Origin of the sequence: Chloracidobacterium sp. N (genome assembly GCF_018304765.1) — a bacterium.
Classification (GTDB): domain Bacteria; phylum Acidobacteriota; class Blastocatellia; order Chloracidobacteriales; family Chloracidobacteriaceae; genus Chloracidobacterium; species Chloracidobacterium aggregatum.
Map to the genome: position 1 here is coordinate 2294878 of NZ_CP072642.1, position 57671 is coordinate 2352548.

At 63.1% G+C, this 57671-nt stretch carries 51 protein-coding genes and 1 other RNA gene (2 of these 52 only partly in view); 21 read left to right on the top strand and 31 right to left on the bottom strand.

Annotated elements, in window-relative coordinates; genetic code table 11:
- A protein-coding gene (locus tag J8C05_RS09625) for a peptidylprolyl isomerase (protein WP_211421984.1) crosses the window boundary here: on the top strand, nt 1-97 show its final stretch. Its footprint begins 602 nt before the window's first position; 97 of the gene's 699 nt are visible here — the last part of the coding sequence; the start codon falls outside the window, past its left edge; the stop codon is at nt 95-97.
- Nucleotides 98-119: 22 nt separating this feature from the next.
- Here the strand turns inward: J8C05_RS09625 and J8C05_RS09630 are convergent, their stop codons facing one another.
- Nucleotides 120-479, bottom strand: a complete 360-nt coding sequence (locus J8C05_RS09630; protein WP_211421985.1) for an MGMT family protein — start codon at nt 477-479, stop codon at nt 120-122.
- Between J8C05_RS09630 and J8C05_RS09635 the strand changes: the two genes are divergently transcribed.
- Entirely contained in the window at nt 478-1533 is a 1056-nt protein-coding gene (locus tag J8C05_RS09635) for a threonine aldolase family protein (protein ID WP_211421986.1), read from the top strand. The two genes, J8C05_RS09630 and J8C05_RS09635, sit on opposite strands and share 2 nt — an antisense overlap.
- 96 nt (nt 1534-1629) lie before the next feature.
- Here the strand turns inward: J8C05_RS09635 and J8C05_RS09640 are convergent, their stop codons facing one another.
- On the bottom strand, nt 1630-3732 hold the full coding sequence (locus J8C05_RS09640) for an elongation factor G (RefSeq protein ID WP_211421987.1): 2103 nt from the start codon (nt 3730-3732) through the stop codon (nt 1630-1632).
- A 294-nt stretch (nt 3733-4026) separates the two neighbouring features.
- Here J8C05_RS09640 and J8C05_RS09645 point away from each other — a divergent pair, with 294 nt between their 5' ends.
- Together J8C05_RS09645 and nrdD are read left to right on the top strand one after the other, a co-directional pair.
- Nucleotides 4027-5376, top strand: coding sequence for a hypothetical protein (locus J8C05_RS09645; protein ID WP_211421988.1), 1350 nt, complete (start codon nt 4027-4029; stop codon nt 5374-5376).
- A 206-nt stretch (nt 5377-5582) separates the two neighbouring features.
- On the top strand, nt 5583-7670 hold the full coding sequence (nrdD, locus tag J8C05_RS09650; protein ID WP_211421989.1) for an anaerobic ribonucleoside-triphosphate reductase: 2088 nt from the start codon (nt 5583-5585) through the stop codon (nt 7668-7670).
- A 68-nt stretch (nt 7671-7738) separates the two neighbouring features.
- On the opposite strand, the gene J8C05_RS09655 is transcribed toward nrdD, so the two are convergent.
- Together J8C05_RS09655 and J8C05_RS09660 are read right to left on the bottom strand one after the other, a co-directional pair.
- Complete coding sequence (locus J8C05_RS09655; protein WP_211421990.1) at nt 7739-8506, bottom strand: anti-sigma factor family protein; 768 nt, start codon at nt 8504-8506, stop codon at nt 7739-7741.
- A gap of 7 nt (nt 8507-8513) precedes the next feature.
- Nucleotides 8514-9089: an RNA polymerase sigma factor gene (locus tag J8C05_RS09660; protein ID WP_014100465.1), complete on the bottom strand. Its 576-nt coding sequence runs from the start codon at nt 9087-9089 to the stop codon at nt 8514-8516.
- A gap of 410 nt (nt 9090-9499) precedes the next feature.
- Between J8C05_RS09660 and J8C05_RS09665 the strand changes: the two genes are divergently transcribed.
- From J8C05_RS09665 to J8C05_RS09690, 6 genes are all read left to right on the top strand, one after another.
- Nucleotides 9500-9703, top strand: coding sequence for a hypothetical protein (locus tag J8C05_RS09665; RefSeq protein WP_211421991.1), 204 nt, complete (start codon nt 9500-9502; stop codon nt 9701-9703).
- A 228-nt stretch (nt 9704-9931) separates the two neighbouring features.
- Nucleotides 9932-11446 carry a leucyl aminopeptidase gene (locus tag J8C05_RS09670; protein WP_211421992.1) on the top strand — a complete coding sequence of 505 codons (1515 nt, stop codon included), beginning with the start codon at nt 9932-9934 and terminating at the stop codon, nt 11444-11446.
- A gap of 52 nt (nt 11447-11498) precedes the next feature.
- A complete protein-coding gene (locus tag J8C05_RS09675) occupies nt 11499-12692 on the top strand; it encodes a class I SAM-dependent RNA methyltransferase (RefSeq protein ID WP_211421993.1) in 1194 nt (397 codons plus the stop codon).
- 155 nt (nt 12693-12847) lie between these two features.
- A complete protein-coding gene (rsmH, locus tag J8C05_RS09680; protein ID WP_459543824.1) occupies nt 12848-13792 on the top strand; it encodes a 16S rRNA (cytosine(1402)-N(4))-methyltransferase RsmH in 945 nt (314 codons plus the stop codon).
- 72 nt (nt 13793-13864) lie between these two features.
- Complete coding sequence (locus J8C05_RS09685; RefSeq protein ID WP_211421994.1) at nt 13865-14203, top strand: hypothetical protein; 339 nt, start codon at nt 13865-13867, stop codon at nt 14201-14203.
- Nucleotides 14203-16335, top strand: a complete 2133-nt coding sequence (locus J8C05_RS09690) for a penicillin-binding protein (RefSeq protein ID WP_211421995.1) — start codon at nt 14203-14205, stop codon at nt 16333-16335. Before J8C05_RS09685 ends, J8C05_RS09690 begins: the two co-directional genes overlap by 1 nt.
- 56 nt (nt 16336-16391) lie before the next feature.
- Here J8C05_RS09690 and J8C05_RS09695 read toward each other — a convergent pair whose 3' ends face one another.
- Genes J8C05_RS09695 through J8C05_RS09705 form a run of 3 tightly spaced genes read right to left on the bottom strand, consistent with a single transcriptional unit; the run spans nt 16392 to nt 19112 of the window.
- Entirely contained in the window at nt 16392-16817 is a 426-nt protein-coding gene (locus tag J8C05_RS09695) for a DoxX family protein (protein WP_211421996.1), read from the bottom strand.
- 24 nt (nt 16818-16841) lie between these two features.
- Nucleotides 16842-17927: an SMP-30/gluconolactonase/LRE family protein gene (locus J8C05_RS09700; protein ID WP_246840693.1), complete on the bottom strand. Its 1086-nt coding sequence runs from the start codon at nt 17925-17927 to the stop codon at nt 16842-16844.
- A 21-nt stretch (nt 17928-17948) separates the two neighbouring features.
- Nucleotides 17949-19112, bottom strand: a complete 1164-nt coding sequence (locus tag J8C05_RS09705; RefSeq protein ID WP_211421997.1) for a 1-deoxy-D-xylulose-5-phosphate reductoisomerase — start codon at nt 19110-19112, stop codon at nt 17949-17951.
- A gap of 157 nt (nt 19113-19269) precedes the next feature.
- Here J8C05_RS09705 and fabD point away from each other — a divergent pair, with 157 nt between their 5' ends.
- From fabD to J8C05_RS09725, 4 genes are all read left to right on the top strand, one after another.
- Nucleotides 19270-20202 (top strand): ACP S-malonyltransferase, encoded by a 933-nt coding sequence (gene fabD / locus J8C05_RS09710; RefSeq protein ID WP_014100475.1) that lies wholly within the window; start codon nt 19270-19272, stop codon nt 20200-20202.
- Between the two features lie 130 nt (nt 20203-20332).
- Nucleotides 20333-21541, top strand: a complete 1209-nt coding sequence (locus J8C05_RS09715; RefSeq protein WP_211421998.1) for a type IV pilus twitching motility protein PilT — start codon at nt 20333-20335, stop codon at nt 21539-21541.
- Nucleotides 21541-22848 carry a chromate efflux transporter gene (chrA, locus tag J8C05_RS09720; RefSeq protein WP_211421999.1) on the top strand — a complete coding sequence of 436 codons (1308 nt, stop codon included), beginning with the start codon at nt 21541-21543 and terminating at the stop codon, nt 22846-22848. The genes J8C05_RS09715 and chrA overlap by 1 nt, the downstream gene beginning before the upstream one ends.
- A gap of 157 nt (nt 22849-23005) precedes the next feature.
- Entirely contained in the window at nt 23006-26437 is a 3432-nt protein-coding gene (locus J8C05_RS09725) for a two-component regulator propeller domain-containing protein (RefSeq protein WP_211422000.1), read from the top strand.
- A 46-nt stretch (nt 26438-26483) separates the two neighbouring features.
- Here J8C05_RS09725 and mgtE read toward each other — a convergent pair whose 3' ends face one another.
- The 3 genes from mgtE to pdxR all read right to left on the bottom strand — a co-directional run bounded on the left by mgtE (nt 26484) and on the right by pdxR (nt 30713).
- Nucleotides 26484-27866, bottom strand: a complete 1383-nt coding sequence (gene mgtE, locus J8C05_RS09730; protein WP_211422001.1) for a magnesium transporter — start codon at nt 27864-27866, stop codon at nt 26484-26486.
- 227 nt (nt 27867-28093) lie between these two features.
- Entirely contained in the window at nt 28094-29062 is a 969-nt protein-coding gene (locus tag J8C05_RS09735; RefSeq protein ID WP_014100480.1) for a branched-chain amino acid transaminase, read from the bottom strand.
- Nucleotides 29063-29174: 112 nt separating this feature from the next.
- Nucleotides 29175-30713, bottom strand: coding sequence for a MocR-like pyridoxine biosynthesis transcription factor PdxR (gene pdxR, locus J8C05_RS09740; RefSeq protein WP_211422002.1), 1539 nt, complete (start codon nt 30711-30713; stop codon nt 29175-29177).
- Between the two features lie 163 nt (nt 30714-30876).
- Here pdxR and J8C05_RS09745 point away from each other — a divergent pair, with 163 nt between their 5' ends.
- The 3 genes from J8C05_RS09745 (at nt 30877) to J8C05_RS09755 (ending at nt 34288) form a co-directional block, all read left to right on the top strand.
- Nucleotides 30877-31866 (top strand): histone deacetylase family protein, encoded by a 990-nt coding sequence (locus J8C05_RS09745; protein WP_211422003.1) that lies wholly within the window; start codon nt 30877-30879, stop codon nt 31864-31866.
- Complete coding sequence (locus tag J8C05_RS09750) at nt 31863-32558, top strand: hypothetical protein (protein WP_211422004.1); 696 nt, start codon at nt 31863-31865, stop codon at nt 32556-32558. Before J8C05_RS09745 ends, J8C05_RS09750 begins: the two co-directional genes overlap by 4 nt.
- Nucleotides 32559-32626: 68 nt before the next feature.
- Nucleotides 32627-34288: a hypothetical protein gene (locus J8C05_RS09755; protein WP_211422005.1), complete on the top strand. Its 1662-nt coding sequence runs from the start codon at nt 32627-32629 to the stop codon at nt 34286-34288.
- 119 nt (nt 34289-34407) lie between these two features.
- Here J8C05_RS09755 and glnA read toward each other — a convergent pair whose 3' ends face one another.
- A complete protein-coding gene (gene glnA, locus J8C05_RS09760) occupies nt 34408-35817 on the bottom strand; it encodes a type I glutamate--ammonia ligase (protein ID WP_211422006.1) in 1410 nt (469 codons plus the stop codon).
- A 108-nt stretch (nt 35818-35925) separates the two neighbouring features.
- Nucleotides 35926-37026, bottom strand: a complete 1101-nt coding sequence (glsA, locus tag J8C05_RS09765; protein WP_211422007.1) for a glutaminase A — start codon at nt 37024-37026, stop codon at nt 35926-35928.
- Between the two features lie 910 nt (nt 37027-37936).
- On the opposite strand from glsA, the gene ssrS reads away from it, so the two are divergent.
- The 3 genes from ssrS to J8C05_RS09775 all read left to right on the top strand — a co-directional run bounded on the left by ssrS (nt 37937) and on the right by J8C05_RS09775 (nt 39500).
- A non-coding RNA gene (gene ssrS / locus J8C05_RS15770) (6S RNA) lies at nt 37937-38114 on the top strand.
- A 69-nt stretch (nt 38115-38183) separates the two neighbouring features.
- Nucleotides 38184-38957, top strand: a complete 774-nt coding sequence (locus J8C05_RS09770; protein WP_211422008.1) for a type III pantothenate kinase — start codon at nt 38184-38186, stop codon at nt 38955-38957.
- Between the two features lie 33 nt (nt 38958-38990).
- A complete protein-coding gene (locus tag J8C05_RS09775; RefSeq protein ID WP_211422009.1) occupies nt 38991-39500 on the top strand; it encodes an asparaginase in 510 nt (169 codons plus the stop codon).
- A gap of 45 nt (nt 39501-39545) precedes the next feature.
- On the opposite strand, the gene J8C05_RS09780 is transcribed toward J8C05_RS09775, so the two are convergent.
- Nucleotides 39546-39959, bottom strand: a complete 414-nt coding sequence (locus J8C05_RS09780) for a hypothetical protein (protein WP_211422010.1) — start codon at nt 39957-39959, stop codon at nt 39546-39548.
- A gap of 11 nt (nt 39960-39970) precedes the next feature.
- Here J8C05_RS09780 and J8C05_RS09785 point away from each other — a divergent pair, with 11 nt between their 5' ends.
- Nucleotides 39971-42214, top strand: a complete 2244-nt coding sequence (locus J8C05_RS09785) for a transglutaminase TgpA family protein (RefSeq protein WP_211422011.1) — start codon at nt 39971-39973, stop codon at nt 42212-42214.
- Between the two features lie 11 nt (nt 42215-42225).
- Here the strand turns inward: J8C05_RS09785 and mnmG are convergent, their stop codons facing one another.
- From mnmG to J8C05_RS09875, 18 genes are all read right to left on the bottom strand, one after another.
- Nucleotides 42226-44115 carry a tRNA uridine-5-carboxymethylaminomethyl(34) synthesis enzyme MnmG gene (gene mnmG, locus J8C05_RS09790; protein ID WP_211422012.1) on the bottom strand — a complete coding sequence of 630 codons (1890 nt, stop codon included), beginning with the start codon at nt 44113-44115 and terminating at the stop codon, nt 42226-42228.
- Between the two features lie 134 nt (nt 44116-44249).
- On the bottom strand, nt 44250-45368 hold the full coding sequence (locus J8C05_RS09795) for a nucleotidyltransferase family protein (protein WP_211422013.1): 1119 nt from the start codon (nt 45366-45368) through the stop codon (nt 44250-44252).
- A 47-nt stretch (nt 45369-45415) separates the two neighbouring features.
- Nucleotides 45416-45679 (bottom strand): PqqD family protein, encoded by a 264-nt coding sequence (locus tag J8C05_RS09800; protein WP_211422014.1) that lies wholly within the window; start codon nt 45677-45679, stop codon nt 45416-45418.
- Nucleotides 45676-46722, bottom strand: coding sequence for a radical SAM protein (locus tag J8C05_RS09805; RefSeq protein ID WP_211422015.1), 1047 nt, complete (start codon nt 46720-46722; stop codon nt 45676-45678). Before J8C05_RS09805 ends, J8C05_RS09800 begins: the two co-directional genes overlap by 4 nt.
- A complete protein-coding gene (locus J8C05_RS09810; RefSeq protein ID WP_211422016.1) occupies nt 46715-47284 on the bottom strand; it encodes a phosphoenolpyruvate carboxykinase (ATP) in 570 nt (189 codons plus the stop codon). The genes J8C05_RS09805 and J8C05_RS09810 overlap by 8 nt, the downstream gene beginning before the upstream one ends.
- Before the next feature lie 15 nt (nt 47285-47299).
- On the bottom strand, nt 47300-47704 hold the full coding sequence (locus J8C05_RS09815) for a hypothetical protein (RefSeq protein WP_211422017.1): 405 nt from the start codon (nt 47702-47704) through the stop codon (nt 47300-47302).
- Between the two features lie 88 nt (nt 47705-47792).
- A complete protein-coding gene (locus tag J8C05_RS09820) occupies nt 47793-47948 on the bottom strand; it encodes a hypothetical protein (protein WP_211422018.1) in 156 nt (51 codons plus the stop codon).
- A 42-nt stretch (nt 47949-47990) separates the two neighbouring features.
- The gene (locus tag J8C05_RS15735; RefSeq protein WP_407062870.1) at nt 47991-48419 is read right to left on the bottom strand and encodes a lasso peptide biosynthesis B2 protein; all 429 of its coding nucleotides are present in this window, start codon (nt 48417-48419) and stop codon (nt 47991-47993) included.
- A gap of 179 nt (nt 48420-48598) precedes the next feature.
- On the bottom strand, nt 48599-49786 hold the full coding sequence (locus J8C05_RS09830) for an ATP-grasp domain-containing protein (protein WP_246840694.1): 1188 nt from the start codon (nt 49784-49786) through the stop codon (nt 48599-48601).
- A gap of 166 nt (nt 49787-49952) precedes the next feature.
- Entirely contained in the window at nt 49953-50900 is a 948-nt protein-coding gene (locus J8C05_RS09835; protein ID WP_211422021.1) for a DUF4097 family beta strand repeat-containing protein, read from the bottom strand.
- A complete protein-coding gene (gene carA, locus J8C05_RS09840; protein WP_211422022.1) occupies nt 50897-52018 on the bottom strand; it encodes a glutamine-hydrolyzing carbamoyl-phosphate synthase small subunit in 1122 nt (373 codons plus the stop codon). Before carA ends, J8C05_RS09835 begins: the two co-directional genes overlap by 4 nt.
- A 1-nt stretch (nt 52019) precedes the next feature.
- Complete coding sequence (locus J8C05_RS09845) at nt 52020-52775, bottom strand: lysophospholipid acyltransferase family protein (protein ID WP_211422023.1); 756 nt, start codon at nt 52773-52775, stop codon at nt 52020-52022.
- The gene (hisD, locus tag J8C05_RS09850) at nt 52772-54166 is read right to left on the bottom strand and encodes a histidinol dehydrogenase (protein ID WP_211422024.1); all 1395 of its coding nucleotides are present in this window, start codon (nt 54164-54166) and stop codon (nt 52772-52774) included. The genes J8C05_RS09845 and hisD overlap by 4 nt, the downstream gene beginning before the upstream one ends.
- A 10-nt stretch (nt 54167-54176) precedes the next feature.
- Complete coding sequence (gene tatC, locus J8C05_RS09855; protein ID WP_211422025.1) at nt 54177-55283, bottom strand: twin-arginine translocase subunit TatC; 1107 nt, start codon at nt 55281-55283, stop codon at nt 54177-54179.
- Between the two features lie 50 nt (nt 55284-55333).
- A complete protein-coding gene (locus J8C05_RS09860) occupies nt 55334-55867 on the bottom strand; it encodes a twin-arginine translocase TatA/TatE family subunit (RefSeq protein ID WP_211422026.1) in 534 nt (177 codons plus the stop codon).
- 103 nt (nt 55868-55970) lie between these two features.
- On the bottom strand, nt 55971-56954 hold the full coding sequence (locus J8C05_RS09865; protein ID WP_211422027.1) for a hypothetical protein: 984 nt from the start codon (nt 56952-56954) through the stop codon (nt 55971-55973).
- 26 nt (nt 56955-56980) lie between these two features.
- Entirely contained in the window at nt 56981-57586 is a 606-nt protein-coding gene (locus J8C05_RS09870) for a 2,3-bisphosphoglycerate-dependent phosphoglycerate mutase (protein WP_211422028.1), read from the bottom strand.
- Nucleotides 57587-57634: 48 nt separating this feature from the next.
- Nucleotides 57635-57671: the 3' end of an enoyl-CoA hydratase/isomerase family protein gene (locus J8C05_RS09875; protein WP_211422029.1), read on the bottom strand. It continues 740 nt past the right edge of the window; only the last 37 of its 777 coding nucleotides appear in the window; the start codon falls outside the window, past its right edge — the gene reads right to left on this strand; it ends in the stop codon at nt 57635-57637.

The following is a 57671-nucleotide window of genomic DNA, read 5'->3' on the forward strand; positions in this document are numbered from 1 at the left end:
CGAGCCGGGCACGGCCGACAAACCTGCCGAGCGGGTTGAAGTGCGCACAATTCGGGTCATCTATCCGTCAACCGTGACCAACGCCGCCAAACCGTAACCAAAGCTTTGTCGGGCTTCCGTCAGACCTCCGGCTGCCAGCCATACTCGGCCAGATCAAGCGTCCCGTCAGCGCGGAACACGACGCCTTCGCCTTCCAGCCGCGCCCGTTGCTCTGCGGCGAGATGAAGCGATAGCCTGCCCGTGCTGATGCCGCCACGGGCATTGACCACCCGGTGCCAGGGCAGCCCGTCTGCCTGCCGGATGCTCGCCCGCAGCGCCCAGCCGACGCCCTGCGCCGAAAGACGTTCCCCGATGAGACGTGAAATCTGCCCGTAGGTCATGACGCGCCCCGGCGGAATCCGGCGCACCCAGGCATAGACGGCCGCAAAAGGCGGCAGTTCATCGTTTTCATCTTCATTCTTACAGGAATCCGGTTTCATGACGCTTGATGACGCACCTGTTGACTTACGCAGCGACACCGTGACGCAGCCTTCGCCAGCCATGCGCGAAGCCATGTACCGGGCAGCAGTTGGCGATGATGTTTATCTTGAAGACCCCACCGTGAACGAATTGCAGGAGCGCGCTGCCGCGCTGCTTGGCTTTGAGGCGGCGCTCTTTGTCCCGAGCGGCACGATGGGCAACCAGATTTGCCTCCGCCTGCACGCACCGCCGGGCAGCGAAATCATCGTCGAGGCGCGCGCCCACATTTACGAGTGGGAACTGGGTGCGCCGGCGGCGCTCTCCGGGCTGACGCCCCGGCTCGTACCGAGCGAACGGGGGCTGCCAACCTGGGAAGCGATTGCCGCCGCCCTCCAGCCCAAGGTGTACTACCGTACCCGGACGGCGCTCCTCTGCCTTGAAAACACCCACAATATGCACGGTGGCACCGTCGCCCCTCCGGCTGCCGTCGCCCGCATTCTACAGGAAGCGGCCGCGTGCGGACTGCCGGTCCACCTTGACGGAGCGCGACTGTTCAATGCGGCCGTGGCCGGTGGGCTTCGGGTCGCCGACCTGGCAGCCGGGTTTTCGAGCGTCATGATTTGCCTTTCCAAGGGTTTGGGCGCACCGGTCGGCTCGCTTGTTTTCGGCACGCGCGATTTCATTGAACGGGCGCGCACGGTTCGCAAGATGTTCGGCGGCGGCATGCGGCAGGCCGGCGTTCTGGCGGCGGCCGGACTTGTTGCCCTCGAAGAAGGCCCGGCCCATCTGGCTGACGACCACGCCAACGCCCGCTGGTTGGCTGCTGAGCTGGCACAACTGCCAGGGCTGGACGTGGAACTGAGCCGCGTCGAAACCAACATCGTCATGTGCGATGTGACGCCAACCGGAATGACCGCCTCCGAATTCTGCGCCGGACTGAAAAGCTGCGGCGTTCTGGCCGGTGCTGCCGGGCCGTACACCGTTCGCTTTGTGACGCACCGTGACGCGCCCCGCAGTGCGTGTCAACGGGCCGTTGAGGCCATTGCCGGATTTCTAAAGAACCGGCTTTCCTGAAAGCTCGCAAACGTCACTGGCCGCGTTCAAAAACAAAGCGTGGCCGGAAGGACAATCCTTCCGGCCACGGACAAGGCTCCGCCAGAGCCATCAGGTTCAGACTTCTTCCAGCGCCCGGATACGCCCGGCCGCCTGGGCCTCGGCCACGACTCGCTGCGTCACCTGCGGCGGCGCTTCGTCGTAGTGGGCAAAACGCATCGTGTAGCTGCCACGCCCGCTCGTCAGCGAGTTGAGCGCCGTGGCGTAGGTCAGCATTTCACCCAGTGGCACGTGGGCTTCGACAATCTGCCGGGTTCCCTTGGCGTTGATGCCAAGGATGCGGCCGCGACGGGTGGAGAGATCGCTCATGGCGTCGCCGGCAAACTCGTTGGGCACGCTCACGACCACGTGCATGATCGGTTCAAGCAGTGCCAGCTTGACCTTTTCCATTGCGGCGCGGAAGGCTTTGCGTCCGGCCAGCTTGAAGGAAAGTTCATCCGAATCCACCGTGTGGTAGGAGCCATCCACCAGTTCGACCTGGAAATCCACTACGGGATAACCCGCCAGCGCTCCGTGTTCAGCCGCTTCCAGAATTCCCTTTTCGACCGCCGGACGGAACTGCTGCGGAATGACGCCGCCGACGATTTTATCCACGAAGCGGAAACCGGCGCCGTGGGGCAGCGCCTCGAAAATGCACTTGCAGTCGCCAAACTGCCCCCGTCCGCCGGTTTGTTTCTTGTGCCGGGCGTGGACCTCGACCCGCCCCTTGAAGGTTTCCAGATAAGGCACTTTGGGGGCATGGATGACGACTTCCACCCCGTAACGCACCCTGAGTCGTTCGACCGTGAGTTCGATGTGCTGCTGGTTCGTTCCCGAAAGGATGAATTCCTTGGTCTGGGGGTCACGCGCATAACGCAGCGTGCCGTCCTGTTCGATGATGCGCAGCATGGCGCCGGAAAGCTTGTCTTCATCAGCGCGCGATTTTGGCTCGATGGCAAAGGAAATCGCCGGCTCCGGCATGGTCACGGGAGCAAACCGCACCGGGGCCGCCTTGTCGCACAGGGTATCCCCCGTGTGCGTGTCCTTGAGTTTGGTCAGGGCGATGATGTCGCCGGCATGGGCTTCCGTCAGTTTGTCGAGTTGCCGCCCCTGGAGTGTGTAAAGGGCCGCAACCTTTTCCAGTGCGCCCCGGCTGCCGTTCACCACGAGGGAATCCGGGCGCAGGACGCCGGAAATGATTTTACAGAGCGAGATTCGGTTGAACTGCTCATCGAGCGTTTTGAAGACATAGCCGGCAAATGGCTCATCGTCCGTCACATGACGCGGCGACACAAGGTGGTCATCGAGCGGCGACATCCCCAGCCAGCCGCCGACGTGTGCCGGGTCAGGGGCAATTGACACCAGGGCATCGAGCAGTTGCGGGATGCCGATGTTGAGCGTCGCCGAGCCGAGAAAGACCGGCGTCAGGGATTGGGACTGAATGGCGGCCGGCAACCCGGCCAGCACCTGCTCGTCCGTCAGCGTGCCCTGCTCGAAGAAGGTTTCCAGCAGGCGGTCATCACTTTCGGCCACCCGCTCGATGAGGGCTTCCCGCGCCTTGGCCACGGCGGTCTGCAGGTTGGCTGGCACGTCGGTTTCGACAAAGGCCCCGCTGCCGTCCGTCTGGTAGAGAAACGCCCGCTGGCGGACGACATCCACAAGACCGCGAAACTGCTTCTCGATGCCGATGGGAATCTGGAGCAGCACCGGCCGCAAATCACACTGCTCGGTCAGCGCCTGCAGGCAGGACTCCACATCCGTCTGCTCTTTGTCGAGTTTGTTGATGAAGACGAAACAGGGAAGATTGAATTCAGCCGCGTACTGCCGGACGGTTTCCGTTCCGATTTCGACGCCATTGTGCGCGTCGAGGACGATGAGCGCCGTTTCAGCCGCGCGCAGGGCCAGACGGCTGTCGAGAATGAAGGCCGTTGCCCCCGGAGTGTCGAGAAGATTGAGCTTGTGGTCGCGCCAGACGCCGTGCGCGACACCGGTCTGCGTCGAAAGCTGGTGGGCAATGGCAATTTCATCAAAGTCTGTCAGGGCCGTTCCGTCTGCGACTTTGCCAAGGCGGGGCGTCGCCCCCATGGCGTAGAGCATCGCCGCAACAAGTGAAGTCTTGCCGGCGTGACCATGACCAACGAGGGCGACGTTGCGTAGGTGAGGGGTGGCGAAAACTTTCATGCCGCAAAAACTCCTTTCCAGTCTGAGGGTTGTTCGGGGAGTGCGCTCATCGTTGGCGTGGTGGCGCAGCGATGACGCACTGCTGGAATCGAGCGATGACCACGGCATGCCACCAGGTGAAGACAGGTGGCGGAAAGCGTAGGTATTAAAACTTACTTTGCGGAGGCGCCCGCAGGCAAAACTTTTCAGGCCAACTTTTATCTGCTGCCCAATTTGACTTAGCATCGCGTGACGCCCCCGGCGAAACGGGCGGCGGTCTCACTTCACGCACCGCGCATCAGGGGGAACATCGGCATGTCAGCAGGTTTCAGGCCACGTTGGGTTGGCCAGGGCGTCAGTCTCTGGCTTCTGTTGCTTCTCATTCCGCTGGTGCCGGCCCAGCAACGCGCCGTACCGCCCAAGGTGGCCAGGGCCCTGGCGGAGACGAAAACCATCCTGCGGGATGTGTCGCGGCTGCGGGAGTTGCCCATCAAGCGTCCGGTGCAGTCGGGCTACCGCTCCCGCAAGGAAGTCGAGCGAGTGGTCATCCAGGACCTCGATGGCTCGCAAACGCCTGAAGAGTTTGCCAACCAGGCCAAAATGCTCGTCGCACTGGGGCTGATTCCCAAAGACTATGCGCTGCGCGATGAACTAATCCGCGTCCTGACCGAGCAGATTGCCGGATTTTACCGGCCGAAAACGGGCGAGTTTGTGCTGACCGAGAGCATGGGCGACGACGACCCCGACAGCCAGCGGGTCGCCATTGCCCACGAACTGACGCACGCGCTGCAGGACCAACACTTTGACCTGCGCCAGTTTGAAAAGCCGACCCAGGGAAACAGCGACCGTGACCTCGCCATCCAGTCGCTCATCGAAGGGGATGCCACTGTAACCATGATTGCCTACGCCCTGGACGGCCGGATGGACATCCAGAAACTCCCGGTTTCGATTGGCACCCTGCTGGAAAACTTCGGCGTCACGGATAACGACCCCCGGAAATCCCCGGCCCTGGCGGCAGCGCCCAACGTCATCAAGCGGTCCCTGCTGTTTCCGTACGCGGGCGGGGCGGATTTCGTCCAGGCGTTGCTGCGCAAAGGCGGCTGGACGCAGGTTTCGCAGGCGTTTACCGATCTGCCGGAAAGTACGGAGCAGGTCCTGCACCCGGAAAAATACTTTGCCCGCGAACGCCCGGTCGCCATTGCCCGGCCCGACCTGGCGGCACGGCTGGGACCCGGTTGGCAACGGCTGACCGACGATGTGCAGGGTGAGTTTGGCTACCGGCTGATTCTGGGCGAATTTCTCGATGAAAAGCAGGCCCGCCGGGCCGCCCAGGGGTGGGGCGGCGACCGCTCAACGCTCTACGAACACCGTCCGACCGGCCAACTCTGCCTCGTACAAGTCACCCGCTGGGACAACCCCGCCAGCAGCCAGGCCTTTTTTGAAGCGTACGTGGCGCGGACGGCCCGCCGTTTTCCCGAACGGCGCTTCGACCACGCACCGGCCGAACGCCCGCCATCAGAAGTGGTGACGGGCGAGGGTGTCCACATTGAGCGGCGGGGCGTGGATGTCTTTATCCTGGAAGGCCTGCCGCCGACGGCCGACCTTCCGGCCGTGCTCAAACATCTGGCCGGCACGTTGCCGGGTGCTCCCGGCAAGCCGCTGTGAGTTCAGGCCGGGGCATCGGTTTTTTTGAGCTGACCGGGACAATGTGTTACTTTTCCAGCGTTTAGCCGGGCTGTCGGCGGGCCGTTCGGGCGTTGGCAACCGGGACGGCCGCCAACGCACACCACCAGTTCAGTCACACGGCCAGGGTTGACGCCCCGTGTGGCATCGCGCACGAAGACCGTTCTGCCAGCGCAGGAGAGAGCCGCATGAACGAGCCATCGCCTGTCGAGTCGTTGTCCGAACCGCCGGACGCCACGACGGCGCAGGTTGTCGTGCGTCGTTCGGATGACAGCGTCACCGGCTTTGACGCGCGGCGCATTGTGGAGTCGCTGCGCCGCGAGACCGGACTCCGCCCCGAACTGGCCCAGCGTATTGCCCAGGACATCGAAGCCATCATCCAGCAATCGGCGCTCCGCCGGGTGACTTCCTCGCTGCTCCGCACGCTCGTGGATGCCAAGCTCATCGAATATGGTCTCGATGCCGAATACCGCGCCTATTCCCGCCTGGGGCTGCCGCTGTCCGACATTGACCGCCTCATCAAACAGGCTGGCCCGGCGGCGTCCCTGCTGCCACTCACCCCGGAAGGCACGGGACTTGAAATTGCCGCCGCCATCAAACGCGAATACGCCCTGCTCGCCGTCTTTTCGGCACCCATTGCCGAGGCGCACCTGGTGGGGGACATCTTCATTCAGGACTTGGGGGCGATTGACCGTCCGTATGCCATCATGCAGTCGCCGGATGTCGTCAAGCGCCACGGCTTTGCCCTGCCCAACCGCTTTGCGGCTTCCCGTCCGGCCCGGCATCCCGAAGTGCTGGTGGCGCACCTGGTAAAGTCGGCGGCGGCGCTTCAGGGCTATGTCAATGGCGCGGTCGAATGGGATGCCGTCAACTTCAGTCTGGCGCCTTACCTCGAAGACCTTGGCGAGCGTGAACTGCTCCAGGTGGCGGAAGCCCTGATGTTCGAGCTGTCGGCCCCGGCCGTTGGGCGGGGCGGCATCACCCCGACGTGCGTCATCCACCTTGACTGGTGCGCGCCGGCCTATCTGGCCCGGCGGCCGGCGATTGGTCCGGGCGGCAACCTGACCGGAAAAACCTATCAGGACTACACCCCAACGGCGCGGCGCTTTCTCCGGGCGCTCTTTGCGGCCTACCGGGACGGCGATGGGCAGAAGCTTCCCCTTTCCGGGCTGCGTCTGGTTCAGCACGTCACCCCGGAAGACGATGACGCGGACTGGCAGGCCATAGTGACGGAAGCCTGCCGGGCCGCGCTCGAACGGGGCAACGTCTGGTTTGTCTTCGACCACACCCCGGAGCAGGCCTTTCTGCATCGGTTCGGACTGCCGTACGAAACGGTTTTTGCCGATACCACGACGGATGAATGGTGCACGGCCGCTTTTCAGGCTGTGGCCATCAACCTGCCCCGTGCCGCCTACCGTGCCTGCCCCGGCAAAACCGTCGAGATATTTGAGGAACTGACGCGGCTGATGGACATTGCCGCGCAGGCCCATCTGGAAAAGCGGGTGTTTCTGGAAAAACTTCTGGCCCGGGGCGAGGATGGACCGCTGGCCCTGCTGACGGCGCGCCGGGGCGGGCGTCCGTTTCTGCGATTGCACCGCACGACACACCGCCTCTGCCCGGTCGGGCTGGACGATCTGGCGCAGGCCGTCACCGGCTACCGGCTGCATGAGTCTTCCGTCGCGCGCGACTTCGGCGCCCAAGTCATCGCCCACCTGACGGCCGAGGCGATTCGCCTCACCTCCCGGCACAAGACCCACTTCACGCTGGCCGAATCCCACACGGAAGGCATGACGGAACGCTTTGCCCACACGGACGCGCGGTTTTTTCCCAAAACGATTGCCGAGGGCTATTCGCCGGCGGATTTGGACAACGAGGGGAACTACGTCAACGGCGCGAAGCTGTCACCGTCCGTCGCTCTTCCGCCCCGCCAGCGCGCCCAGTGGGAGGGGCAGATTCAGCGCGGCAGCCTGCTCAACGCCACCACGGATGTCTGGCTCGGCGATGAACTGCCAACGCCGGAGCAGCTTGCCCAACTCGTGGCCGACCTGCGTACGGACGGGCTGGCGACAGGGCTGATGGTGTCACCCGAATTCACCCTGTGCCGGAGTTGCGGTCATGTCGCCGTTGGAAGCCATGGGAACTGTCCGTCGTGCGGCTCAAACCACGTGGAGACGCTGGCCAAGTCCACCAACCGCTACAGTCGTGTTTCGGGCTGGTCGCCCGCCGCGCAAGCCGAACGACGGCAGCGCGCGCGGCTCACACCTGCCGACCTGTGAGCCGTTCGCCGCAGTCCGGCTGAGCCATCCAGTATGGACGGCACGGTGTGGATGGCGGCCGTCTCCAGTTATTCATCCCCACCCTCGGCCACGGGAAAGGTGCTGACCAGATCGAGCAGGTCGGGACTCGACCGCGGCTCGCTTTCCCGAATCCAGGCGGCCAGTTGCAGACGCTGCTCACGATTGAGCTGATTGACAAGTCGCACAAGTTCCGCGCGTTGCTGCTTCAGGCGGGCATCGAGCAGGGCGTTTATCCGGGCTTCCAGCTCGGCGTCGCGCGCCTGTGGCTGGGTCGCCAAGGCTTCTGCCACCAGGCGGGTCACGGCCTGTTGAAACGCGGGGTCATCTGCGGCCGGTGAAGTTCCTGTCTGGCGTGGCAGGCTGTCGGGCACGGTTGGCGCGGGGGCTGAAGGACGTGGGGCTTGGGCAAGTTCAGCGCCGTTCAGCCAGCCGGTGGACAGCGATACCCCCTGGGGGCCAACGGTCAGCCGCAGGTTGGCCAGTGACAGTACGAGAACGATGGCTGCCGCCCCGGTAGCCAGTCTGCCCCACATCGGGAGCAGGGCGAAAAACTCCCGCCACGCCTGCCACACCGTCGGACGGATGACGAGCTGTAACCGGGGCGCTACGGCATCCATTTCCCAGCTCTGGAGCGCCGTGCGTACGGTCTGCAAACCTTCGAGTTCAGCCCGGCAGACAGGACAGGTCTGCAAGTGACGCTCGAAGCTGGCTATTTCGGCGGGCGTGGCCTCGCCGTAGAGATACGCCACCAGGTCCGAACTGCGGTCACAGGCCATTGCGGATTTGTCCGTCGCGGGTTTGCGTGGTGTGGTCATGACAGTGCTACTCCTTGCCGGGGGAGAACCCCAATCCTTCCAGTCGCCGGCGCAGCAGGGTCAGCCCCGTGTAAAGCCGGGTCTTGACGGTGCTGACCGGAATGCCGAGCACCTCGGCGATTTCGTGAAACTTCAGCCCTTCATATTCCTTCATCACGATGACCTGCCGCATCTCGGCTGGCAAAGCCGCCAGGGCACGGCGGACGAGTTGCGCCCGTTCATCCCGCAGCAGCCGCTCGTCGAGGGCATTGTCCGTATCCGGCGGATCAAACCCACGGGTTTCAGCCTGCTCCTCCAGCGACAGGCTTTCTGCCGGCTGGCGGCGCTGGCGCGAATGCCACGCATTGAGCGCAATCCGGTAGAGCCAGGACGAAAACTTCGCCTCTCCGCGAAAGGATTTGAGATGGCGGAAGGCCGCGAGAAAGGTCTCCTGACAGACATCGCGGGCGTCTTCGTCCGAACCGCTCAGGCGGTAGGCCAGGCTGAAAATCGGGCGTTCCCAGCGCCGTACCAGCACTTCAAAGGCATGATGTTCACCTTCCAGCGTACGCTCGACCAGTTCCAGGTCCGACGCTTCCACCATAGAGCCGTGTTCTCCCTGCCGGCCACGCTGGTTGGTCATCTCTTGCGCGCCATTCGCCGGCGCACGACATAAGACGCCACCGAGGGTCACAAAGTCGGATTTTCAAGGCTGGATGTTCAAGGGCTGGCTTCCCTGCCGGGCGCGCGTCACGGCCGGGCTGCCCTGGACAGTGTGGCATTTTGGCCGCCATGGCTGCCACACGTCCGGCCAATTTGCCCCACAGCCCGGACAAACCAGCTCCGCAACCATCCGTAGCGGACAGACAAAGTATTGTTTCTGAATAACTTGGTCAGACAAACCGCCCCTTTCCCGGTATGGCACGCAAGTTGTTCCGGGAACAGTGTGGACAGCCGCCCGACGGGGCGGCATCCACAGTCAAACGCCATTTCACAGGAAGGAAGCGCAACACGATGAAGAAAGCAGCTCTTGCACTGTTCGTTGCCCTCGTCATGGGGGTCACGACCTTCGGCGTCATCGAGACGGCCTATGCCCAGGAACAGCCGACGGCCGGCAGCGGCTCCGGCACCACGAAGACGATGAAGAAGAAACGCCGCCGCCGCCGCAAAAAGAGAGCCGAAACGCCCAGTGGCTTTGTGATGGCCAACCAGTTCTAAACGCATCCGTCCGCAGGTACTGCGGAGGGTTTGCATCTCAACTTCGGGTATGGGAAGGGTGCTTCCCATACCCGTTTTTTTGCGTCATGGCTGCTGTTTCCGGGCATTGCCGTCCGGGGCAGGGGTCCGTGCCGGCCGAGGCAGGGCTTGTTTCTGAGGTCCCGCCAAGTAGTATAGAAGCTCACCACAACCCAGGCATTCCCACACCCCAAGGAGTTCCTTTCCGGCATGAACGTTGACATCTGGACGCGCGACGCGCGTACGTTGGCCACAGAGGCGGTGGCCGTTTTTGTGTTCGAGGAAGAAACGCCGGCCAGCCCGGAGCTGATGCCCTTTGACGCGGCTCTCCCAGGACTGCTGCCCACGGTCTTTGGCACCGAGATGCGCGGCAAGGTCGGGGACATCGTTACCCTGCATGCGACCAGTGGCCTTGAAGCCAAACGCCTGATCCTCGTTGGCGCCGGAGCCAGGGAGAAGTTTGACTACCGGGCGCTTCGCCAGCGCAGCGCCCAGGTTGCCCGGGTTGCCGCCAAAAAAGGCGTCACTTCCCTTGGCATCGTGTTGCGCGACCACCTCGACCCCATGCTGGCAGCCGCGGCCGTCACGGATGGCGTCATCACCGGTCTCTATGACCCGGCCCTGTACCGGAAGCCAAAAGAAGACACCACGACGATCGCTTCCCTGACCCTGTGCCTGACGCCGGCCATGAGCGCGGCGGAAGCCACGGTTCGCCAGGGCGTGGACCGGGGCATCACGCTGGCCGAGGCCGTCAACTTTGCCCGTACGCTGGCGCAGGAACCCGGCAACAAGCTCACTCCGGCTGAAATGGCCCGGCGGGCGCAAGCCATGGCGGAACGTGAAGGGCTGGAATGCACGATTTTCGGGCGTGACCGGATGGCGGAGATGGGCATGGGGGCGCTGCTGGCCGTCGGACAGGGCAGCGCCCAGGAACCACAACTCATCCGGTTGAGTTACCGTCCGGCCGGAACCAACGGAGACCAGGGGCCGCGCCTCGCCGTCGTCGGCAAGGGTATTACCTTTGACACCGGCGGCATCTGCCTCAAGCCACGGGATGCGATGTGGGAAATGAAGTACGACATGTCGGGCGGGGCGGCCGTCATCGGCGCCATGCAGGCCATTGCCCGCCTCAAGCCGCCGATGGCTGTGGATGGCTACGTTGCTGCTGCCGAAAACATGCCTTCATCCACATCTTACAAGCCCGGCGACGTGCTGCATTCCTACGATGGCAAAACCATCGAGGTCATTGACACGGATGCCGAGGGGCGGCTCGTTCTCTGTGACGCTCTGGCTTACGCCCGCAAGGACGGCGGCGCGACGCACATCCTCGACCTGGCCACCCTGACCGGTGCCGTCATGGTGGCACTCGGTCAGGAACGCGCCGGGCTGATGGGCACGGACTCCGCGTTCATCGAAAGTGTCAAGCAGGCGGCGGCGGCGGCCGGTGAAAAGGTCTGGCCGTTGCCCCTGGACGAGGAATACGGCGAGTTGATGAAAAGCGACATTGCCGACATCAAGAACCTGGGCAACCGGTATGCCGGCTCGATTACGGCTGCCTGGTTTCTGCGGGAGTTCGTCGAAGACGTGCCGTGGGTCCATCTGGACATTGCCGGTGTAGCCTGGCTCGATAGCGACAAGCCGGACATGGCAAAAGGACCGACAGGCTTTGGCGTCCGTACCGTTGTGCAACTTGCCGAACAGATGGCCGCCGCGCAGGTGAACTAGAAACAGGGCGCTCTCACGCGACACCCCGTGGTGGTCAGGAAGGGGGCGCCCGATGGACGATTCCCTCGAACTCTGGATTGAACGCCTCGTCGCCGGCGGCGAAGGGCTGGCCCACCTGCCCGATGGGCGTGCCGTCTTCATTCCGCAGACAGCGCCGGGTGAACTCGTGCGCGTTCGCCTGGTTGAAGAAAAGCCTACTTTTGCGCGCGGCCGCCTGCTGGAGGTACTCCAGCCTTCGCCGGTGCGGCGTGCCGCGCCCTGTCCGCACTATGGCACATGCGGGGGCTGTCAGTTGCAACACGTCCAGTATGCCGCCCAGGTCGAGGCCAAGCAGGCGTTCATCCGCGAGGCGCTACTGCGCCTGGGGCAGATTGCCTGGGATGGGCCCATCCCGATGCGAACCGGCCCCGAATGGGGCTATCGCAGCCGTGTCCAGTTCAAGCTGGACGTGGACGGCCATCGGTTGCGGGTCGGGTTCTACACCAGTGGAACCAATGACCTGTGTGACATCGAGACCTGTCCGCTGCTGGCGCCGCCGCTGGCCCGGCTTCCGGCTGTCCTGCGACAACAGGCACCGTCCTCTCTGGCTGGCAAAACCCTGGACATTGCCCTTGGGGATGACGATGGGCTGTCTGCCTTCCCGGCTTTTGCTGACCTTCCCGGTCGCCCTGTTACCCGCCGCATCGGGCATTTCGTCTATACCTACGACGCGCGCTGTTTTTTTCAGGTCAACCGGGAACTCGTGGCGGCGCTTGTCGCTGAAGTCGTGCCGGACGACCTGCCTTTCGGCGGGTTGGCTCTCGATCTCTACGCCGGCGTGGGCTTGTTCACCCTGCCGCTGGCGCGGAAGTTCCGGCAGGTGCTGGCCATTGAAGCCTCTCCGAATGCCGTGGCCTTTGCCCGCGAAAACATCCGGCACAACCAACTGACCAACGCCCAGGTCGTCGCCGAAGACTGCGCCCGGTGGATGCAGATGCGGGCGGCTGCCTTTACCGACCGGGTGGACTGGCTTGTGGCGGACCCGCCGCGTGCCGGTCTCGATAACGCCGTCCGCACAGGGTTGGTGACGATTCGCCCCCGGCAGATCGTCTATGTCTCGTGTCATCCGGCAACCCTGGCGCGCGACCTGAAACTGCTGCTGGCGCACGGCTATCGCCTGACGAAGCTCGTCGGACTGGACCTGTTTCCCCAGACCGCCCATGTCGAAGTCGTGGCGCAGCTTGTGCGGGGTGATGGCACCGACTGACACTCTTCAGCGAAACATCAAGCGAATCCTTTTCTCCCGGCAACTAAACCTTTCCAGAAAGCCCGTTTATTCCCGAAAAAAAGCCTCTCCCGGCTTGACCCCCGGCCGGAGGCTGCCTACTATCCCGCTCTGGCAAGGTATTCCTGAAGTTTCCCATGATGCCTGACCTGCCCCCGCGACACACGCCGGTTCTGGCGGCTGAAGTCCTGACGGCCCTTGCGCCGGCGCCGGGCAAGCGGTTTGTGGATGGGACGGTCGGGCTTGGCGGTCACAGCGCGGCCCTTCTGGCGGCCGGCGCACAGGTGCTTGCCATTGACCGGGATGCCGGCGCGCTGCGCCAGGCCGCAGAACGTCTTGCCCGGTATGGCGACCAGGTGCGTTTCGTTCACGCTGACTTTCGTTCCTTGAAAACGATACTCAACCAGCCGGGATGGTCGGAGGTGGACGGCATCCTCGTGGACTTGGGGGTTTCTTCCTGGCAACTCGATGAACCGGCGCGTGGTTTCAGCTTTCGCCACGACGGACCGCTCGACATGCGCATGGACACCTCGCAGCCGGTCACGGCCGCGGACATCGTCAACACCTGGGAAGAAGAGCCGCTGGCGGAGGTGATCCGGCAGTGGGGCGAAGAACGCTATGCGCGCCGTGTGGCGTACCGCATCGTTCAGGCCCGCCGCCAGACCCCCATCAGGACAACCGGCCAGTTAGCGGCCATCGTCCGGCAGGCCGTTCCACAGCGTGGCCCGCAGCGGATTGATCCGGCAACCCGCACGTTTCAGGCCCTGCGGATTGCCGTCAACCGGGAGCTGGACGGACTGGAAACCTTCGTCTCGGAGGCCACGGATGTGCTCGCACCGGGTGGGCGACTGGTGGTTATCACCTTTCACTCGCTTGAAGACCGCCCCATCAAACGGGCGCTGCGCCGGGAAGCCGGCATCCCCGATGATGACGCGCCGACGGACTTCTGGGGACGCCGGGTGACGCCGACGCCACGCTTACGGCTTCTGCACCGGCGGCCCATCGTGCCGACGGCCGCCGAAGTCGCTTCCAATCCACGGGCACGCAGCGCCAAACTCCGTGCGGCAGAGCGACTTCCATAACGTGGCAGCCGTGCGCCCGTGCCAAGAACGAACTCAGGGGGGACATCTCAACGACATGGTGGAGAGGCTCGTATGTCTCACTATCGCTACGTTTCCCCGGTCGCCAACCGGCCGCGCCGCCCCTCTCTCGACTGGCGGCTGTTTTTCCGGTGGTCAACGGTAGGGATCATCGGGCTGGTGCTGGCCGCAGGTTTTGGCTTCGCGGCCTGGCAGCAGTTGGAAGCCCTACGCCTGAGTTACGAAACCGACCAGTTACGCAAACAACTCGACGAACTGACCCGTGAACGGCAACGGCTCGAAATTGAGCGGCAGCGTAAGCTTTCGCCGTTGCTGCTCAGCGGCACCACCCGCGCCCACAACTTTTCCCCGCCACGGCCAAGCCAGACCGTCCGCGTGGAGGTGCGTCGCTGATGCCGACGGGTCGGGCCCTGACGACACGCATTGCCGCGCCAATCCGCAACGCCCCAACGCCCATGACGCGCCGGCGGCGGGTTTCGGCCGCCGACCGCCCGGCAGCGACGGTGGACTGGAGCATGCTCACCATCGGCGGGCTGCTCGTCCTCTGGATGCTCATTGTCATCGGGCGACTCGTGCAACTCCAGGTCTATCAGGCCGAAACGCTGCGTGAAAAAGCCGAGCAGCAGCAGCAGAAAACCTTCAGGACAACGCCCGCCCGCGGCACCATTCTCGACCGCCAGGGCCGTGAACTCGCGACGAGCCTCAAGGTCGCTTCGGTGTATGTGGCCCCGCAGAATATCCGTCCCGAAGAAGACCGGCGGAAACTGGCGGCCACGCTGGCAGCCGTTCTGGGGCTGGATGCGGACAAGGTGCTGGAAAAGCTCACCAGCAAGCGGCCCTTCGTGGCCCTGAAGCGTAAAGTCAGCCCGGAAGAGGAAAAGGCCATCCAGAACCTGGGGCTGCCGGGCGTTGAACTCGTGACCGAAATGCAGCGCCATTACCCCCAGGGACTGGTCGGCGCATCGGTCATCGGTTTTGTCGGCCTCAGCGAGGATGAAGTGGAAGAACGCGGCAAAGCCGGCGTCGAACGGGCGTTCGAGCAGCATCTTCTGGGCCGTCCCGGACGGGTCATCGTCGAACAGGACGCGCGCCGCAAGGTGTTCAACGTTCTCGAAACCGCCCCCGAAGTCGGGCAAAGCCTGATCCTGACGCTCGATGCCCAGATACAGTTTGAAGTCGAACGTATCCTGACCGAAGCCCTCCGGGAACAGGGGGGCAAGGGAGGGGCGATTGCCGTTCTCGAACCGGCGACGGGCGAAGTCCTGGCGCTGGCCTCTTCCTTTGGCGACCCGCTCCACGAACCACCCCGAGACGCCGAGGCGCTGCTGCGCCGGTATCGCAACCGGGCCGTGATGGACCACTACGAACCCGGCTCGGTCTTCAAAATCGTCACCTACGCCGGGGCCTTCGAGGAAAAGCTCCTGACGCGCCAGCAGAAGATTGACTGCCAGGGCGGGTCCATCCAGATGAATGGCCACACCATTCTCGACGGCGGGCGCTACGGGGCGCTGACGGCCGAAGAAGCCTTTGCGAAATCCTCGAACGTGGCTGCCATCAAAACCGGCCTCCGGCTGGGACGCGACCGGCTGCTGCGCTACGTCGAACGGTTTGGCTTCGGGCAGCCAACCGAAGTCGGTCTGGCCGGCGAAACACCGGGCGGGGTCGGCCAGTTGAGCGATGCCCTGCTGGGCGCGGTGCCCATGGGCTACAGCGTCAATGTGACGCCGCTTCAGTTGTGCGCCGCCGCAGCCACGATTGCCAATGGCGGCGTCTGGGTTCAGCCCCACGTGGCCCGGCGCATCGTCTCGACGACCGGGGATGTGCTGCTCGACATCAAGCCGCGCACCCGCCGCGTGGTCAGCCGCGAAACCGCCCGCGAGATGACCGACCTGATGCGGGCCGTGGTCGAACGTGGCACGGGCAAACGGGCGTCCGTGCGCGGTTACACGACCGCCGGCAAAACGGGGACGGCCAAAAAAGTCGAACGTGGACGTTACTCCGAAACGCGCTATGTTGCCTCGTTCGTCGGCTTTGCGCCGGCAACCCGCCCGGCGCTGGCGATTGCCGTCATGATCGATGAGCCACCCTACGGACGCCACCACGGAGGGGATGCCGCCGCTCCGGTCTTTGCCCGCGTCGTGGAAACCCTGCTGCCGCTGCTCAAGATACCGCCCGACACCTCACCGGAGGTGGACCCGGCCTGGGCCGCCGGAGCGCCGCTTCCCCGCGAAGCCACTCCCGACGGCGAGGCGGCAGACCGCCCGGCGCCGCTACCACGCCCCACGACACAGGCAACGGTTCTGGCTGCGCCCCCGAACCCGGAAACGACTTCCGTCGTCACGGTCGGCGACGCCCGGCGGATGCCCGACCTGCGCGGACTCAGCCTGCGGGCGGCCCTGATGGCGTGTGCCAAGGCAGGTGTCCGGCTGGAAGCCACCGGATTCGGCATCGTACGGACGCAGTCCATCCCCCCCGGCACACTGATTACGGAGGGCATGGTCTGTCAGGCCATGCTTGACCACTAGGCGTTTTCGCCGACAACGCGCCGCACCGCGCCCGGACGCGGGCGTAAAGGCGCGGGTCAGTTCACCTTGGATGACCTGGAAAGCCGGGCATCGAGCGACCACGCGCCCGCGCCCGAAAGCAGCAACGACAGCGCGCCCAGCATCAGCACGAGCGGATATTCCTGCTTGTTGAAGCCATCGTTGGCATGGGCGATGAAAGCGGCGACACCCATCGTAAAAGCCACGAACACAGCGGCCCAGCGCGTCGCCAGACCGAGCACGAGCGCCAGCCCGCCCAAAAACTCGGCGGCAATGGCCGCCCACCCGAAGACCGTCGGCAGCGGAAATCCCAGCTTTTCGACAAAACCGATGAACCGGCCCGGATCGCCAAAGAGTTTTTGCGAACCGTGAATGACCATCGCGCCGCCAACAGCCAGGCGCAGCAGAAAGGGACCGCCGGCTGAGAGCCGGTCAAGCCACGGCAGCCAGAGCAGGTTTTTCACGTCATCTCCCCATCCGGTTGGAATTCACTTTGGTTGTTCGAGGGGAAAGACACCGATGCCCTTGTCTTCCAGACTGCCCAGGTAGAGCTGCCCCGCGTGCTCGACCACGTTGGTGACGGGCGCAAAGGCCGTGGGCGCCGGGTCCTGCAAGTTTCGGATGACTTCCCCCCGGTCGTTGATGCCAAGGACGAAACCGTAGTGGTCGGGCTTCGGCTGAAAGGTGCGCGGCAACCGCACCACCATTTTCCGCCAGAAGGGCTGTGGCAGCAGACGGTCAAGCACGGGGTTGCGCCGGGCAAAGAGTGCCACCCAGAACACGCCGTTCTGGCCCGTTGAAACGCCGTCGGGAAAGCCCGGCAGATTCTCGATGAGCGGCTCAACCTGGCCGCGCCGCTCGCCGGCCAGCCAGTAGCGCAGCAGCCGGTACTTGGCCGTCTCGGCCACCACCAGAAACTGCTGGTCAGGACTGATGGCGACGCCATTGGCAAAGTACAGGTTGTCGAGCACGACGCGCGTCGTCTTCGTTGCCGGCTCATAGGCCAGCAGGCGTCCGTTGGGGCGGTGCTCCAGGAAGTCCAGACGGTATTCAGGCTGGCCGAACTTCCACGAAGCATCGGTGAAATAGATGGTTCCGTCAGCGGCAATGTCGAGATCGTCGGTAAACCGGAAGGGCTTGCCGCCAGCTTCCGTGCTGAGTACCGACACCGTGCCGTCGGGGGCGATGTCCAGCAGGCCGCGAAAGCAGTCCGCCACGATCAGGTGGCCGCGCTGGTCAAACTTCAGGCCCAGCGGCCGCCCACCCGTGGAAGCGAACCGTTCCGGCGTCCCTCCCTCGACCGGCAGGCGGTAGATGGTGCCATCCTTCGCGCCGGCATAGAGACGCCCATCGGGGCCGACCGCCACATCTTCCGACCCAACAATGACCTCGGCCCCAAGTCGGGCCACTCCAGCCAACGCCTGGTTGACGGCATAGACCCCTTCCAGCTTTGGAGCCGGCGGCGGCGTCCATGCGGCGGCATCAATCCCGACCGGGTAAAAGAGCAGGTAGAGAACGCCCAGCAGCACGATGCTGGCGCAGGCGAGGATGAGATTCCCAACTTTCACAGGCACTCCTTTTCACTTCATTCCCGGCTACCGGCCAAGGGCGGTAATCATCTGCTGCGCTTCACGCCGGGCCCAGGCATCCGCTGCCAACACAGCTTCAAGGGACGTGGTGGATTGTCCATCGTGCCGGGCCAGCGTGGTCTCGATGACGTAGGGAATATCCACGAACCGGATGCGTTCTTCGAGAAAGGCTGCCACGGCTTCTTCGTTGGCGGCATTGAGTGCGGCCGGGAACGTACCGCCGGCGCGCAAGGCTTCGTAGGCCAGCCGCAGGCACGGAAACTTCACCGGGTCCGGCGGATAAAACTCCAGCCTGGCCACGGCCGTCAGGTCGAGCCGTTCAACCGGCGCCGGCCGGCGTTCCGGGTAAGTCAGGGCGTACTGGATCGGATGCCGCATATCGGCCACGCCCAACTGCGCCATCGTTGAGCCATCCACAAAAGCCACGAGCGAATGCACGACCGACTGCGGATGAATGACGACTTCGATCTGCTCCGGCGGCAGGTCATACAGCCACCGGGCCTCGATGACTTCCAGCCCCTTGTTCATCAGGGTGGCGGAATCAATGGTGATTTTGCGCCCCATTGTCCAGGTTGGATGCCGCAGCGCCTCCGCCAGGGTAATCCGGGGAAAGTCCTCCACCGGCAGCGTCCGAAAGGGGCCGCCGCTGGCCGTCAGCACAAGGCGGTACACTTCCGTGCGGGCGTTGCCCCGCAGGCACTGGTGCAGGGCGTTGTGTTCGCTGTCCACCGGCAGGACTTCCGCCTGACATTCCCGCGCCCGGCGCATCATGAGTTCGCCGGCCATGACGAGCGGTTCCTTGTTGGCAATGCACACGCGGCGGCCCAGCTCAATGGCGCGCAACGTCGGGAGCAGGCCGCGTCCGCCGACCACGGCCGACATCACCACGGCGGCCGCCGGGTGGGTGGCCACAGCCACCATCCCTTCCACACCAACGGCAATGTCACCCGTCCAGTCCGGCGCAACGAGTTGCCGAAGCTGCTGCGCGGCAGCCTCATCCGCCACGGCAACAAGCTGTGGACGGTAGCGCCGGATTTGTTCAGCCAGGCGTTCGACATTCCGCCCGGCGGCGAGCGCCACGACCGTAAAGCGGGGCGCCAGGTGCTCGACGACATCAAGCGTGTTGCAACCAATCGAACCCGTCGAGCCGAGAATGGCCAGTCCTGTCATGAGCTGTTTCCAGAAACAAAAAAGTGCGCTGCCGGCGCATCCGTGCTTGACGCGAGTCTATCGGTTCCGAAAACGTATGCAACCACAAAGCCTGAGTCTGCTTTAGCGTTGATGACCGCTTCCGGTGAACCGGTCCGGCGCGGATGGATGTTTCACTATGCTGGCTTTTCTTTTTCCCGGACAGGCATCGCAGTACGTCGGCATGGGGCGCGACCTCGCCGCCGCGTTTCCCGAAGCCCGTGAAACCTTCCAGGAAGCCGATGATGCCCTGGGATTTGCCCTCAGTACCCTGTGCTTTGAAGGACCCGAAGCCGAACTCAACCTCACGGCCAACACCCAACCGGCCGTGCTGACCCACGCCGTAGCCACCTGGCGCGTCCTGCGCCGGCAGGGCTTTGCCCCCGGCATCGTCGCCGGGCATTCCCTGGGGGAATACAGCGCCCTTGTCGCGGCTGGTGTGCTCGACTTTGCCGATGCCGTCCGGGTGGTGCGGCGACGCGGACAGTACATGCAGGAAGCCGTTGCGCCGGGGGTGGGGGCCATGGCGGCCGTTCTCAAGCTGGACGCCCAGACCGTCACGGCGCTGTGCGCCGAAGCTGAGCAGGACGGCGAGCTGTGCCGCCCGGCCAACTTCAATGCCCCGCAGCAGACGGTCATTGCCGGCCATCGTCCGGCGGTGGAACGCGCTACCGGGCTGGTCCGGGCACGCAAGGGCCGGGCCATTGAGCTTCCCGTCAGTGCGCCGTTTCACTGCCCGCTGATGAAACCGGCGGAAGAAAAACTGGCGCGGGATTTGGCCGAGCTGACCTTTCACCCGCCACAGTGTGCCGTGGTGGCCAACGTCAATGCCCAGCCGACGACGGAAGCCGAGACGGTGCGGGCAAACCTCATTGCGCAGGTCTGCGCGCCGGTGCAGTGGGTCGCGTCGGTTCAGACCCTCGTTGCCCAGGGGACGACGACTTTTGTCGAAGTCGGACCCAAAACAGTACTCACCGGGCTGGTACGGCAAATCGTGCCCGAAGCCGTCACTTTCCAGGTGGAGTCCCCACAGACCCTCGAAACCTTCGTAGCCGGGATGCGCCTGCCTTGACAAAACGCCGGCTTGTGCAACAGTCAGCAGCAGCCCTGCCAGGTACTTGCCCCAAACGACCCGATGGCTTCCGTTCCGCTGTCACGATGTGCGTGTTCGTTATCACCTTGCGTTGACGGGATGACTGCTTATGGACAAAAAAATCCTTGACCGCATTCTCACCATGGCCGTCAAAAGCGGCGTCTCCGACATTCACTTTCAGGCCGGGAGCGTTCCCCTGTTCCGCTACAACGGGACGTTGATGGATGTCAAATATGATGTTCTGACGCCACAGGACACGGAACTCATCGCCCAGATTCTGCTCAAAAACGACCGCCTGCACGCCTACGATGAGTTCGTCGAAAAGGATGTGTCCTACGGCGTTGAAAACGCCGGCCGCTTCCGGGCCAATATCTTCAAGCAACGCAACAGCTTTGCCATCGTGTTGCGCGCCATTTCCATCGAAGCCCGTACGCTTGAGCAACTGAACCTGCCGCCGACGCTGGCGCACATTGCCGACCTGGGCCGCGGCCTCGTCCTTGTGACCGGGGCCACGGGCAATGGCAAGTCCACCACCATGTCGGCCATGATCGAGCACATCAACCGGACGCGCAAACTCCACATCATCACGATTGAGGACCCGATTGAGTTTCTCTACAAAAACGACCGCAGCATCATCACGCAGCGCGAAATCGGGCAGGATACCCGCTCGTTCCCGGAAGCCCTGCACGCGGCCCTGCGCCAGGACCCGGATGTGATTCTGGTTGGGGAAATTCGGGATGCCGTCACCTTCGACACAGCCCTGCGCGCAGCCGAAACCGGGCATCTCGTCTTCAGCGCCATTCACACGACCGATACCCAGAAAACGATTTCCCGCGTCCTGGGCTTCTATCCGCCGGAAGAACAGGCCGTGGCGCGGGCCCGGCTGGCCGACAACCTGGCGGCCGTTATTTCGCTGCGCCTGTTGCCGATGGCGAACCAGCAGGGGCGCATTCCGGCCGTCGAAATTCTGCGCATGTCGAGCGCCGTCCAGGAATGCCTGCGCAATCCCGAAAAGCTCAACGATCTTGGGTTCGTCATTGCCCGCAGCCGTGAGTACGGCATGATGACCTTTGACCAGCACCTTGTGGAGCTGTGCAAAGCGGGCAAAATCACGCCGGAAGTGGCCCGCGCCGCTGCGACCAACCGCCTTGAGTTTGACAAGGCGATGGCCGCTGAACGGGCAGCCGCCCCGCCGGCTGCGGAAGCTGCGCCGGCCGCGACCAGCCCGCCTCCCGCAACCGAACATTCGGAAGCCAAAGCTGAAGAAGCCAAATCCGGGACGGATGACGGCGCGGGCAAAACCTATTCGTTTGCCTGATGGCCGCCGCACCTGAAGCCGAAGCGACCGGGCCGGACACTGGGCCGGCCGTTGGGCCGGACATCGGGCCGGATACCAGTCTGCAGGCCGAACCGCGCCCCACCCTGCGCCAGTTGGGTGGGGATTGTCTTTTGCTCGGCGCGACGGCCTTCGGTGGCGGGGCCATGATCAGTCTGCTTCAGGATCGGTTCACGCAGCGCCGCCGGTGGCTCCGTGACCGGGAGTTTCTCGAAGCGGCAACGCTGGCGCAGAGTCTGCCGGGCGCCATTGCCACGAACACGGTGGCGTTTGTGGGCTACCGGCTGCACGGTCCCGTTGGCGCGCTGGTGAGCATGGCGCTCTATGCCCTGCCGTCCTTCGTGCTCATGCTCGTCTTGGCCGCGCTCTACGGGTATCTCCGGGACATTCCTTCTGCGACGGCCGTCCTGACAGGACTCAACGCCGCAGCCTCCGGGCTGGTGGCGGTGACGGCCGTGCGCCTGGGACGGCAAGCCGTCACCACACAATGGCAGTGGTTTCAGGCGGCTGCCGTCTTTGGACTGGCCGTATCCTTTCCGGCGCTGACGCTGTATCTCATCCTGCTGTCGCTCCTTGGTGGATTGTTCGGGGCGGCCCGGCAGCGCCGGACGGATGCCCCACCGGACACCACCGCGCCCCTTCAGGCGCCGTTGCCCCTTCGCCGCCACCTGTTCCTGGCTCTGGGGCTGGGTCTTCTTGTGACCGGCATGGGGCTTGGCAGCGGCTTCATCACCGAGCCATTCCTCCGGCGGCTCGTACAGCTTGCCATGGTCACGCTCAAGGTCGGGGGGCTGACCTTTGGCGGCGGCTTCGTCATCATTCCATTGCTGGGGCATGAAGTTGTGGACGTACACCACTGGCTGACATCAAAGGAAGTGTCCGACGCGGCGGCGCTGGGACTGTTGACGCCGGGGCCATTCGTCATTGCCGCCACCTTTATCGGCTACCGGGTGGCGGGGCTGGCCGGAGCAGCCGTAGCGACCCTGGGCATCTTCGGCTTACCCCTGTGGTTGGTCGTCATCGTTGCCGGGGCCGTCGAACGCTTCCGGCAGAATGCTCTGGTACAGGGGGCGTTGCGCGGTGTGATGCCTACCGGCGTGGCATTGCTCGCGGCAGCAGCCGTCACCATCGGAAAGGGCGCCTACACGCCTGCCCTTTACACGTGGGTGCTTGCTCCCGGTCTGGGCCTGACCAGCGCCTGGCTGGCCGGACGTCACCACACCAACCCGATGTTCATTCTCTTTGGTGGCGCTCTGGCCGGACTGGCCGGCCAGTGGCTGTTTGCTTAGCCAGTTCCCATCCGGCATCGCCTGGAAACACGGTTGAAGCGTCGAACGCGGTGCAGTAACCTTATTTCTGTCATTGAAAGCGTTTCTGCGGTGGCTTCAACCGGGTCAGCTTGATTCAACCAAAGGTGCTTTCGATTCCGCTGCCCCGCCGCCGCCTATGCCCGCGCTTGCTTGGACCTTCATCCTGATCATCCTCTGGTGGAATGTCGCTTCCTGGCCGGCGCCGGGCACGCCGGCCCGCAACCCAACCTCGGCCGGTGTTGTCTTTGAGCAGTTCACGCAAGATCAGGGGCTTTCCAACAATGGCATCACCTGCCTGCTTCAGGACCGGCGCGGCTTCCTGTGGATTGGGACGGAAGACGGACTCAATCGCTACGACGGCTACGGCTTCAAGGTCTATCGCCACCGCCCTGACGACCCCAACAGCCTGCCCGCAAACTTCATCCGGGCGCTGGCGCAGGGCCCGGATGGGACGCTGTGGATGGCCACTGATGGGTGCGGGCTGTGCCGTTACGATGCCTGGACGGATCACTTCGTAAGCTATGCCCTCACACTTTCCCCAAAGGAACGCTATTTCAGCAGCATCGAAGTCAGCCAGGATGGGTTGGTGTGGTTGGGTGGCAATGACGGCCTCGTTTGCTTTGATCCCCAAACCAACGTCAGCGCCGTATATCCTCTCTGGCGTGACCTTCACCTGCGGTCGCCCGCCACGTATGTTTCAAGCACCCTCGAAATTGCCCCGGACCGCTTTCTGGTAGGCAGCAATCACGGCATCCTGCTGTTTGACCGGCAGACCAGACGGTTTTCCGTCGTCCTGGCCGCGCCTCCGCCCCTGCAAAAAGGAGATATTGTACTGCTTCAGTTTTCCGGCCATGTTGTCGGGCGACTCCTGGACGGTCGCATCTGCGTTGGCTTCATCAACTGGGCACTGTTTCTGCTCGATCCACAAACGTTGCGGATCACCCAGGGATACGACCTGGAAGGACGCCCGCTCACCGGCGAAGACCGGGCGCTGCCACTGCCACATGACGTCTCACGGCATGGCAAGGCCGTGTTTCTGGATCAGTCCGGGAGTGTCTGGATTTTCAAACGCTTCTCGGCTCCCAGGCGGCTGGACCTCGCCACGGGTGAGTTGACCTTCATCCAGAACACAGTCCCTTCGGGCACATTCAAAGCCCAGGAACCCATGGTGATGATGCAGGCTCGCTCCGGGGTCTTCTGGTTTGGCGACCGCATCAACGGTCTGCTGAAGTTCTCTCCGATACGCAACCGGTTTGAAACCTATCGCCACCACCCGTTTGACGACCAATCACTCGTCAGCAGCTACACCCGTGGCATCCTGGAAGACAGCCGCGGCCGGCTCTGGGTCTGCTCGCAGTTTGGCGGTATCAGCCGGCTGGACCGGCGCACCGGGCAGGTGGAACGCTACAACGTCCGCTTTACCCAACCTGACAAGCGTCCATCCGAAGCGGTCTTTACCATCTGCGAAGACCGACACCAGGTGCTGTGGGTTGGAACGGAATACGGACTCTACATCCTGAACCCGGAACAACGCCGTCTTCAGCCAGCCCCACTGCCGCAACTGCCAATCCTCGCCACCCAGGCCCTTTGTGAAGACCACCGGGGCCACCTCTGGATTGGCATGGCGGGTCGGTTGTTTGAGGTCTCACCCGATCACAGGACCGTCACTGACCAGACGAAAGCCTTCGGCCTCACACCTTTGCCACTCCCGCCGGACGCCGTGGGGGATGACGTACAGTGCTTCTACGAAGACCGGCGTGACCATCATCTCTGGATTGGCGTCATTTACGGGGCGGTGCGTTATGACCCGGTGCACAAAACCCACCAAACATACCGCATCGAGCGCAAGCCGGCCTACGGCGTCCCTTATGTCACAGGGTTTGCGGAAGGGATGGACGGCACGCTGTGGATGGTGACCAAGGGTGCCGGGCTGTGCCGCTTCGACCCACAGCGCGAGACATTCACCCACATCACCGAAGAACAGGGACTGCCACACAACAACTGCTACGCCATGTTGCCCGACACCGATGGGACGTTCTGGCTCAGCAGCGACGCGGGACTGTCACACGTTGATCCGCAGCGCCTGACCTTTCGCACTTACACCGTGGATGACGGCCTGCAAGGGCGCGAATTCAACCGCTTTTCGGCCTTTCAGAATGCCCGTGGCGAAATGTTTTTTGGCGGCACGCAGGGCCTCACCATCTTTCATCCGTCCCACGTGAAAGATGACCGGTCGCTGCCGCCGGTCGTGCTCACCAAAGTCAGCATCAACGGCCAGCCACAACCTGCCATTGAAGTGAGCCGCCTTACACTCAATCACGACCAGAATGCCTTGGAAGTGAGCTTTGCCGCCCTGGATTTCCACGCTCCCCAAAACAACCGGTATCAGTATCGGCTGGAAGGGTTTGACCGGAACTGGCGCGACGCCGGTACACGGCACGAAGCGACCTACACGAACCTTCCCGCCGGACACTACACCTTTCACGTCAAGGCGGTGAATCACGATGGTGTGTGGAATGCCGGGACCGTGCTGTTGCAGATGGTGATCCGCCCGCCGTGGTGGCAGACCTGGCCGGCGTACCTGTGCTTTGCTCTGGCTGGAACGCTGGTTTTGTATGGTGGCCTCCGCTGGCGGCTGCGCCAGTTGACGGCCCGGACGCAGGCGCTGGAAGCCACCGTGGCGGAGCGCACGCAGGAAGTTCTCCGCAAAAACGAGGAACTCATTGCGCGCAATGTGGACATCGCCGCCAGCAAACGCGAGATTGAAATCCAGCAGCGCAACTTTCTGGAGAGTCTGACCTACGCGCAGATCATCCAGCGGTCCACCCTCCCCACCAGTGCTGAAATCCAGCGGTTGCTTGGCGAGCACTTCATCCTCTGGAAGCCCAAGGACATCGTTTCTGGGGACTTTTACTGGGTTCACCGGCACCACGACCTTGTCATCTTTGTGGTGGCTGACTGCACAGGTCATGGCGTGCCGGGGGCGTTTATGTCCATGATCGGCAACGACCTGCTGGGGAACATCGTCACCGAGCGGCAGGTACTCGACCCGGCTGAGCTGCTCCAGCAGCTTCATCATGGCGTCAGCCGCGCTCTCAAACAGCAGGACGACACCGGACTTCCCGACGGCATGGAAGCATCGGCGTGCCGACTGGACCTGACGACGGCCACAGTGACTTTTGCCGGGGCGCGGCAATCGCTGTATGTCGTGGCCGACGGAGCGCTGGCCGAAATCAAAGGCGACCGGCACGCGATTGGCGGCCGGCAGTCCCGGCGGCAGGCGCGGGTTTTCACCAACCACAATGTGGACCTGACGCCCAACACCATGCTGTATCTGGCTACCGATGGCTTTGCCGACCAACCCGACCCCCAAGGGCAGAAATTCAGAACCCGTCGCCTACGGGAGTTGCTGGTCAAGGTGGCTGACCTGCCGCTGCCGGAGCAGCAAAAGCGTTTGGAAATCGAGCTGGCCGCTCACATGGGTTCGGAACCACAGCGCGATGACATCACCCTCGTGGGTGTGCGGTGGGTTCCACACCACCACGCTGCGCAAAACGGTGAGGCATAGCACTGGAAGCTGAGCGGCTGGAAGCCGGTTTCCGGGAGTTCCCGCTTCACACGCCGAGCAGCCAGCGCGCGGTGAAGAAGTAAATCAGCAGTCCCGTGATGTCCACGACGGTCGTGAGCGCCGGACTGGCGACCACGGCCGGGTCAAGCTTCAGGCGTGCGGCCGTCAGTGGCAGCAGCGCCCCGATGAGCGTTGCCGTCACCACCTGCATCGAGAGCGCCAGACTGATGACGAGCGCAATGCTGCCCAAGGAAAACCCAGGTGGAATCTCAGCGCCCTGCGAAAGCCACATGACCTTGGCCCAGGCCAGAATCCCCAGCACTGCCGCCAGAAACACACTGACTTGCAGTTCCTTGAGCAACACCCGCCAAACGTCCCGGGGCGAGATTTCACGCAGCGCCAGCGCGCGCACGACCACCGTTGCCGACTGGCTGCCCGTATTGCCGCCGGTATCCGCCACCATCGGCATGTAGAGCGCCAGAATGATGACCTGCGTCAATGTGGCTTCAAACTCGTGGATGATGATGCCCGACACCAGTCCCAGCGCCGCCAGCCCGACGAGCCATCCCACCCGATGCTGCACATGTTTCCAGAAGGGCGTTCGCAGGTAGCCATCCGTGCCGGTGCTGCCGGTAATGGCCATGAAGCGGCGCATGTCTTCCGTGTGCTCCTGGGTAATGATGTCAATGGCGTCGTCGTGCGTGATGATGCCGACCAGCGCCCCGTCGTCATTGACAATGGGGAGCGCAATGAGGTCGTACTTCTGAATGATGCGGGCAGCGTCTTCCTGGTCATCGCTGGTCTTCGCCGAGATGACATCCTCGTGCATGATGTCGCGCACGGTGGCGTCCCGGCGGGCCAGGATCAGGTCTTTGAGCGAGACGAAGCCGAGCAGCCTGCGATCGTTGTCCACCACATAGGAGTAATAAATTGTTTCCTTGTCGGGCGCGACCTCGCGCAAACGTTCGATGGCGGCGGCTACCGTCAAATCCGGCGACAGCGTGGCGTAATCCGAAGTCATCACGGCGCCGGCCGTGCCGTCTTCATAGTTGGTCAGGCGGCGAATGTCTTCCCGTTCGGCCTCGGCCAGTGCTGGCAGGACGGCGTCGCGGGATTCCTCCGGCAGACGACGAAACAGATCGGCCCGGTCATCAGGCGGCATATCGGAAAGCAGCCGCGCCATGTCGGCGCGGGGCAGCGTCCCGACCATGTCCACCTGCAGATTGGGTTCCAGATGGCTGAAAATCTCCGTCCGCAGGACAGGATCAATATCGCGCAGCACCTCCCACACCGCCTTGGGTTCGAGCGCCGAAAGCGCCTCGGCCGCAGCAGCCGGATGGCTTTTCTCACACAGATGACGCAGTGCGCCGTTGGAACCAGGCGCAACTTCCTGGCTGGTGGAAGGACGGGCGGCTGGTTGGCGTTTCACCGGAGCACACCTCGACAGGCAGGATGGTGCGAAGCCGGTGGTCTATCCAGGGAAGACCACACAAAAGGCGGAAGTATGCGCCTTTGTGGTGCGGAGCGTCAAGCCGTCCTGGCCTGACCGGTGATTTTACCCTGATGGGCATCACCACCGGCCAGGCAGCGGCAAAACGGTAACGATTTCAGCCGCCATAGCAGCCAGGTCCGTGGCAGGGCCTTGTGAATGGGCGTTCAATCACCAAACCCGGCCAGACAGGCGGTATCTTCGACATACGAGGAAGCCATCTGGCACGGCAGCAACCAGTGGCGGTAGTGCGGCACCCGTCCGCGTACCACATCGGCATACAGCGCCTGCAGGCGGCGCGTCACCGGCCCGGACTGTCCGTTGCCAATGGGACGGCGATCCACCGCGCCGATGGCGGCAATCTGCGCCCCTGTCCCGCAGAAAAAGATTTCATCGGCAATGTAGAGTTCCGAGCGGTCAATGGGACGGAACTCGGTTTCGATCCCCAGCTCCCACCGCGCCAGTTCCACGACCGTATGGCGCGTGATGCCTTCCAGAATGTCAGCATAGACCGGGGTTGTCACCAGCCTGCCACCGCGCAGGATGAACAGGTTCATCGCCGCCCCTTCCGCCACCTTGCCGGCGGCATTCAGGACGATGGCTTCGTCGTAGCCGTTGTCGCGGGCTTCGGTGGCGGCCAGAGCCGAGTTGACATACGCCCCGCAGATTTTCCCCCGCGCCGGAATGGCGTTGTCTTCAAGGCGTCGCCAGGAAGAAACGCCCACGGACAGGGGACGGGAAGTATCCACGTAGTCGCGCATCGGCACGACAAACATGGTGAAGTCTTCGCCAGGGGAGAGTTTCGTGCCGATTTGACGCGCGGTTTTATAGACCAGCGGGCGGATATAGACATCCTCACGGTAGCCGTTGCGACGCACCAGCTCCGCCGTCAGCTCGCATAGTCCATCCGCGTCATAGGGCAGGCTCATTTTGAGCAGGGAAGCATTCTGGATGAGACGTATGAAGTGTTCCCGGGGGCGAAACAGGTACATTTCCTCGTCGTCCCCGTTCCAGTAGCCACGAATACCTTCAAAAACGGCGGTGCCGTAGTTGAACGCATGCGTCATGACGTTGATGTTGGCTTCGGCCAGCGGCACGAAGCGTCCTTCAAAAAAGGCAATTTCACGATGGCGCATGAGGTGTCATCTCCCTTGAATAAGGACTCTCTCAACCAACTTACACGCCCGACCGTCACATCGGAGCCAAAAAGTCATGACGCACGTAATTGCGCATAAACACTGCGCCGCACTACACAAGCGGCACGGTCTGGCTGTGAAAACGCTCGGCCGTACGCCCGGTCGCACGCCCCAGCATGGCTTTGGCCGTCGTACCAATAACGCGCATGCCGCGCTCGATCTGTTCGAGCGTGACATGACCGTAACTGAGCCGGAGCGTGTTCCGCTTCGGGTTGTCGCTGTAAAACAACCGCCCGCGACTGAACACCACCCCCTGCTGGCGTACCTGATAGAGCAGTTCCGTCGCATCCAGGGACGGCGGCAGTGTCACCCACAGGAACAGCCCCCCGGCCGGCTGTGTCCACACGGTTTCAGCCGGAAAGTCCTCCGCCAGCCGCCGCAGCATCAGATCGCGGCGCGCCCGGTAAATCGGACGGATTTTCTCCAGGTGCGCTTCATATCGCTTGCGGCGGCAAAAATCCCACAGGGCGGCCTGCAGCAGTGGCGAGGTTGTGATGTCGTTGTTCTGCTTGAAGGCGGTCAGACGGGCAATCACCGGACGCGCCGCCGCACACCACCCGATGCGCAGCCCCGGAAGCAGACTCTTGGAGAAGTTGCTGACGTAGATGACGTGCTCGGTGTCGTCCAGCGCCTTGAGATGCGGTAAGGCATCGCCGTCAAACCGCAGGTGTGAACCGTAGTCATCTTCGACAATCGGCAGGTTGTGCTCCCGCGCCAGTGCCAGCAGGCGGCGGCGGCGCTCCCAGCTCAGACAGGCCCCCGTCGGATTCTGAAAACTCGGCACGACATAGACCAGCTTGGGACGCTGCACCTTGAGCACGTTTTCCAGCACGTCCACACACAGCCCGTCTTCATCCACCGGAATGGGCAGCAGACGGGCGCCGGCCAGGGCAAAGGCCGTCATCGCGCCCGGATAGGTCGGATTCTCAATGGCCACGGCGTCGCCCGGCGAAATCAGGGCGCGGGCAATCAAATCCAGCGCCTGCTGCGACCCGCTGGTGACGATGATGTTTTCAGCCGTGACCTCGGAGCCGCTTTCGCGCATGCGCTGGGCAAGGTATTCACGCAGCCGCTCGTACCCGGCCACCGGCCCGTAGCGATAGATTTCATCCCCCAGCGTCCGCTCGGCAAAATGGAGTGAGTTGCGGAACTCGCGCGTCGGAAACGACGCCGCATCGGGAAATGACCCGGAAAAGGAGATAACGTCGCGCAGCGTGCTGACCTGATAGAGATCGAGCAGCGATTCAACCACCGGACTTTGCGCCCGTTCGGAAAACATCCCTTCCCAGACCATCTTGCGCGCCGGAGTCCGCCGCGCCGCGCGCTCATCAAGCCGGGCCACTTCCGCCAGCTTCTGCCGGGCGACGAATGTTCCCCGTCCGACAAACGATTCCACCACGCCATCGGCCAGCAACTCGTCGTATGCCATGGCGACCGTACTGCGATTGACCCCAAGCTGCCGCGCCCATTCGCGTGTGGCCGGCAGACGCGCGCCCGGCGCAAGCCGGCCCTCCCGGATGGCATCCAGAACCGCCTGCTTGATTTGCAGGTACACCGGCGTTCGGGAATGATGGTCAAGCGGAACGTGCATGCCGTGGCAACCAGTGGGGGACGCGAAAGGCTGGATTGATTTTTGGCGCTTGGTACACCATCTTATGCCGGAGCAGCGTGAAGGAAACAGCCATTTCACATTTTTATCCCAGCCATTTTCGCCGACCGGAAACCGTCAGACCGGGAGTGGAGGTGCAACAACGATGTCGCAGACGTGGCTTTTTGCTCCCCCAACCCATGCCAACCACGTCACAGGAACCCATCACCCCGAAACCGCGGCCCGCACGACCCGCATCATCCGCGCCCTTGAGCAGGACGTACACGTGCAGACCGCCTGCCGGTGGGGGACACCACGCCCGGCGACAACCGACGAACTGGCGCGGGTTCATACGCCAGACCACCTGGCACGGGTCGCCGAAGCCGGCCGGGCAGCGCAGGCGCGGCAGCAACTCGTGGCGCTCGACCCGGATACGGTTATGTCGGCCGGGTCATACGAAGCCGCTGGTGACGCAGCCGGGGCCGTCCTGGCCGCCGTTGAGGCCATCCACCAGGGAAAGGCCCGGCGGGCCTTTGTAGTCGCGCGCCCACCGGGACATCACGCCACCCCGAACCGGGCAATGGGCTTTTGCCTGTTCAACAATGTGGCGGTTGGCGCACGGCATGCCCAACATCTGGGCTTTCAGCGGGTTCTCATCGTGGACTGGGACGTGCACCACGGCAACGGCACGCAGGACATCTTCTATGCCGACCCGTCGGTATTCTTTTTTTCCATCCACCAGTTTCCGCACTATCCCGGTACGGGAAGCCAGTGGGAACGTGGCGTCGGTCCGGGCGAAGGTTTTACGCTCAACGTTCCACTACGCGCCGGAACGCCGGCTGCCGCGTATCTGGAAGCCTTTGAAGCCGGGTTGGAAACCATTACCAGTCACTTTCACCCCGACTTTGTGTTCATTTCGGCCGGTTTTGATGCCCACGCCGCCGATCCGCTCGGCAACCTGAACCTGACCGACCGGGATTTCGTGCGGATGACGCATCTGGTCAACAAAGTGGCTGACCGCTTCAGCGCCGGGCGGCTCGTGTCGGTGCTGGAAGGGGGCTACAATCTGGACACCCTGCCCCAAACGGTTTGTCACCATGTGGCGGCGCTGGCCGGCGTGGCGGAAGAGGCGCCGGCAGCCGGGGAAGAACCATGACACGCTCTGTCATCGCCAAGCGCCTGTCCAGACGACGCCGTTACGTCAAGGGAAACGGCCAACGCCCGACTGGTGGCAGACGGCCCCCGCTGGCACGGGCGCTGGCCCAGTTGCGGCGCATCAAGCAGCGTTTTGCGCGCTACATCGGGAAAACTTACGGGCATCTGGCGGCCGACTGTGCGACCTGCCCGACACCCTGCTGCGCCGACGCCCAGTTTGTCAACGTCCACATTGTACGGCTCGAAGCCAAAGCCATGCTGGCCACCCTTCAGCACAGCCCCAAGTATGGCCCGGCCAAAGTACGGGAAGTGCTTGCCCGGGCGGCCGACGCCATAGCGCGCTATGGGCTGACCGAAACCGGTGACACCTTCGGGCAGACTTACGCATGTCCACTCTTTGAGCCGGGCGTGGGCTGTCTTGTCCACTGGAAGGCCAAACCGGCGGCCTGTATTCAGCACGGGTGCTATGAACGCTGGGAAGACCTGCCGGAGACAGGCACGCAACGGCGCGTCGAACGCCAGGTGGCGGCTTTGGATGCGGCTGTCCACGGCGCACCTTCCACCTGGCTGCCCATTCCGCTGTGGTTGCTCAGGGCAGCCGATGAGGCGGATGAAAGCCTTGATTTCCGGGACGAAGCCGAGCCCCCGCCCCGCGTACAAACAGCACGCGAGGGCTTTGCCAGCCTGGATTGACCGCGTAAGATGCTTGGCCAAAAGGCAAGCCAGCTTGCCAAACGGAGAGGCCAAGCAGAGAGGGCGTCATGCCACCCACGGTCTGGTGCGCACAGCATGCCGTGCGCTTCCCTTTCAATCCGGGATCAGATGAGCAGACCTGTCCGGCCGGACACAGCGTACGGCTCGAAGGCGTGGTGGGCTACTGTCCAACCTGTGACATGCAGTGGGACGTGCGTGAAGTCGAACAGCCGGAAACCTGTCCCTACTGCCAGACAGGCAATGTCCGGCGGCATCTCTGCCACACCTGCCAGCGGCTGACCTACCTGCCCCCTGAGTCGGCAGATACCACCTGCCAGGGTTGTGGGACGCCCTTTGCCCAGACAGTGCTTCCCCATGCGTGTCGCGTTCTGCGGGCAGAAGTTGTGACCGGTCGGCAGGTGTGCCCGGCCTGCCAGGAATCCATCCGGCAACGGGCACCTGCGCCGACGACCAAACAGAGCACAAACGGAGTGACGCCAGCCGCCGTACCGGCGGCCGTACCGGCGGCGGCATCGGAGACCGGTGCAGAACCGACGGCCGGGACGGCCGAAGATACCGGGGGCATCCGGCTCACCGGACCTGTCCGGGTGCGGGCATTGCACGCCACCTATGGCTCCCGCCTCGTGCGCGTTCACTTCGACTACAACCGGCGCCGCTTTTTCCGCAACGAGAAAGGGCTGTTTTTTGCCTGCGGCGTCGGCGCTCCGCCGACGCACTACCACATCATTCCGAGTTGGTCGCGTTTTGGCGTCGCGGGTGATTTCGTCCACTGGTTTTCGGAGATATTCGACTGCCCGCAACCAAAAGGCGGAGACATCTGGGTTCATGCGCCGGCGGTGGCGGACGCCGAAGGAACCCTGCTCCACAAAGGACTTCTGGAGATTGACCGCCCGCCGGAAGCCGTCCTGTTGCCCCAGCCACAGTTGCACCATGCACCCGTTGAACCGGAAGCTCCGGCCCGGTATTTCCCTTCGCCGGCGCCACCGATGACTGCCGGTGTGCCGGTCAGTTCGGTCGTGGATGTGACTCCCGCAACGGTTGCTCAGCCCCAGCCGGCAGCCATGAATACCAGACAGCCGGCCGGCGCACCGGTCAGCCGGCAGCCCCGGCCGGCAAGGTGGCGATGGGTGCTCGCCGGGCTTTTCCTGCTCTTTGTCGCCGTCGGTGTCGGGCTGGCGATCTACTTTGTGGCACTTGCCCCTTACCGACCGGCAAACCCAACCGTGAACGGCGGGAATCCAGCGCCAGTTCCTCGTCCAAATCAGCCGCAGACGACAGACCAGACCAATCAGCAGGCCATCCTGGTTGCCCTGGAAGGGCTGACGCTCGCCTTCAACGGGCAACTGACAGAGACCTACGCCACCTATTTTGACCGTACGCTGCGCCCGTATGGCGATCGCCGTGAAGCCCCGGCCAGGCAGGTCGTGGATGACCTGCAAAAGCTGGCCGAAACCTACACCGTGACGATGACGCACGAGAATCCGCAGGTGGCAGTTGACGCCCAGGGTACTCAGGCGACGGTCACGGTCAACCGCCTGCTGAGCGGCCGTCACCGGCAAACCGGCCAGCTTGTGAAAGATACCCAGCGTGTGACCTACCGCTTTGCCAAAAAGGGAACGAACTGGATCATCACCGGCATCAGCCACCCGGCCGTTTTCCCATCTGCCACGGCCACGCCAAAGCGTACACCTGGCACCTCCCAACGCTGAACCATCGGCGACAGATGCCAGCCACCGCGCCCAATCGCTGAAAAGCAACCGCCGGCGCATCGGATTTCCGACACACCGACGGCGGCTGGGGTTGCGCGGGTAAGACTTACCCCCTTGGGCTATACGTCGAAGTACAGTTGAAACTCAATCGGGTGCGGACGCAGGCGCAGGGCTTCGACTTCGCGCTTGCGCTTGTACTCGATGTGGCGCGTAATCAGCTCCCTGGTGAAGACACCGCCGGCAAGCAGGAACTCGTGGTCGGCTTCGAGCGCCGCCAGAGCTTCTTCAAGCGAAGCCGGAAGACGCGGAATGTGCAGTTTTTCCGCTTCGTCCATGTCGTAGATGTCTTTTTCGAGCGGCTCGCCGGGATGAATTTTGTTCAGGATGCCATCGAGTCCGGCCATCAGCATGGCGGACATGGCGAGATATGGGTTGCAGCTTGGGTCGGGTGGGCGAAACTCCAGGCGCTTGGTCTTGGGATTTTTCGAGAAGACCGGAATCCGAATCGCCGCCGAGCGGTTGCGTGCCGAGTACGCCAGATTGACCGGGGCTTCATAGCCCGGCACCAGCCGCTTGTAGCTGTTGGTGGTCGGGGCGGCAAAGGCAATGACGGCCGGGGCGTGCTTGAGCAGGCCGCCAATGTAGTAGAGCGCCATTTCCGACAGGTCGGCATACTGGTCGCCGCCAAACAGCGGCTGCCCGTCTTTCCACAGCGACTGATGGCAGTGCATCCCGGAGCCATTGTCGCCATAGAGGGGCTTGGGCATGAACGTCACCGACTTGCCGTACTGGAGGGCGGTGTTCCGCACGATGTACTTGAACAGCATCAGGTTATCGGCGGTCGTCAGCATCGAGGCAAACCGGAAGTCAATTTCGCACTGGCCGCCGGAAGCCACCTCGTGGTGGTGACATTCGGGGGAGATGCCAACCGCTTCCAGGTTGAGGGCGATTTCAGAGCGCAAATCCTGCAGGGAGTCGAAGGGCGGAACCGGCACGTAGCCTTCCTTGGTCCGAATCCGAAAGCCCAGGTTTTCGTCAGGGTTATCGCTTGTCCAGTTGCCTTCGCCGCTCTCAAAGCGGAAAAACGCATGGTGCGGCTCGTTGAGAAAACTCACGTGGTCGAAGACGAAAAACTCAGCTTCCGGGCCGAAGTAGGCCACGTCCGCCAGACCGGTTGAGCGGAGATAGGCTTCGGCGCGCTCGGCTACGGAGCGTGGGTCGTAGGTGTACCCCTCGTGCGTCAGGGGTTCGACGACATCGGCGAAAAGACAGAGGGTTGGTTCCTCGAAAAAGGGGTCAATCCAGAACCGCGACGGGTCTGGAACAAGCAGCATGTCGCTTTCGCTGATGTTGGCCCAGCCCCGAATGCTCGACGCATCAAAGCCGAAGCCTTCGGTAAAGCTGTCTTCCGTCAGTTGTGAGATGGGGAAGGAAATGTGCTGCCAGGAGCCTGGGAGGTCGGTGAAACGCAGGTCAACGAACTTCACGCCTTCGTCATTGGCGAAGTTCAGGACGGATTTGGGATCCATGTGGATACCTTTCGCGGTGAAAGACTCAGCACGATATGCAGCCTGCCGCCGTGGGGGAGCAGCGGCCAGGGTTCAAAAATCTTCAGGCCGGATGGAAAGTGGCACAGGTCACGCAACACGGTGCGGCTCCGGCGGATGGGATGCCGTATGACCATTGCGCGCATCGGCTGTCCGGGCGGGGTGTTCCAGGTGGACTTCGTGGGCAGCCGCCGATGAGGGCAGAGTAAAGGCCAGATCAAAGATATGTGCGCCAAAGGCCTGCACAATCCCTTCGCAAACCTTGATGGCCCGGACGCTGTTGCCACGTTCGTCGAGCAGCGGCGAGAACACACCAATCCCAAATCGCCCCGGAACGACCGCCAGCAGCCCACCGCCAACCCCGCTTTTGGCCGGCAGGCCCACGCGATAGGCCCATTCGCCAGCATAGTCATACAAACCACAGGTGAACATGACACTGAGAATGTCCCGGACATACTCGGCAGCGATGGCGCGTTCGCCCGTCAGCGGATTGACGCCCCGGTTGGCCAGCGTAGCGCCCATCACGGCCAGATCACGGCAGGAGACCATCAACGAACACTGCTGAAAGTATAAATCCAGGGCCTCGTCCACGTTGCCGTCAATCATACCGAAGTTGAGCATCAGGTGCGCAATGGCGCGATTGCGGTGGCCGGTCGTCCGCTCGGACATAAACACTGACATGTCGGCAAAGATGCCGTGGCCCGTGTAGCGTTGGAACAGATCGAGCAGGCGGTTGAGCTTGTCGGTCGGGTCGGTTCCCTTGATGATGCTCGTCATGGCGATAGCGCCGGCATTGACGAGCGGGTTGTGCGGACGCTTGGAACGCTCATCGAGCTTGATGATGGAGTTGAAGGCATCGCCCGTCGGCTCGACGCCCACCCGGGTCCGAACATAGTCACGGCCGTGGTCTTCGAGCGCCAGTCCATAGACAAAGGGCTTTGAGATGGACTGGATGGTGAACAGGTAGTCGTAGTCCCCCACCTCGAAGATTTGCCCATCCACGGTGGCGATGCAGATGCCGAACAGGTCCGGCGACACCTTGGCCAACTGCGGGATGTAGTCGGCTACCCGACCGTCCTGAAGGGATTTGTATTTCAGGTGCAAGTCGTTGAGAACAGAAAGGATACGCAACCGTTCAGCACTTTGGCGAACGGACACGGCTTCGGCTGAAACGTTGACTTGAAGGCTCATCAGAAAACTCCACCGAGAACAAGAACATAACCCCGGACCGGTTTCAACCCACGGAGCGGAGGCTTGCCCGATCCATCCCCTGCCGTGTTGGCAGCGATGGATTCAGCCTGGCCCCGTCCTTCGCCCAAGCCCAATCTAACGCATAATTCCAGTGCCGGGGAAAGCGTATCCCATCCCGCCCCCCGGCGCATAGCGACGCCGGGAATTGTCGCGTAGTGACGGACCGCCTGGGAGCGCGGGCATCCTGCCCGCATGGGGGTATGGGGCGACCGTGATCCGTGGGTTGAAACCCATCGTGGGTGAACCCACGATCCCGTGGGTTGAAACCCACGGCTAAATTCATCCGTCGCTACGCGACGGCGGAATTCCAACCTGGCGGTGTGGGGATTGCCCATACGCAATGATGCCGATTTTGGGATGCCCGTGACCGTGGGACGGAATCCGTGGACGTGGGCGTTGGTCGTGGGTTGCAACCGCATGTTTGTCGCGTAGCGGCAACAGAATTTTGCCGTGGGTTTCAACCCACGGATCGTGTCGCCCACCAATCGTTCCCGTCGCGTCAGCGACGGCTGAACCCCATCGTGGATGTCCCGATTCGTGGTGTATCCGTACGATGGCGCCCGCATTCCCATGCGGGCGGGAAATTGTGTCGTTCCGGTGATATTCATCCGTCGCTACGCGACGGGGTGTGGGGGGTGTCGCGCTCCGTGGATTGAAACCCACGGCTAAATTCATCCGTCGCTACGCGACGATGCATAAGGTGCAAACCTACAATGGGTTTCAACCCACGGTCGCTTGCCCCCACACACACCCATGCGGGCGGGACGCCTGCGCTCCCAGGCCCTTCCCCCCGGAGTCCAAACGGCTTGCCCCACATCCCGCCTTCGCCTATCGTCGCAGGTGGTCGTCGTCCGTTCTATGCCGTACGTGCTGGGCGCCAGTGTTTGGGCCGATGCCGTTTGAACGGGAAGCTGCGGCCTTCACTTTGGGGCAAGACGCCACGGGCGCCGTGCGATGAAGTGAAGCCAGGCTGCCCACCTGTCCATGCAGGTTCAAACGACGCGCCACGACGGCGGTGATGGTTGGCGACGACCCCCTTTGGCATCTCCCTCGTCAGGCGTGGGGGCCAGCCGACTTCCCCACCGGGTTTCCCAGATATGCTCCTCGTGATTGACGTTGGTAATACCAACACGACGCTGGGCGTTTATGCCGGCGAAGCGTTGATTGCCCACTGGCGGCTGACGACCGAACGTGAGCGCACCATAGACGAGTACGGTATTTTGTGCCGCAACCTGTTTACCATTTCCCAGCTCGATCCGCGCGACATCACCGGCATTGCCATTGCCTCCGTCGTGCCGCCGCTCAACTTCACTTTTTTCCGCATGGCCCAGACGTACTTCGGGCGCGAGCCATTTTTCGTGCGCCCGACGGAAAACGTCGGCATGCCCATCCGGTACGACGTGCCGCAGGATGTCGGCGCAGACCGTATCGTGAATGCCGTGGCCGCTTATGCGCGCCACGGCGGGCCATGTGTCGTTGTGGACTTCGGTACGGCGACGACGTTCGATGCCATCTCCGAAGAGGGCGCCTATCTGGGCGGGGTCATTGCGCCGGGCATCGTCATCTCGGCCGAAGCCCTCTTTCAGCGGGCGGCCCGCCTGCCACGGGTGAGCATCGCCCACCCGGCCCAGGTCATTGGCTCCTCCACCATCGGCAGTATCCAGTCAGGGCTGTACTTCGGCTATATCGGCCTCGTGGAAGGGATTTTGCAGCGTATGCAGGCGGAGATGGGTCACTTGCGGGCCGTTATTGCCACAGGCGGGTTGGCACGGCTGATTGGCAAGGGTTCGCCGCTCATCACCGAAATTGACGAAAACCTGACGCTCGAAGGGCTGCGCCTGATCTATCAGCGCAACGCCCGGACGGCTTAGCCCGGCGCAGCTTCCAGCACCTTCGCATCGCCTATGTCACCGACTTCTCCGCCCCTGCGCATTCTGCTGACCGGCGGAACGCTCGATAAGGTCTATGACGAGCGTACCGGCAACCTCGTTTTTTCCCGGACGCACCTGTTCGACATGCTCGATCAGGCGCGGTGCTACCTGGCCAACATCACGATTGAGCCGGTCATGCTCAAGGACAGCCTGGACATGACCGAAGCTGACCGGTCCATCATCCGTGCCGCCGTGGCGCGTGCACCGGAAAACCACATCATCGTGACGCACGGAACGGACACCATGACCGAAACCGCCCAAGTCGTGGCCGCCCAGGTCACGGACAAAACCGTGGTGTTTGTGGGAGCGATGATTCCCTATGCCTTTGGCGGTTCGGATGCCCTGTTCAACCTGGGCTTTGCCCTGGCATCCGCCCGGACGCTGCCGCCGGGCGTCTATATCGCCATGAACGGCACAGTCTTTGACTGGCGCAATGTACGCAAAAACCGCGAGCGGGGACGCTTCGAGCCGCTCCATCTCTGATGCCGCACAGGGAAATGGCACAGGGTGGCTGTGACCCGTACCAACTCACGTCAGAAGGTGAATGGATGCCCCGGACCAGACGCCGGTGAGGGTGTCTGCATCGCCGATAATCTGCATGTGCGTGGTGTCGCCGACGGTGTACAGAGTCACATCCTCGATGGCGCCAATCGCCTGTGGCGGGGGCGTGAAGTGCCGGACCGTTGCCGCCGGCCCCTGCTCGCGCATGGCCGCCGCTTCCTCGCACAGCGCCCGGCGGGTGGCTTCCGGCAGGTCGAGTGCAGCAATGGCTTCTTCATCCTGCACAAGCGCCATGCTTCCGTCCGCATCCACACTCCACAGGTAGGGGATGTCGAGAAGGAAATGCAGGTGTTCAGGCTGCGCATAAACGCCTAGAATCTGGCAACCAAACACATGCTTGACGACGTGTTCCTGGTGTTTCGTAAGCTGTCGGACTTCCATGATTGACGCCCATGAACATCGAGCAGTTTTTCAAGGCGGCATCCTATGCCCTGGTTACGGGTGGCTTTTTGACACTGGCGCTCACCGGACGGGTGGATGTGGTGACGTGTATCCTCTACAGCCTGGCGCTCATCGCAAGCTGGTTTGCCGACCGTCCGGGGCTGCGGCTGCAAATCAGCGAACGGGTTGCCAACTGGTGCGTTGTGGGATACGCGCCCTTTGCCTACCTTGATTTCCGGTATCTCAGCAGTTCGTGGATCACGGCGCTCATTCACTTCGTGCTGTTCGTCTCGATTTTCAAGCTCTTCCAGGTCAAGCGCGACCGCGACTGGGTGTTTCTCTACCTGCTGGCCGTGTTTGAAATGCTGCTTGCGGCTGGTCTCACCATTGATGCCCTGTTCCTGCTGCTGCTTACGGGTTTCACGCTGACCGGACTGGCGGCCCTTCAGGCATTTGAGGTGGTACGGACGGGCCGCAACCTCCGTCAGCCCCTGCGTACGGTGACGCTGTCGTATGACGGGCAACAGGCGCGGCAGGCCAGTCGTCCGGTACGCTACCTGCTGGTGATGACACTGGTCATGGCGGCGCTCATCGGGGCCTTGAGTGTCCCGACCTTCTTCCTGTTGCCGCGCTGGAACACGGGCCTGCTGTCCCAGACCTTCAGCGAAGACACGGCGATGACCGGCTTTTCTGACCTTTCCATTGCGCTTGGCTCGGTGGGCAACATCAAAAGCGACGAGCGTACAGCCATGCGCGTCCGGGTTGAAAAGCCGCTGCCACCCTACCTTCACTGGCGCGGCATGGTCATGACGCAATTCGATGGCAGGGAATGGACGCGGCCGGAAGCCAACCGGCGCGTGGCCGTCAGGCAGCAGAATGGCGGCTACATCCTTGGTGAGCAGCAACAACGTGGTCAGGTAGTGGTGCAGACCGTGTATGTGGAACCGATGAGCACCAGCGCCCTGTTTCACTGTGGCCGACCGGTGGCGGTGTCCAATCTGCGCGGACTGGCACAGGATTCAACCGGCACGCTCTACCGGGCGGAATGCGGGACGCGCCTGAGCTACACCGTGCTGTCCCACCTGGATGAAACACCGGTGGAGCAGTTGCGGCAGGACCCGCTCAAGTATGACGCCCAGACCCGCGCCACCTTCCTGCAACTGCCGGCGACGTTTGATGCGCGGGTGACGCAACTCGCCCGTGAGATCACCGCCAACGCCACCAATGGCTACGACCGGGCGCGCGCCATCGAGCAGCACCTCAGAACACGCTGTGCCTACACGCTTGAGCTGCAACGAGGAAACGAGCTGGACCCCATCGTGGACTTCCTGTTCGAGACGCGCCGCGGCCACTGTGAGTATTTTGCTTCGGCGATGGCGCTGATGTGCCGCTCGCTGGGACTGGCCGCGCGGCTGGCCGGGGGCTATCACCTTGGCGAGTACAATGACATCAACAACACTTACATCGTCCGGCAGGCAGATGCCCATGCCTGGGTCGAGGTGTATTTTCCACAGACGGAAACCTGGGTCGAATTCGATCCCACACCGGGGGTAGCCCCCGCCCCCCCCACGGCGGCAGCCGAGTGGCTCGCTTCGGCGAGGCGCTACATCGAGGCTTTGCGCATGTTCTACATTGACTATGTCATTGCCTACGATGCCCAGCGCCAACGCGGGCTGGCGCAGGATGTGGGTCGCGCAGCCGCGCGGTATCAGACATCGGCTGAGGTTTACATCTACCGCTACCGCGAGCAACTCAGAATGTGGACCATCTCCCAAGTGATATGGATGTACTCGGCCGTGACGGGTACGGAACTGTTCTATCACCTCACAGTGTTGCTGGTGCTGGCGGGCGCCATGTTGCTGACGCTGGCCGGCTACCTGCTCTGGCGGCGCATCCGGCGCCAACCACGACTTCTCTTTGAACGGCGGTGGTTGAGCTGGCTTGCCCCCCTGTTCCGCTGGACGCTGCGGCAGGACGAACGCCAGTCGGCTGTCCTGTTTTACGATGAGATGGCGGCGCTGCTGAGCCGCGCCGGACATCGCCGCGCGCCACATCAAACGCCGCTGGAATTTGCTTCGGCAACGGGCTTCGAGGAAGTCCTCACCATCACGCGGGCCTACAACCAGGCGCGCTATGGCGAACGGCCCGACCTGGACAGCCGGCAGGTTGACCGGGCACTCCAAGGGCTGCGCCAGCGTTTGCGGCAGCGCCGGTCAGGGTTCTGGCGCACGCTCTGGCGGCCGGGGCGCAGCTAGACGCAGCCTGTTCAGGCAGGGTGGGCGACCCGCTTCCCGCTTCCAAGGTGAAGACTGAGAATGGCCAGCGCCGCCGGCGTCACGCCCGGAATCCGTGCGGCCTGTCCCAGGGTTGCCGGACGGATACGCGCAAACTTGTCGGCCATTTCACGCGACAGCCCCGGCAACTGCGAAAACTCAAAATTTGCCGGAATGGCCACATCGGCGGCTTTCGACAGCTTCCGGGCCGTGGCCTCGTGGTGACGCACGTAACCCTCATACTTCAGGTTATTCACCGCCACCCCCAGCTCGGACTCGTCGAAATCCGTCACTCCGGCCCGGCGCAGGGCAGCCGCCAGATGTTCCGCCGTGACTTCCGGGCGCCGTGCCAGGGTGGACAAACGTTGCTTTTCCCGAACGACGATCCCGGTCTCGGCGGCAAGGGCGTCGGCTTCCCAGGAGTCCGGGCGGATGGAACAGGCTTCAAGCAGCGTGTGGCAGGTCTGGATGCGTGCCTGCCGCTGCTGGAAACGCTGGTAGTCGTCTTCACTGACCAGGCCGACGGCGTGGCCGAGTGGCGTCAGGCGCTGGTCGCTGTTGTCAGTCCGCAGCAGAAGCCGCACTTCGGAGCGGGAAGTAAACATCCGGTAGGGTTCATCCACGCCTTGGGTTGTCAGGTCGTCCACGAGGACGCCAATGTAGCTGCTGGCGCGGTCGAGCACCACTGGCGGGAGACCCTTGGCCAGACGGGCAGCATTGATGCCAGCAACCAGTCCCTGGCAGCCGGCTTCCTCATAACCCGTCGTGCCGTTGATCTGCCCGGCATGGAACAGTCCCCGGATGCGCTTGGTTTCCAAAGTCGGCTTGAGTTCCGTGGGGTCGACCATGTCGTATTCGATGGCATAGCCCGGACGGATGAGTTGCGCCTGTTCGAGACCGGGAATCGTGCGCACGAGGCGTTCCTGCACCTCAATCGGGAGGCTCGTCGAAATCCCGTTGACATACACCTCGTGGGTTTCAAAGCCTTCGGGTTCGAGAAACACCTGGTGGCGCGGTTTGTCGGGAAACTTCACAACCTTGTCCTCAATGGACGGACAGTAGCGGGGCCCGATGGACTGAATCTGCCCGCTGTACATGGGTGACTTGTCCAGGTTCTCACGAATCACCCGGTGGGTTTCTTCATTGGTATAGGTGATGTAGCAGGACAGTTGGCGGCGAGTGATGGCTTTCGTCCCGAAGGAAAAGGGGGTGGGATCGGCATCGCCCGGCTGCTCCTCACACTTTGACCAGTCAATGGTTTTGGCATGGACGCGCGGCGGCGTGCCGGTTTTGAGCCGTCCCACGCGAAATCCGAGGCGGCGGAAGCTTTCGGCGAGCAGCAGCGAAGGCAGTTCCCCGGCGCGGCCGGCCTGGTAGGTGCGCGTACCGATGTGAATGAGACCGTTGAGGAACGTCCCGGTACAGATGACCACGGCTGACGCGCCGAGCCGCCGGCCGTCCCACATCTCGACGCCGATGATGCGTTCCTGTTCGACCATCAAATCAATGACCTCGCCCTGCCGCAGGTGGAGGTTTTCGACGGTTTCAAGGAAGCGCCGCATTTCGGTCCGGTACAGTGCGCGGTCGGCCTGGGCGCGTGGCGACTGAACGGCTGGCCCACGGCTTCGGTTGAGCATCCGAAACTGGATTCCGGTCCGGTCAATGATCCTGCCCATCAGCCCGCCCACAGCGTCCATTTCGCGTACCAGGTGTCCCTTGGCAATGCCGCCGATGGCGGGGTTGCAGGACATCTGGGCAATGAGGTCGAGGTTGAGCGTGATGAGCGCCGTCTGGCAGCCGAGCTTGGCGGCGGCGTGGGCGGCCTCGCATCCGGCATGTCCGGCGCCGATGACAATGACATCGAAAACTTCGTTGAACGGCATAATCCTGGGGCGCGGGCATCCTGCCCGCCGGAACAACATGGGAGTGCGGGCAGCCTGCCCGCAGGAAACCCGCATGAAAACAGAGGGGAGTGTACCGAGGGGCCAACCGGACTGACAACCACGCCCGGCGCGTCTCACGCCTCTCCGGGGGCCAGTTGCCGTCGCTGGAGGGTGCGCAGCACGGTCAGCCCAAGAAACCGCAGGCGGCTCGGCCATCGGTCGTGAAGGCTTGACTGGTAGAGGTGTGCCGCCAGAAAAAAGCCGAGCTTGGCGCCCAGCGAGCGACGCGGACGGTTGTAACGGCGCATGGCCTGGTCAAAAAGGCGCTGGTTGAAGTGTAGCCACCGGCGGCGGCCGGGGGTCAGGCATGCGAGCAGGGGTGTCTCCACGCGCAATCGCTGGCGCAGCAACTCGCAGGCGAAAATGACGGCGGTCGTCACCTGCCAGTCGTGCATGCGCCGACACAGGGTTTCCCAATCAAAAGCGGGATGCCGGTGCAGGAGCAGTTTCAGGTCAAACAACCAGGCCAGACGGGCAAAACTGTGGGCCGCCGCATGGACGCACAGAAAGAGAAATTCGTCTTCCGGGGCCAGCACCTGGATGAGCCGTCCACGCTGCGTTCGATACGGCACGGCACGCGCCAGGAAATCCTCGGCCTGAAGCGTGACGCCGAAGCGCCGGAACAGGTGGAAGTGCAGCTCCAGCGGCGGCGAAATGTTGTCGAGAGCGATGTTGTGATCGCCGGCGAGCGCCTTTTCCAGCGTGGCCGCATCAGTCTGGTAGCCCAGGGCCGCCACGGCTGCCAGCGCCGGATGAACCTGCTGGTACGGCACCAGCACATCCAGGTCACTGGATGACCGGAAACCATCGGCGCCGTACAGCCGCTCCCCAAGCAGTGGGCCTTTGAGCGGAACGGCCGCAATGCCAGCCGACTGCAAGGCATCCAGAATCCGGTCCATCTGGGCTGTGAGCTGGAGTGTCCAGGCCGCCTTGTGTGCCTGAAGCAACCGAACGTGTTCCCGGATGACATCGGGCAGCAGCACACCAGTTCGGGTGAGCCGTCGAAACAGATAGTCTTCCAGCCCGTGCTGCTGGGCGCTCGTCAACAGCGCCGCCCAGTCCGTGACTTCAGCCGCCAGATCGGACATGGCCGCTTCCTGCTCCGGCAAACAGGCCATGAGGCATTCAAGCTGGCGTTCCGCGACAACGCCGTTGTCCCGATGCGGCATGATGTCCGGGTAGCGCGTCGGCATGGTCTGTGCTGTCCATAAAGGTGGCCGAAGGACTCCGGCAAGTCACCTTAGACCCGCTCGATCAGCGCCGCCGCTTCGAGTTGGGCAAGCAACCGCCGGGTACTCTCCGCAAGGTATGCTTCGTCAGCATCGTATTCCGCGGCCAGGGCGGCGACAATCTCCGCTTCGGCTTTGCCCTGGGTGAGGTGGTGCCAGATGGCGGCCCCTGTACTGTTGAGCGTGAAATAGCGTTTTGTGTCGAGGTGCAGGATCACCAGAGCATCTTCCACTTCGGTGGAGACCACGGAGGGATGCGGCCGAAAAGTCGTCATACCGACACACTCCAGGGCAACGGTTTGGAGTCCGCGGCTCGCCTCCGCCCAAGCTGCACGAGCGCCAACCCCTGCCAGGTTGTCTTGTCAAACGTGGCAATGCAAAAGTGACACGGAAACTCAGCCGTAGCGTCTCCGGCAGCCAGCGCCGCGTTGCGACGTTCACGCTGAAAGCGTGCCAGACGGTGAACCTGCTCACAAGCCTCCCGGAAAGAAGTCGTGCGCATATCGGCGATGACATCGGCTTCGCCCACCGCATGGCGGAAGTCTGACAGGTTGCAGCACAGCGTCAACCGCCCACGACAATCGAGATTGACCGTCTCTCCGGCAAGGGACACGCAGGGGGTGCCGGGAACCGGCATCGAATGACCGGCGGCAAACTGCACGGGCATCCTGAGTATGGCATTCACGGCCATGGCTTCCTGCTCGGCCGCCCGCCGTTCATCCGGCGTCAGGGATAGCGTCCGGTCATACTCCTCTGAAGTCGGCAGCATGTGCATGAACTGCACGACATCGGCCCCAAGGCGTGCGCCCAGAACGGCCATGGCTTCAATGCTCCCGACGCTGCGTTTGGTCACAACCATGTTGATGCCAAAGGGAAAGCCATGAAACCGGCACAGGGCTATCGCAGCCATGAGTTTGCGAAACGATCCCTTGCCCCGGACGGCATCGTGGGCGGCTTCCGTCGGCCCGTCCAGGCTGAAAAAAATCCGGTACAGTGCCGCTTTCGTTTCGCACAGCACTGGAACAGCCTTTGGAAAGTGCCACCCGTTAGTGACGAACGAGTAAGCCAACCCAAGCGCGGCCGTGCGGCGCAGAACATCCTGAAAACGCGGATGGAGCAGCACTTCCCCGCCCGTGTAGGTCACGGCCGTCACACCGTAATCCCGCGCCTGGCGCAGCACCTCATGCAACAGATCGAAATCCAGATGCTGTGTCTCAGCGACGCGCAGGCAGTAGTCACAATCAAGGTTGCACAGGTTGGTCAACCCGACCGTGAGGCGTTTGACCGGCAGGACATCCGAAAGGGTAGCTTCAGGCATGGTTGCAATGGAGCCGAACAAGGTCAGTGGCCGTCAAATAGGCAGCCAGTCGGGAGGGTTCATACCACACATCGCGTCCGGCCAGCAGCGTGAAGCTATAGCACGACTCAGCCAGCTTACGGTATGTCGCCAGGTGGGCCGCGGCGGTTTCGCGGTCGAGTGCCAGCCATGGGCTGTTCACCATCAACTGGGACAGGGCATCGGTTGCCGCCAGCGGCAAGACCTGTGTCTCTTCAGCCTCCCGGAGCTGACAGAAAAACAGAAATGCCGGTTGGACGGACAGCACCTGCCGCTGCGGCCAGAGCATGGCCGGATTGACAACCCATTTCCCGGCGCGTTGCCAGCGCCGTTCGGCGTGGGGCTGCAAAGCCGGGAAACGGTCGAGCGTCGCACCTGTCACGGAAAACAATATCCGCCCGGCGCGCAGATGAACTGCGGCGGCGGCTCCGGGCGGCGGCACCTGCCTGACAAGCAGGGCATCGTCAGAAACGTAATCCCAGCCGGCTTCAATCAGCCCCAAAACGGCACTCGTTTTGCCACTCCCCGGTGGACCGGTGAACACGTACCCTTTCCCGGCCTAGACACAGGCTCCACCGTGCAGCTCAAACCAGCCAAGCCGCCGGAGCAGAAACAACAGGACGAGTCGCAGATATGAAAAGACTTCGTACGACGCCCTGGCGTCCGCCACCAATGGAACCTGTATCGGGATGATGCGCCGGCGAAAAACATCCAGCACAACCTGCCAGTCCCCGTAGGCTATGCTCAGCAGGCTGCCCTGGCGGTGAACCGTCAGTCCTTTCCACACCAGCCATAGCATCAACTGGCGGACGCCCCCGGCTGGTCGCTCATCCGTCAGGATGATGTCCGCCGTCCCGGAAGCTGTCTCCGGCAGGCCAAGGTAGCGGCAGGTTTCAATGACGAATTGCAGCGACGGGGACACCTGCCCCAGGACACCAAATGAAGGTCCCCGGCTTGCGCTCATTCAGTAAACCTGGAGAGCCGGACGGTCTGGAGAGAAAACAAAGGGCTGGTCCCAACAACCAGCCCGGTCATAACCTCAAGAGGCAAACTTATGGGGCAAGGAAGCTGGCACTGAAAGCTTCCAGCACACGCAGCCCCTGGATTTGCTTTTCCAGGTGATCGAAGGCCTTGAGTTCGGGTTCAACAAAGACTTTTTTGGCCGGCATCGAATCGGTTGGAACCGTTTTGGTTTCAAGTGTGTTCATCGTATGACTCCTGAAAATCTCGGGTTAGGGGGGTTAGGGGGGTTACGTGGTCAACCCGGGCATCCGGTGACGAAACATCACGCGGAAGCACTCACCCAGGTTGTGCGTCTCAAGCAATGGCTGTCCATTGACTTCAATCCAGCAATGAAGTGCCGGACGCCCAAGGCTGTCCAGGGAGCCAGCACCCAATACCAATGAAACATCTGTCCGCTGTTGACGACGTAGCATAGCATAAATCACCAGCGAGCGCAGCAGACATTCACCCATACCAAAACGCGGCAGACGACGTACGATGGCGCGCGCCGTCTGCGCTATTGCCTCCGGGGGTACGGACCCCGCCGAAGCACGAACCGGCAGCCGATCCAGGTGGTCAAGCACTTCCGGCAAGGGCTTCCATCGTACCCGAAGCCACAGCCAACCGGACCACAGCAGACAGTCCACAATCCTGCCCAAAGGATGCTGCCGCCACACGAAAAAGGAAGGCTTTCCGACGTCAACCCACAAGATGCAGCAACCGCTTGACTTAACGCAGATGAAAGGGCTTGCCTGTAGCCCTCACCCTACAAACCTCAACCATCAGGTGCAAGCCTTTTTTCGGGCGCATGCGGGTTTCAGGACAGTCTGCCTCCCGATTCCCTCCTGGCTGGCCATTACTCCGGCCGCTCCAGGGGCGGCACGACGGCGCAGTAATCCCGCTCAAAACGCGCCGTGTAGTCACGCAGCAGTTCCGTCACCCGCTCGTGGCGGTCAGAGCGCACAACCAGTCCAACGTGATACCGTTTCTTGACCCGGTACACAATTTCCGGGTCGGTAAACGAGGACGTGTCCGGGTACTCCTGACGTGCCAGGGAAAGGGCGACACCACCGTATTCCTGGCGCGTCGGCGGCAGGACATAGGGAACCTCCCCACGCCCCAGCTCAATTTTCGCCCACTCCGCCCAGATGTTGACTCCGCTGGCGGCCTCAAGCGCCTCGGCAATGTAGGCGCCGCCCACCCGACTGGCAATTTCCAGAAAATAAAACTCGCCGTCTTCGGCACTCTTGATGAACTCGGCATGCGTCGCACCACGCCGCATCCGCAAGCCGGTAATGAGCTTGCGGTTGATGTCCAGCAGGGCAGCCCGCTCCGGGCTGTCGTAGGGCAGGGTTTGGGTGGTGAAAACCCCACCATCGTGCGCCACGCTCATCGGTGGCCGCCCATACCGGTTCACCCCGGCAAAGACGACCTCTCCGTTTTCGACCAGTGAATCCACGTGGTACACATCCCCGGCAACAAATCGCTCCAGGACATAGTTGCTCGACCGCTCGCTGAGACGGTCGCGGGCATCCAGATAGTCAATCGTGCGCCAGACCTGCTCGCTGTCGTAGAGCTTCTTGATGCCAATGGCCGAGACATCCGAGCGCGGTTTCATCACCCAGGGCGGCGGGACGCGCTTCATGTAGTCTTCCAGGTCCTGGTAGTTGAGCACGTGAACGAAGTCCGGCACCCGCACGCCAGCCTGCTGTGCTTCGATGCGCATGGCAAGTTTGTCGCGGAAGTGCCGCGCCGTCGTGCTGCCCATGCCCGGCAGGCGCAGGTGTTCCCGGATGAGCGCTGCCGTCAACACGTCGAGTTCCTCCAGCGCCACGACCGTGTGCAGCTTGCGGGGACGTGCCAACTGCGCCACGGTGTAGATGAACAACTCCGGCGTGGCATCATTCGGCAGAGGGATCAACTCGTCGAGACTTTCAAACGGCCAGTCCTCGTGGCGAAACTTCTCTTTCGTCACCAGGACGACCCGGCATCCCTGGCGCTTGACTTCGCGCAGGAATTCGACGCCTTTGAAATAACTCGCCAAACAGACAACAGTTCGCTCGTGACTCGTCATGGGTTAGGCCCTGACCCCTTCTGAAGCTTGGGAAAGCAGCTTGAAATGGCAGCGTGTGACCGCAGGATAACCCGCCAACCCGGCCGCAGGCAATCGCCAACCTGATGCACTGTCCGGTGCAGACACCGGTCGGTTGCTATGGGTTCTCCGGGGGATAGGGTTCAACCCGGAGCGTGCCGCGCGCTGTCATCAGTTGCAGTTCGGCGCCTCCGACCCCAAACCGCCCACGGGTGCGCAGCCCAAAGGGGCTGTCCGGTGGAATCTCCGCATCACGGTTGATGGGATAGCGAATGTCCAGCGGTGTACTGGCTGCCAGAGCAACATCAGCCGCAAAACCACGTGGCACGCTCAACACAATGTCCCCCACCCCTACCTGCAAATCCAACCCAGAACCGCGCCAGCTTCGTCCATTGAGTTCGACTCGCACCGTGCCCGTCGCCAGCCTTCCGACGACCGTTCCGGCTACGCCGCTCAGCACAACCCGTCCGCGCTGCACGGTAAACACAATGCCGCCGTAGATGTCAGCCAACGACAGATCGCCGTCAAAAACGGCGATTTCCAGGTCCGTGTATTCCGGGACGACGACCTTGTAATCCATGCGGTAGGGCAGGCGCAGCAGCGGACTGGCCAGCCCTTCGGAGACCGCGCGGCGCTCCTTGCGGGACAGGTTTTTGACAGCCGGACCCAGGGACATGAGGTGCAAACGGACATCGCGGGTGTCAATCTGAAAGCCAATCCGTTCGGCCAGAGCGGCCAACTCGGCGGATGATGCGCCTTCCACGCGAATCGTCGCCTGAACCACGAGTTCCGCCCGCTTGCTGCCGGTAATCGTCAGACTGCCCTGCGGCGGCAGGGTGATTTTGAGCGCCCGGCCATACTCGAAGCGCATCTTCTGCTCGCGGACATATTCCTGAAAGAGACGCCCGTCGTCAGTTTTTCCTTCAGCCTTGAGCGTGGCAGTGGCCGGCGGCACGGTTGGCGACGGCGGCACTTGTTGCGCCAGTGCGCCTGTTTCGGGCCAAAGAAGCCAGACCAGACCAGCGCCGACCAGCCACAGCCGGCAGACCTTCCCGCCCGGCCTCATGCGGCCACCTCGGCCGGACGACTGGGCAACAGCGCCGTAAACGCCTCGAACAGGTACGCCGCATCGTGCGGTCCCGGCGCAGCCTCCGGGTGGTACTGCACACAGAACACCGGCAGGTGGCGATGGCGGAAACCTTCGAGCGTACCGTCGTTGAGATTGATATGGGTCACTTCCAGTTCCTCCGGCAGACTTTCCGGGTCAACCGCAAAGCCGTGATTCTGCGAGGTGATTTCAACTTTGCCGGTCGTCAGGTTCTTGACCGGATGGTTGGCCCCACGATGCCCATACTTGAGTTTGAAGGTTCTGCCGCCAAACGCCAGCGCCAGCACCTGGTGTCCGAGGCAAATGCCGAAGGTGGGCAGGCGTTCCGCCAACAGGCGTACCTCGCGGGCAATATCGGCGAGTGGCTCCGGGTCACCAGGCCCGTTCGAGAGAAATACGCCATCCGGCTGCAGGCGCAACACCTCTTCGGACGTGGTGGTTGCCGGCACAACCGTGATGCGGCAGCCCAGCGCCGCAAGATGGCGCAGGATGTTGAACTTGACGCCGAAATCATACGCGACGACATGCCACCGTCGTCGTTGGTACTCCGTGGAGTCTTCAGCGGCAGCCAGCGGCCACGTGTAGGGTGCGGTGCAGGTCACGGTTTTTGCCAGAGCTGCCCCAACCATACCCGGCGCACCGGCCGCTTTGGCCACCAGGCGGGAGGCCTCGCGCTCAACCGTGGAGATGACGCCGCGCATCGCCCCCCGCTCGCGGATGTGCTGCACCAGCGCCCGCGTGTCAATGCCCTCGATGCCGACAATCCCATGCCGCTTCAGGTAATCGCCCAGCGACTCCGTCGCCCGCCAGTTACTGACCACCGACGACAGTTCCCGCACGATGAAACCGGCCACGAAGGGTTGCCGTGACTCCACATCTTCGGGGTTGACACCGTAGTTGCCAATGTGCGGACAGGTCATCGTCACCAACTGTCCGGCGTAGGAAGGGTCGGTGAGCACTTCCTGGTAGCCCGTCATCGCCGTGTTGAACACGACTTCACCCGTTGTCTCACCGGCGGCGCCGATGCTTTTCCCGTAGAACAGGCGCCCGTCTTCGAGCGCGAGGATGGCTTCCACGTCAATCCGTCTCCACGTTTGAGGCTGTTTCCGCCGCAGCGGTTGGGGATGAGTCTAGCACGTGCCGGTCAGAGGGCAGCGCGCCTGCCCTGCGTTGTGAGGACCTGCGTTGTGAGGGATGTTCTGTTTCCCACCGGTGCAGCAGGGTGTCCAGCTCCGCCTGCAACCGGGCCGTTGCGGCGGCAATGTCTTCCGCCGTCGCGCCCCGCCGCACCCAAATCGGTTGCCCGTAAAACACATGCCCGACCGTGAAGGGCTTGGGAACCCGGAAGGCATCCCAGGTGTTCAGCGTCCAGTGGTGTTCTGTCACGATACAGACCGGCTGGATGGGCGCGCCGCTCAAGCTGGCCAGCATCGCCGCCCCGTCTTTGGCGCGGTAGCGCGGCCCTTTGGGACCGTCAATGGTGAAGGCCGCATCGGCTCCCTGCCGAATGGCTTTGACCATGGCTTTGAGCGCCGTCACGCTGCCCCGCGTCGCCGATCCCCGCGCCGCCCCAAAGCCGAAACGCCGGATGACCTCGGCAATGATGTCCCCATCCCGGCTCTGTGAGGTCATCACCACAATGCCACGTCGCTGAAAAAACAGCGTCGCGGCCAGAATCTGGTTGTGCCAGAAGGTGTAGATGATGGGTGTCGTCGGAGGCAGATGGCCGTGCAGCGGGTCGGGCAGGTCGCGCAGGTTGGACGTATCCAGGCGTATCGTCCACCCCAGAATCCGCAGGACAAGCGTTGCCAGTCCGGCCCACCACCGTGTCATGGCTCGTCGTTCGAGGCAGTCTCCGGCGGTGACTCCACGGCCAGAAGGTTCTGTTTGCTTTCGGTCAGTGGATTGGTCGTCGGGGCCAGGGGGCCGCTGTGGCGCTCCATCCGCAGGCGAATCGAGCGCGCATGCCCGTCCAGACCTTCGGCCTCAGCCAGGCACGTTATCATGTCGGCCGTTTTGACCAACCGCCCCATCGTGTAGCGGATGAGGTTTGTCCGCCGCACAAAGTCATACACGCCCAGCGGGGAGAAAAAGCGCGCCGTGCCGCCCGTCGGCAGCACATGGCTCGGCCCGGCAAAGTAGTCCCCCACGGCCTCCGCCGAGGCAGCGCCGATGAAAACCGCGCCGGCAAAGGTGATGTCCTCAGCCAAACGCTCTGGCTCAGCGGTCATGACCCCGACGTGTTCCGGCGCCATCCGGTTGACGAGCCGGACGGCCTCAGACAGGGACGCCACCAGGAAAATCGCCCCGAACCGCTCCAGCGCCGCCTCAACAACTTCCCGCCGCGAAAGGGTTGCTGCCTGATAGGCAAGCTGCTCAGCTACGGCCATGGCCAGCGTTTCGCTTGTGGTGACACAAACGGCTGCCGCCAGTTCGTCATGCTCGGCCTGCGCCAGCATATCGGCCGCCACGAGCACCGGGTCAGCCGTATCGTCGGCAATGATCACCACCTCGCTCGGTCCGGCAATGGCATCCACATCCACGATGCCGTACACCTGCCGTTTGGCCTCGGCTACATACCGGTTGCCCGGCCCGACAATCTTGGACACCCGCGGAATGCTTTCCGTGCCGTATGCCAGAGCCGCAATCGCCTGCGCACCGCCAACGGTATAGACCTCGCTGATGCCGGCTTCGATGAGCGCCGCGGCCAGCACCGGCTGGGTCAGAAAGGACTTGGCCGGGGTGACGGCCACCAACCGGGGGACGCCCGCGACCTGCGCCGGGACGGCCGTCATCAGAACCGTCGAAGGATAGGCCGCCTGCCCACCGGGCACGTAGAGCCCCACCGCGTCCAGCGGCTGGATGCGGTGAATGAGCTGGACGCCATCCGCCTGCTCCATCATCCGCGTGTATTCGCGCTGGAGTTCGTGGAAGTGGCGAATGTTGCCGGCGGCCACCCGCAGCGCCGTCCGTACTTCCGCTGACACCTGCCCGGCCAGCTTTTCGAGCAGGGCCGGTTCGACCCGCACGTTCTGCACCGACAGGGACACGCCGTCGAACTTCTCCGTCAGCGCGAACAACCCGTCATCGCCCGTCTCCCGTACCAACTGGAGGATGTCAGATACGGTACGGACCACATCCGGGTCGGCCACCAGCGTGTGGCGCTTGAGAATGGTGGCGAGGCGGGCCTGCCCCGCCGCCTCATCGAGACGAAAAACCTGCATAAGCTTTGGACTATCCTACGGAACGAAGTTCTTCGCCGGTCTCTGCGGCCGGAGCGCTTGCATCCGCTTCACGCGGCCGTCCGAACACATAGGCAATCCCCACACTCAGGAAGTACAGCGCCAGCATCGGAACGGCAAAGATCATCATGTTGGGAATATCCGAGGTTGGCGAGATGATAGCCGCCAGAACCAGGATGATCATCACCGCCAGCCGCCAGATGCGGAGCAGAAACCCGGCCGTCACCAACCCAAGACGCGCCAGCACAAAGACGACTGTTGGTAACTCAAAGACAATGCCCAGGCCAAGCACGATGGTGATGATGAGGTCGAAGTATTCATTGACTTCAATCATCGGCTGGAAGTCCTTGGCCGTGCCCAGCAGAAACAGACACGCCTGGGGAAAGGCAATGTAGTACCCAAAGGCCGCGCCGAGCAGGAAAAAGCCGGTCCCCAACACCAGCACCGGATACACATAGGCGCGCTCGTGCCGGTAGAGTCCGGGCGCAACGAAGGCATAGAGCTGGTAGAGCGCAAACGGGATGGAAAAGAAAATGGCCGCGTAAAAGGCTACCTTGATATACAGGTTGAACGCCCCCTGCACGGTATGCACCACCAACTGCCCCAGCGGATCAGGCGCAGCCGCCAGCAGTTCCGCCGAAGGCAGGGCAAAGCCCTCCGGCACGACCCGCTGCTGGATGACGAGCGTCTGGGCGGTTTCCAGGCGGCGTTTCCCCTGGGCATCCCGCGCAATTCGCGCTGGCACGGCCGTTCCCGGCGGCACGGTCAGCCCATCAATGGCGACGCCGGCCCCAAAGACATACGTCACCTGGGCGCCATCAGGTAAGTCAGACAGGCTTGGCAGTGGGGCACTGGTTCTGACCTGCGCCAGCCGCGAGGCCCGCAGGGCTTCCGCCACGGGCTTGGCCAGAAAGCCATAGATGACATCGGCAAAGCCCCAGCACACGATGAAGGCAATGGCAATGAACGCCACGACATAGAACACCCGCCGCCGGAGTTCGTCCAGATGGTCGAGAAAACCCATCGTGGCGGCAGCTTCCTCTTCTTCAGGCGGCCCGGCAAAAGGCTCGTCGGGTCTGATTTTTGGTTCATCCGCCATGGCACACACCCTGAATACGGCGGCAAGCGCCTGCACGCCGACCGCCAGCCCTAGCCTTCATAGCCAATGGCCTCGATGGCTTCCACTCCCCCCGGACGGGGAACGAACACCGGACCGGGAAACGCCGCGTCGGCCGGAGTCTCCACGGGCCGGGAATCCGGAGCCGAAACCGGGGCCGGGGATGCTGGCGGCGTTTCCGCCACCTCCACCGCCGGCGATGCCTCGGTGAGTGCCGCAGCGGGCGGCAGGGCTGACGATGTGGCCGCCGGGCGGATGGATGCGCGGGACAGGGCCCCTTCGGCCGGCATGACTTCCGGCACGACCTCAGCCTCGGCCGCAGACGGAGCGGCAAGGTCAGCCGAAAGGTCCGGCAGCTTCACGTCCGATGCCAAATCCTTGGCCAGACGCGACCGCTCGCTTTCGACTTCCGCTTCCCAGGTCTGTTTGAAATCGTCGGCAGCCCGGCGCAACTGCGCCATGATTTCTCCCAGCCGACGACCAATCTCTGGAAGCTGGCGGGGGCCAAAAATGAAAAACCCAACGAGAAAGATGAAAATGAGTTCTGGCGTGCCGATTCCAAACATCGTGTCCGTTGACGCTCCCGGCCGCGGCGGCGGCGCGTTTCCTCACTTTACCGGAGAAACCCACGCAACGCATCCTCCGGCTGGCAGACCAGCGCGGCGGGGTTCAGTCGTCTTCAAGGTAAAACAGGCTCAGGCGCGGTACACCGTAACGTTCCCGCAGTTGCCGCGCCACGTAGTTGGCATGGGTCTGGGCATAGACGGCCGCCGCCATGCCCTTGCGGTGCACCTTGAGCGCCGCCGTGGCTGCCTGGGCGGCTTCCGCCTGCACCTCCGGGGGCACATCCGCCTGAAGTGCGGCAAGCAGGCGGTCTTCCAGCTCGGACAAGGTCATTTCAACGGCTTCGAGATGAAGCAGCGTTTCCCCCTGCACCTGTCTGCTGAGCGTCCGAAGCTGCGCCACCACCGTCGGCAGCAATGCCCCAAGGTGTGCGTGCGGCGCATCGGGACGAATCCGGGTGGAAAGCTGCTGGTGTGCAGCAGCGAGCGCCGCGGCCGCCGTTTCCAGAAAGGCCGCGACTTTGGCGCGTGACATGCCGCCGGTTTCAGGAGCAGTGGCGGCGGCCGGCGGCGAAGCCGCCCCAACCTGGGAGGCCCGATAAGCGGTGAAAGCATCTTCGACAAACGACTGGCAGTAGCCCAGGGAACGCACGGGGCGCGGACGCCCCTTTGGCTGGCGGGACATTTTTCTCGCATGCGCTTCGCACGCCTGGGCAATGGCGCGCAGCACCACCGGCAGCGGAATGCCGGCTTTCTGCCAGCTTTCAACCAGCGCCCAGTCAAGCGGCGACATGTGGTAGGGCTTGCCGCGATGCGCCGTGAAAGCAGCTTCGATTTCGCTGAAGTAGCTGTAGTAGTTGAAATGCTTTTCGGGCGGTGGGGCCGGATCAGGCGTCACCGGGCCGGTTGACGACGGCAAAGGCGCCACTTCGTCCGGTTCAGGAAAGGGCAGATCGAGTACCCTGTTCGGCGGAGCGGCATCCGCCGGCAAGGGATCGAAGGGCGGCTGGGGGCGCTCCCGCGTAGTCCGAAAGCCCACGACGGGAAACGGAAAGGTCAGGAAGCGCGGCGGCTTTGGCGGATCACCCATGGGCGATACTCAGCCGGCAGGTCTGGCTACAGATAGCGTTTGGCGAGGACGTTGCCCTCGGCATCCAGTTCATAGTAAAGCGGCGCACCGGTGGGAATGTTGAGTTCGAGCACTTCCGCCGGCGACAGGCGATCCAGGTGCATCACCAGTGCCCGCAGGCTGTTGCCGTGCGCCACGACCAGCACGTTCTTTCCGGCCCGCAGCAAAGGCAGGATATGCGCTTCGTAGTAGGGCAACACGCGCGCCGCCGTGTCGGCCAGGCTCTCGCCGTTCGGCGGGCGCACGTCATAGCTTCGCCGCCAGATTTTGACCTGCTCTTCACCGTACTGCTGGGCGGTTTCCGCCTTGTTCAGTCCCTGCAAGTCCCCGTAGTGACGCTCATTGAGCGCCTGATCGCGTGTGGTGGGCAGGTTGGTAAAACCGGCAGTGGCGCAGACCAAGTCAGCCGTCTGAATGGCCCGCTGCAACACGGAAGTAAACAGATGGTCGAAGGTCAGGCCGGCCAGCTTCGCACCGGCAGCACGGGCTTCCTCCTCCCCCCTGGGAGAAAGCGGCACGTCCACCCAGCCGGTGAAGCGGTTTTCAAGATTCCACTGGGACTCCCCGTGGCGCAGCAGAACCAGGTAGGGCATGCGCAGCCTCGAAAGGGTTTTTCAGGTTGACGGCGCACCACACGTACATCAGCGCCCGACGAAGTTGGGTTTCCGTTTTTCAAGG

Bases quoted from the DNA above. Each gene is read 5' to 3' on its own strand.
- hisD (WP_211422024.1), bottom strand. From the start codon at position 54,166: ATGCAGGTTTTTCGTCTCGATGAGGCGGCGGGGCAGGCCCGCCTCGCC.
- J8C05_RS09805 (WP_211422015.1), bottom strand. From the start codon at position 46,722: ATGCCTGAAGCTACCCTTTCGGATGTCCTGCCGGTCAAACGCCTCACG.
- fabD (WP_014100475.1), top strand. From the start codon at position 19,270: ATGCTGGCTTTTCTTTTTCCCGGACAGGCATCGCAGTACGTCGGCATG.
- J8C05_RS09820 (WP_211422018.1), bottom strand. From the start codon at position 47,948: ATGAACACACTTGAAACCAAAACGGTTCCAACCGATTCGATGCCGGCC.
- tatC (WP_211422025.1), bottom strand. From the start codon at position 55,283: ATGGCGGATGAACCAAAAATCAGACCCGACGAGCCTTTTGCCGGGCCG.
- J8C05_RS09865 (WP_211422027.1), bottom strand. From the start codon at position 56,954: ATGGGTGATCCGCCAAAGCCGCCGCGCTTCCTGACCTTTCCGTTTCCC.
- J8C05_RS09845 (WP_211422023.1), bottom strand. From the start codon at position 52,775: ATGACACGGTGGTGGGCCGGACTGGCAACGCTTGTCCTGCGGATTCTG.
- J8C05_RS09735 (WP_014100480.1), bottom strand. From the start codon at position 29,062: ATGCGCCATCGTGAAATTGCCTTTTTTGAAGGACGCTTCGTGCCGCTG.
- J8C05_RS09715 (WP_211421998.1), top strand. From the start codon at position 20,333: ATGGACAAAAAAATCCTTGACCGCATTCTCACCATGGCCGTCAAAAGC.
- J8C05_RS09725 (WP_211422000.1), top strand. From the start codon at position 23,006: ATGCCCGCGCTTGCTTGGACCTTCATCCTGATCATCCTCTGGTGGAAT.
- J8C05_RS09870 (WP_211422028.1), bottom strand. From the start codon at position 57,586: ATGCCCTACCTGGTTCTGCTGCGCCACGGGGAGTCCCAGTGGAATCTT.
- chrA (WP_211421999.1), top strand. From the start codon at position 21,541: ATGGCCGCCGCACCTGAAGCCGAAGCGACCGGGCCGGACACTGGGCCG.
- J8C05_RS09835 (WP_211422021.1), bottom strand. From the start codon at position 50,900: ATGAGGCCGGGCGGGAAGGTCTGCCGGCTGTGGCTGGTCGGCGCTGGT.
- J8C05_RS09745 (WP_211422003.1), top strand. From the start codon at position 30,877: ATGTCGCAGACGTGGCTTTTTGCTCCCCCAACCCATGCCAACCACGTC.
- J8C05_RS09635 (WP_211421986.1), top strand. From the start codon at position 478: ATGACGCTTGATGACGCACCTGTTGACTTACGCAGCGACACCGTGACG.
- J8C05_RS09775 (WP_211422009.1), top strand. From the start codon at position 38,991: ATGTCACCGACTTCTCCGCCCCTGCGCATTCTGCTGACCGGCGGAACG.
- glnA (WP_211422006.1), bottom strand. From the start codon at position 35,817: ATGGATCCCAAATCCGTCCTGAACTTCGCCAATGACGAAGGCGTGAAG.
- J8C05_RS09780 (WP_211422010.1), bottom strand. From the start codon at position 39,959: ATGGAAGTCCGACAGCTTACGAAACACCAGGAACACGTCGTCAAGCAT.
- J8C05_RS09675 (WP_211421993.1), top strand. From the start codon at position 11,499: ATGGACGATTCCCTCGAACTCTGGATTGAACGCCTCGTCGCCGGCGGC.
- pdxR (WP_211422002.1), bottom strand. From the start codon at position 30,713: ATGCACGTTCCGCTTGACCATCATTCCCGAACGCCGGTGTACCTGCAA.
- rsmH (WP_459543824.1), top strand. From the start codon at position 12,848: ATGATGCCTGACCTGCCCCCGCGACACACGCCGGTTCTGGCGGCTGAA.
- J8C05_RS09705 (WP_211421997.1), bottom strand. From the start codon at position 19,112: ATGACAGGACTGGCCATTCTCGGCTCGACGGGTTCGATTGGTTGCAAC.
- J8C05_RS09685 (WP_211421994.1), top strand. From the start codon at position 13,865: ATGTCTCACTATCGCTACGTTTCCCCGGTCGCCAACCGGCCGCGCCGC.
- mnmG (WP_211422012.1), bottom strand. From the start codon at position 44,115: ATGCCGTTCAACGAAGTTTTCGATGTCATTGTCATCGGCGCCGGACAT.
- J8C05_RS09665 (WP_211421991.1), top strand. From the start codon at position 9,500: ATGAAGAAAGCAGCTCTTGCACTGTTCGTTGCCCTCGTCATGGGGGTC.
- J8C05_RS09770 (WP_211422008.1), top strand. From the start codon at position 38,184: ATGCTCCTCGTGATTGACGTTGGTAATACCAACACGACGCTGGGCGTT.
- J8C05_RS09660 (WP_014100465.1), bottom strand. From the start codon at position 9,089: ATGGTGGAAGCGTCGGACCTGGAACTGGTCGAGCGTACGCTGGAAGGT.
- nrdD (WP_211421989.1), top strand. From the start codon at position 5,583: ATGAACGAGCCATCGCCTGTCGAGTCGTTGTCCGAACCGCCGGACGCC.
- J8C05_RS09670 (WP_211421992.1), top strand. From the start codon at position 9,932: ATGAACGTTGACATCTGGACGCGCGACGCGCGTACGTTGGCCACAGAG.
- J8C05_RS09630 (WP_211421985.1), bottom strand. From the start codon at position 479: ATGAAACCGGATTCCTGTAAGAATGAAGATGAAAACGATGAACTGCCG.
- J8C05_RS09860 (WP_211422026.1), bottom strand. From the start codon at position 55,867: ATGTTTGGAATCGGCACGCCAGAACTCATTTTCATCTTTCTCGTTGGG.
- J8C05_RS09755 (WP_211422005.1), top strand. From the start codon at position 32,627: ATGCCACCCACGGTCTGGTGCGCACAGCATGCCGTGCGCTTCCCTTTC.
- glsA (WP_211422007.1), bottom strand. From the start codon at position 37,026: ATGAGCCTTCAAGTCAACGTTTCAGCCGAAGCCGTGTCCGTTCGCCAA.
- J8C05_RS09640 (WP_211421987.1), bottom strand. From the start codon at position 3,732: ATGAAAGTTTTCGCCACCCCTCACCTACGCAACGTCGCCCTCGTTGGT.
- J8C05_RS09785 (WP_211422011.1), top strand. From the start codon at position 39,971: ATGAACATCGAGCAGTTTTTCAAGGCGGCATCCTATGCCCTGGTTACG.
- J8C05_RS09690 (WP_211421995.1), top strand. From the start codon at position 14,203: ATGCCGACGGGTCGGGCCCTGACGACACGCATTGCCGCGCCAATCCGC.
- J8C05_RS09655 (WP_211421990.1), bottom strand. From the start codon at position 8,506: ATGACCACACCACGCAAACCCGCGACGGACAAATCCGCAATGGCCTGT.
- J8C05_RS09815 (WP_211422017.1), bottom strand. From the start codon at position 47,704: ATGAGCGCAAGCCGGGGACCTTCATTTGGTGTCCTGGGGCAGGTGTCC.
- J8C05_RS09795 (WP_211422013.1), bottom strand. From the start codon at position 45,368: ATGCCGACGCGCTACCCGGACATCATGCCGCATCGGGACAACGGCGTT.
- J8C05_RS09800 (WP_211422014.1), bottom strand. From the start codon at position 45,679: ATGACGACTTTTCGGCCGCATCCCTCCGTGGTCTCCACCGAAGTGGAA.
- J8C05_RS09645 (WP_211421988.1), top strand. From the start codon at position 4,027: ATGTCAGCAGGTTTCAGGCCACGTTGGGTTGGCCAGGGCGTCAGTCTC.
- J8C05_RS09750 (WP_211422004.1), top strand. From the start codon at position 31,863: ATGACACGCTCTGTCATCGCCAAGCGCCTGTCCAGACGACGCCGTTAC.